Raw genomic sequence first — 55,732 nt, forward strand, 5'->3', positions numbered from 1 at the left:
TCGTTCTTGCGTTTCCGACTCTATCAGATCTTTTCGATCCGATTTCCTCGGTGCTTTCCGGTCCCTTTCGCTTTCGCTCCGGGCCCTTCCGGCGTTTCCGACTCTATCAGATCCTTTCGGCGTCTGATTCCCAGTCAGAGGGGGTTGTCTTCCCGGCTGTTGGGCCGTTCCGACGAGTGAGACTTTAGCGGATTCCTTGGCCCCGACGCTAATCGGGGGCCGGCGTTCAAACCTTCGAACGCGGATTCCTCATTTCGCAAAAACGCACGGAAACACAGGACGGCACGACGAATCGACGCCGTCAGGCGTTGGTGGTTCTTGCGGAATGGCTGTCCGGGGCCGACCGGAGTCGGTGCTCACGTCGGACAACTCGGAGAACACTACGGATCGCGTAATCCCGTGTCAACCCGGGGCCCGGCCCGTACCCTGTGCGTATGACGACGCATGCGCTCACCACCCAGTGGTGGGCCGCCTGACAGGCGGCCCGTACTCACGCATGCAGACGACGGCCGCCGACTCGGCGGCCGTTCGCGTATCCCCCTCCGGGAGCCCGGCCGACGGGCCGGCGGTGCTCAGACCAGAGAGCAGCCAGGAGAGAGGGAGAACGAACGCGATGAAGCGGATCTTCAGTGGGGTCAAGCCGACCGGGCACCTGACGCTGGGGAACTACCTCGGGGCCGTGCGGCGGTGGGTCGAGGTGGACCAGCACCAGGCGGACGCGCTGTTCAGCGTGGTGGACCTGCACGCGCTGACCGTGGAGCACGATCCGGCCCGCGTGACGCGGCTGAGCCGGCAGGCGGCGACGCTGCTGCTGGCCGCAGGCCTGGATCCGGAGCGGTGCACGGTGTTCGTGCAGAGCCATGTGGACGAGCACGCGCGCCTCTCGTACTTGATGGAGTGCGTGGCCACGGACGGCGAGATGCGGCGGATGATCCAGTACAAGGAGAAGAGCGTCCGGGCGCAGGCGGCCGGGCAGAGCGTGCGGCTGTCGCTGCTGACGTATCCGGCGCTGATGGCCGCGGACATCCTCGCGTACGGCACGGACGAAGTGCCGGTGGGTGAGGACCAGACCCAGCACGTGGAGCTGACGCGGGATCTGGCCGTGCGCTTCAACCAGCGGTACGGGCACGTGTTCACGGTCCCGAAGGCCACGCACCCGGTGATCGCGGCGCGGGTCATGGATCTGCAGGACCCCACGTCGAAGATGGGGAAGTCGCACGAGAACGGGGCCGGGATCGTCTATCTCCTCGACGACGCGGATGCCGTCCGGCGGAAGGTCATGCGGGCGGTGACCGACAGCGGGCGTGAGGTCGTGTACGACCGGGAGGCCAGTCCTGGGGTGGCGAACCTGCTCGATCTGCTGGCGGCCGCGACGGGTGGGAACCCGAACGAGCTTGCCGGTGTATACGAGTCGTACGGAGCGTTGAAGAAGGACACGGCGGAAGCGGTGGTGGAGCTGCTGCGGCCGGTGCGGGAGCGGCATGCCGAGCTCGCGGCGGATCCGGGGCACGTGGACAAGGTGCTGCGGCTGGGTGCCGAGCGGGCGCGTGGGATGGCGCGGCCGGTGGTGGACCGGGCCTATCGGGCGGTCGGGCTGTTGCCCGCGGTCTGACGGAAGGCGGTGCGGTAGTCGCGCGGGCTGGTGGCGAGGTGCGAGGCGAAGTGCTGGCGCATGGTGACCTCGCTGCCGAAGCCCGCGCGGCGGGCCACTTCGGGGAGGGGATGGTCGGTGAGTTCGAGGAGTTTCCGGGCGGCGGCGACGCGCTGGGCGATGAGCCACTGGAGGGGGCTGGTGCCGGTGGTGGCCTGGAAGTGCCGGGCGAAGGACCGGGGTGACATGCCGGCGTGGGCGGCGAGGCTCGCGACGGTGTGGGACTGGTCGAGGTGGGCCAGTGCGTGGGCGCGGACCGCGGCGAGGGCGTCGGCGTCGCGGTCGGCGCGTGGCGTGGGCTGTTCGATGAACTGGGCCTGGGTCCCGGTGCGGAAGGGGGCGGTGACCATGGACCGGGCGATGGTGGCGGCGGTCTCGGCGCCGTGGGCGGTGCGGACGAGGTGGAGGCACAGGTCGATACCGGCGGCGGTGCCGGCAGAGGTCCAGATACCGGTGTCCTCGACGAACAGGGCCTCGGGTTCGACCTTCACCCGGGGGTAGCGCTCGGCGAGGGCCGGGGCGAGGTGCCAGTGGGTGACCGCGCGGCGGCCGTCGAGGAGTCCCGCGCGGGCGAGGACGAAGGCGCCGGCGCAGAGGGAGGCGACGGGGATGCCGGCGGCGTGGGCGCGGCGCAGGGCGTCGAGGACGGGTGCGGGGATGTCGGCGTCGGGGTCCTCGATGCCGGGGACGAGGACGAGGTCGGTGGGGGTCAGGCTGTCGAGCCATTCGAGGGGCCGGTCGGGGGTGAGGCTGAGGCCGCCGCGGAGGGGGACGGGGGTGTCCGGGTCGGCGGCGGTGCGGTGGAGGTCGAAGGGCGGGACGCCGCGAAGGGTGCGGTCGCTGCCCCAGACCTCGGTGATGACAGAGACGTCGAAGGCGCGGATGCCGGGGAAGGAGAGGAGGGCGATGCGCTGGGGGGTCACGTGGTCTGCCGGCATGGCTGGCAGTAAACCATCGATCATCGGCGTTTCTGCCTCTGGGGCGGGCGGGCGTGCGGCGGCAGGATCGTCGGTATGGAGATCACAGAGACCACGGAGATCGACGAGAACGCGGCGCTGGTGGTCGTCGACGTGCAGAAGGGCTTCGACGACGAGGGGTTCTGGGGGCGTCGGGACAATCCGGCTGCCGAGGGGAACATCGCGGCGCTGATCGATCGCTGGCAGGAGACGGGGCGGCCGGTCGTGTTCGTGCGGCACGACTCGGTGCAGGTGGGTTCGCCGCTGCGGTCGGGGACGGTGGGCAACGAGTTCAAGGACTTCGTCGCGGAGCGGCGGGGGAAGGGGGCGGGGCCGGAGCTGCTGGTCACGAAGAGCGTGAACTCGGCGTTCTACGGGGCGCCGGATCTCGATGCCTGGCTGAAGGGGAGCGGCATCGGGCAGATCGTGATCGCCGGGATCCAGACGAACATGTGCAACGAGACGACGGCACGGATGGCCGGGAACCTCGGGTACGACGTGGTGTTCGCGATCGACGCGATGCACACGTTCGACCTGGCGGGCCCCTTCGGGTGGACGCGGAGCGCGGAGGAGCTGACCCGGGCGACGGCGGTGTCGCTGCACGGCGGGCGGTTCGCCCGGGTCGTCCGCACCGAGGACGTGCTGAAGGCGGTGCGGTAGGTCAGCCGTTGCCGGAGGCGAGCTCGCGGCTGCGGTCGCGGGCGGCCTCCAGGGCGGCGATGAGGGCGGCCCGTACGCCGTGGTTCTCCAGCTCGCGGATGGCGGAGATGGTGGTGCCGGCGGGGCTGGTGACGGCCTCGCGGAGCTTGACCGGGTGTTCTCCGCTGTCGCGGAGCATGACGGCGGCGCCGATGGCGGCCTGGACGATCAGGTCGTGGGCCTGGGCGCGGGGCAGGCCGAGGAGGATGCCGGCGTCGGTCATGGCTTCGACGAGGTAGTAGAAGTAGGCCGGGCCGGAGCCGGAGAGGGCGGTGGCGGCGTCCTGCTGGGACTCGGGGACGCGCAGGGTCTTGCCGACGCCGCCGAAGATCTCCTCGGTGTGGGCGAGGTGTTCGGAGGTGGCGTGGCTGCCCGCGGAGATCACCGACATGCCTTCGTCGACGAGGACGGGCGTGTTGGGCATGACGCGGACGACGGGGGTGCCGGCGGTCAGGCGCTCCTCGATGAAGGCGGTGGGGATGCCGGCGGCGGCGCTGACGACGAGGCGGTCGGCGGTGACGTGCGGGGCGAGTTCGTCGAGGAGCCGGCCCATGTCCTGGGGCTTCACGGCGAGGATGAGGGTGTCGGCGCGCTTGGCGGCGTCGGCGTTGCTGACGGTCTCGACGCCGTAGCGGGCGCGGAGTTCCTCGGCGCGTTCGGCGCGGCGGGCGGTGACGAGGAGGCTGGCGGGGCGCCAGCCGGCGCGGATCATGCCGCTGAGGAGCGCCTCACCGATCTTGCCGGTGCCGAGGACTGCGACGGTCTGGGTCATGGGGTCTTTCACCTCGCCGGGATGGGCCTGCGCCTGTCCGTGCGGGTGGACGTCGCGTCCATCCGCAGGGACATCCTTGCACCGAGGGCGTGCCCGGTGCGTCCGGTGTCCGAGGGGCGGTCACGCGGTGCGGCGGCGGAGGGTGGCGGCGCCGAGGGCGAGGACGAGGACGGCGCAGCCGGCGACGACCAGGGCGTCGCGGAGGAAGTCGGCGGTGACGTCGGTGTGGCGCAGGACCTGGTTCATGCCGTCGACGGCGTACGACATGGGCAGGGCGTCGGAGACGGCCTCCAGGGCGGGGGCCATCCGGTCGCGCGGGGTGAACAGGCCGCACAGCAGGAGCTGGGGGAAGATCACGGCCGGCATGAACTGGACGGCCTGGAACTCGGAGGCGGCGAAGGCCGAGACGAAGAGGCCGAGGGCGGTGCCGAGCAGCGCGTCGAGCAGGGCGACGAGGAGCAGCAGCCAGGGACTGCCGATGACGTCGAGGCCGAGGAACCACAGGGCGAGGCCGGTGGCGAGGACCGACTGGGCGACGGCGACGAGGCCGAAGGCGAGGGCGTAGCCGGCGATGAGGTCGGCCTTGCCGAGAGGCATGGCGAGGAGGCGTTCGAGGGTGCCGGAGGTGCGTTCGCGGAGGGTCGCGATGGAGGTCACCAGGAACATGGTGATCAGCGGGAAGATGCCGAGGAGTGAGGCGCCGATGCCGTCGAAGGCCGAAGGGCACGGGGTCTCCCCGGCGCAGGCAGGGGAAGCGTCGAAGACGTAGCGGAGCAGGACGAGCATCAGGCAGGGCACGAGGAGCATCAGGGCGATGGACCGCGGGTCGTGGCGGAGCTGGCGCAGGACCCGGGCGGCGGTGGCGAGGGTGCGGTCCGGGTTCACGGCTGCTCCTTGGTGACGGTGCGGGCCGCGGCGCGGGCGCGGGCCGCGGCGGCGTCGACGAGGTGGAGGAAGGCGTCCTCGACCGTGGCGGTGTCGTTGCGTCGGCGCAGCTCCTCGGGGGTGTCCTCGGCGAGGAGTTCGCCGTCGCGCAGGAGGAGCAGCCGGTGGCAGCGCTCGGCCTCGTCCATGACGTGGGAGGAGACCAGGATCGTGGTGTTGCGGTCGGCGGCGATGCGGTGGAAGAGGTCCCACAGGTCGCGGCGCAGGACGGGGTCGAGGCCGACGGTGGGTTCGTCGAGGACGAGGAGTTCTGGGGTGCCGAGGAGGGCGACGGCGAGGGAGACGCGGCTGCGCTGGCCGCCGGAGAGCCGTCCGGTGAGGGCGTCGGCGTGGGAGGTGAGGTCGACGTCGGCGATGGCCCGGGCGACGGCGGCGCGGCGTTCGTCGCGGTGGGCGCGGCCGGGCAGGAGGACGGCGGCGAAGTAGTCGAGGTTCTGGCGGACGCTGAGGTCGTCGTAGACGGACGGTGCCTGGGTGACGTAGCCGATGCGGGAGCGCAGGGCGAGGTCGCCGGCGGGGCGGCCGAGGACGTCGAGGGTGCCGGTGACCCTGGCCTGGGTGCCGACGATCGCACGCATGAGGGTGGTCTTGCCGCAGCCGGAGGGGCCGAGGAGGCCGGTGATGCGGCCGCGGGGGATGGTGAAGTCGAGCTCGCGCAGGACGGTGCGGTCGCCGCGGACGACGGTGAGGGCCGTGGCGGTGATGGCCGCGCCGGTGGCCCGGGCGGCCTCGGGGCCGGCGTCGTGGCCGGCCTCACCGGTTTTATTCATCATGCGATGAATAGTGGGCCCGTGGGTGCGACACGTCAAGGACCCCCGGACGAAGTCCGGGGGTCCTCGGAAGGTCTTCTGTGGGTGCCGGGTCGTGGGCGCGTCCCTGGGTCCTGTCGCCAGACTCCCGTCGTCGCCCGGAGGGCAGGCGGGAGTTCGACGACAGGGCCTAGCGCTTGGGCTTCTTGCGGCCCGACGGGTTGCCCGTGCGGTTCGCGCGGCGCTTCTCGAAGCGCGTGACCGCCTCCTCGTATTCCGTGCGCAGGAGCTTCTCGCCTGGCGCCTCGGAGAGGCTGCGGAAGAAGTAGGCGAGCAGCGAGCCGACGAAGCCGATGGCCTTCAGGCTGCGCAGGGCGTCCTCGCGGGCCGGGTCGGCGGGGCGCCGGACGAAGCCCTCCCAGGTCTTGCGGAAGGCGATCGCGCTGCAGACCGCGAACATCACGACCACCAGCATGTTGACGAAGCCGCCGACCTTCGCGATCTCCAGGCCCTGGTACGCGAAGCGCAGCACGAAGCAGCCCGCGACCGCGGCGACGAGCGAGCCGACGGCCACGCCGATCCGGCGCACGGTGTAGCCGTCGCCGTGGTCCACCCAGGTCGTGCCGAAGAAACGGAGCTCCTCGGGCTGCGGCCCGGCGGGGGTGGTGCCGGTCCTGCTCTGCTTTTCCTCGCTCACGGGATCGATTATCCCCGGCCGGGGACCGACCGCGGTCAGCCGCAGCGGCGGGTCACGTAGCCGTCGCGGCCCGTGTTCACGTACGCGTCCGAGACGAACTGACCGGGACCGATGTTGTCCCAGAGGTTGGTGGTGCCGTAGGGGCCGGTGATCCACTCGCCCGGCGTCTGGCAGTAGATCTGCACCCAGGCGCCCAGCGTCAGCGTGCGGACGATGGGGTACTTCGTGCCCGGACCCGAGCGGACGTTCACCCGGTACCCGGGAGCGACCGGGTAGGCGGGGACCTCGCCCGCGGTGGTCACGACGCCCTCGGCGGTCAGGGTCGCCACGCCCTCCGCCCCGGCGGTCTCCGCGTTCTCCGCGGTCCCGGCCGCCATGGTCGTCGACTCGTTCTCGCTGCCCATTCCCACTCCCCCGTCCGGTGCGCGCGAGCGCCTGCCAGAAGCCCTGCGGAGGAATTCACCCTCCGCGACGCGCAGGCTAGCAAGCCCCACCGACTTCGGCCGCACCATGGACTAGGCTCCGTGCGTCGCGCAGGCGCGCGGACACGACGGGGAACCACACGGGGGTCGGCGATGCCGCCGTTGCGCAGGACCGGTGCCGGCCGGGAAGCGGAAGAGCCCGACTACGCGGGCGAGTACCGGCTCCAGGCTGTCCTCGGCGCCGGCGGCATGGGCGTCGTCCACCTCGCCACCTCCCCCTCCGGGCTGCGGCTCGCGGTCAAGGTGGTGCACGAACAGTACGCGGAGGACCCGGAGTTCAGGGCCCGCTTCCGCCAGGAGGTGGCCGCCGCGCGGCGGGTCAGCGGCGCGTTCACCGCACCCGTCGTGGACGCCGATCCCGACGCCGAGCGCCCCTGGATGGCCACCCTCTACGTCCCCGGGCCCACCCTCGCCGACCAGGTGAAGCGGAGCGGCCCGCTGTCCCCCGCCGAGCTGCGCCGGCTCACCGCCGGGCTCGCGGAGGCGCTGCGCGACATCCACCGGGCGGGCGTGGTGCACCGCGACCTCAAGCCCAGCAACGTGCTCCTCACCGACTCGGGCCCGAAGGTCATCGACTTCGGGATCTCCCGGCCCGTGGACAGCGATCTCCACACTGAGACGGGGAAGTTGATCGGTTCGCCGCCGTTCATGGCGCCCGAGCAGTTCCAGCGGCCGAAGGAGGTCGGGCCCGCCGCAGACGTCTTCGCGCTCGGCTCGGTGCTCGTGCACGCCGCGACCGGACACGGCCCCTTCGACTCGGACAGCCCGTACATCGTCGCGTACCAGGTGGTGCACGACGAGCCGGACCTGACGGGCGTTCCGGAGGAGCTGGCGCCGCTGGTGGCCCGCTGCCTGGCGAAGGAACCGGGCGAGCGGCCGACGCCCGCCGAGATCATGGCGGCGCTGCTGCCGCCCTCGTACGAGGCGACCGCGTTCATACCGGCGCAGCGGCGCTCGCCCGTCGGCACGGGCGGCGCGGGAGCCGTCCGCGAGGTGTCGGCGCCCGCCGGTGCGTGGGACGCGGACACGCCCGTACGGGCCGAGGTGCCGCGCACCGGACGCGGCGGGCGCAAGCAGCGCGGTGGCAGCCGGCCACAGGGCCGGCGCGGCAGGCGGCTGCCGATCGCGCTCGGCGTGCTGCTCGCCGTCGCGGCGGGCTGCACGGTCGCCGTGCTCGCGGCGCGGGACGGGCGGCCGGTGGACACCTCGCCGCACCCGGCACAGGCCGCCAAGTCCTTCACCGGCTGGCAGACCGCGCTCGGCACGGCGGGCGGGAAAGGCGCCGGACCCGCCGCGCCCGCCTGCACGTTCGCCGAGGGCGCCGTCTACTGCTCCGCGCCGGGCGTCGACGCCGCCCGCCTGGACGCCGCGACCGGGCGGGTCGTCTGGTCACGGCCCACCGGCGGCGGTGGCGGCGCGGACGGTACGGAGCGGCCGACGGCCCCCGTCGTGCTGCCCGGCGGCACCGTCGCCGTCACCGGCCCCACCGGCGAGCTGCGGACCTACGCGGCGAAGGACGGCGCGCCCGGCTGGCACACCCGGCCGACGCTCGCCGAGCGCAACCGGCCGGCCGGTGCCGTGGTCGTCCTCAGCGGCGGCTCACGGCAGCTGCGCGCGGTCGACGGCGCCACCGGCCGCCAGGTGTGGCGGCACGCGCTGTCCGGCCACAGCGCGCCGCAGCTCGGGCCGTACGACGCCGCCACCGGCCTGCTCACCGTGTACGAGCCGACCGCCGACGGCACGCACACGGCCGTCAGCGCGGTGCGGCCGGCCACGGGCACGGTCGCCTGGCAGCACCGCCTGAAGGGCAACCTCGTGCCCGTCGCGCACGGCACGGACGGGGCGCTCGTCCTGGCCGCGGCCTACCGGGAGATCCAGACCGAGGCCCTGGTCCACTACGACCCCGCCCGGCGCGAGGCGCGGCGCGTCCCGCTCCCGTACCGCGTCGCCAGCCCGTCGATCGCCGTGCGCGGCTCCACCGCGTACCTCCTCGACGCGCTCGGCCGGCTGACCGCCGTCGACCTCTCCGCCGCGCCCGCGGCGGACCGGGTCCGCTGGGAGCTGGAGACCGGCAGCGGCAACGTCTCGGCCCTCATGCCAGGGCCCGGGGACCGGCTCTACCTCTCCGCCTCCGACGGCCGCCTCATCGCCGTCGACACCGCGCGCGGCTCGCTCCTCGCCCAGACCGCTCCGCGCCTGTCGGCGGGCCGCCTCGGCTACGTGACCTCCGTCCCGGCACCGGTCGCGGCCGGCGAGCGCGTCTACGGCACGGCCCCGGACGGCTCGGTCTTCGCGGTGGACGGGAGCGCGCCGGAAAGCTGGTGAGCGGAAGGCCCGCGGCGGACGGGCGAAACGGCGGTGCGAGCCCCCTCAGGGGCCCGCACCGCCGTTTGGTCCGTCCCGGCCGGGGGGTCCGGCCCGGGAGGCCCGGCCGGGAGGTCTCCCCCGGCAGGTCCGGCCCGGGGGATCCGCCCGGCGCGGCGGTCAGCCCAGCTTCGTCACGTCGCGGACCGCGCCCTTGTCCGCGCTCGTGGCCATCGCCGCGTACGCCCGCAGTGCCGCCGTGACCTTGCGGTCGCGGTTCCTCGGGGCGTAGACGCCGCCGAGCGCCTCGCGGCGGGCGGCGAGGGTCGCCTCGTCGACGAGGAGGTCGATCGCGCGGGACGGGATGTCGATGCGGATGCGGTCGCCGTCCTCGACGAGGGCGATCGTGCCGCCCGAGGCGGCCTCCGGGGAGGCGTGGCCGATGGAGAGGCCCGAGGTGCCGCCGGAGAAGCGGCCGTCGGTGATCAGGGCGCAGGTCTTGCCCAGGCCGCGGCCCTTGAGGAAGGAGGTCGGGTAGAGCATCTCCTGCATGCCGGGGCCGCCCTTGGGGCCCTCGTAGCGGATGACGACCACGTCGCCGTCCTTGACCTGCTTGTTGAGGATCTTCTCGACGGCCTCCTCCTGCGACTCGCAGACGACGGCCGGGCCCTCGAAGGTCCAGATCGACTCGTCGACGCCGGCGGTCTTCACGACGCAGCCGTCGACGGCGATGTTGCCGCGGAGCACCGCCAGGCCGCCGTCCTTGGAGTAGGCGTGCTCGGCGGAGCGGATGCAGCCGGCCGCCGCGTCCAGGTCGAGGGTGTCCCAGCGCTCGGACTGGGAGAAGGCCTCCGCGGAGCGGACGCAGCCGGGGGCCGCGTGCCACAGCTCGACGGCGTCCTCGGACGGGGAGCCGCCGCGCACGTCCCAGTTCTTCAGCCAGTCCGCGAGGGAGGGGCTGTGGACGGCGTGGACGTCCTCGTTGAGCAGACCGGCGCGGTGCAGCTCGCCCAGGATGGCGGGGATGCCGCCGGCCCGGTGCACGTCCTCCATGTAGTACGTGCCGCGGGGCGCGACGTTCGGGGCGACCTTGGCCAGGCAGGGAACGCGGCGCGAGACCTCGTCCATGTCGCTCAGGCCGTAGTCGAGCTCGGCCTCCTGCGCGGCGGCGAGCAGGTGCAGGATCGTGTTGGTGGAGCCGCCCATGGCGATGTCGAGGGCCATGGCGTTCTCGAAGGCCGCGCGGGTGGCGATGTTCCGCGGCAGGACGGAGGCGTCGTCCTCGTCGTAGTAGCGACGGGTGATGTCGACGACCGTGCGGGCGGCGTTCTCGTACAGGGCGCGCCGGGCGGTGTGGGTGGCGAGGACGGAGCCGTTGCCGGGCAGGGAGAGGCCGATGGCCTCGGTCAGGCAGTTCATCGAGTTGGCGGTGAACATGCCGGAACAGGACCCGCAGGTCGGACAGGCGTTCTCCTCGATGCGGAGGATGTCCTCGTCGGAGACCTTGTCGTTGACGGCCTCCGAGATCGCGTCCACCAGGTCGAGCGTGCGGACGGTGCCGTCGACGAGCGTCGCCCGGCCGGACTCCATCGGGCCGCCTGAGACGAAGACGGTCGGGATGTTGAGGCGCAGGGCGGCCATCAGCATGCCGGGGGTGATCTTGTCGCAGTTGGAGATGCAGATCAGGGCGTCGGCGCAGTGCGCCTCGACCATGTACTCCACGCTGTCGGCGATCAGGTCGCGGGAGGGCAGGGAGTAGAGCATGCCGCCGTGGCCCATCGCGATGCCGTCGTCGACGGCGATCGTGTTGAACTCGCGGGCGATGCCGCCGGCCGCCGTGATCGCCTCCGAGACGATCCGGCCCACCGGCTGGAGGTGGGTGTGGCCGGGGACGAACTCGGTGAAGGAGTTCGCCACGGCGATGATCGGCTTCCGCCCGATGTCCGCGCCCGGTACACCGGAGGCGCGCATAAGGGCGCGGGCGCCCGCCATGTTGCGGCCGTGGGTGACTGTGCGGGACCTCAGCTCGGGCATCGTCGCTCGCTCCTCGTGATGGGTGTGTCTGGAGTCGAGCGTACGCCGCGACTCCAAGATCTGGACAAGGGTGTCCGCATGGCGGACGGTCGGCTCGCCCTTCGGTCAGGGCTGGGTCAGGTAGCGCTGCAGGGTCGGTGCCACCTGCGCCACGATCTCCTCGGGGTCCGCCGAGGCCAGCGGCTCCACCTGGATCACGTACCGCAGGATCGCGATCCCGATCATGTGGGAGGCCGCCAGCTCCGCGCGGAACTTCGGCTCCGGTACGTCCAGGTCGGCGGCGATCCGCTCCAGCAGCCGCCGCAGCACGAACCCGCGGAGCACCTTCGCCGCCGCCTCGTGCGTCATCGCCGAACGGATGGTCGCGAGCAGCGGGGCCCGGGTCGCCGGGTTCTCCCAGACGCCGATGAAGAAGCGTGCGAGCCGTTCGCCGATGGCCTCGCGCGGGCCGCCGATGATGGCCGGGACGACGGTCGTCGGCTCGAAGGAGACCTCGATCGCCGCGGCGAAGACGTCGTCCTTCGTACCGAAGTAGTGGTGCACGAGCGCCGCGTCCACGCCCGCGGCCTTCGCGATGCCGCGCATCGAGGTCTTGTCGTAGCCGCGCTCGGCGAACTGCTCGCGCGCCGCGTCGAGGATCCGCTCGCGCGCGCCCGGTCCGCTCTCCTCCGCGGCCGTACGGGAAGGACGGCCGCGCCGCCGGGCGGTCTTCTCGCCCGCGCCCGGCCTCCCGCCCGCGTCGGGGCCCCCGGCCGCGCCGGCCTCCTCGCCCGCGCCCGCCTGCCCCGCGCCGGGGCCCTTGCCGCCCGAAACTCCGCCCGCGTCTCCGCTCACGCGCGCGTGCCCCGCGAGGCGGCGGCCAGGTGGAGCCGGGTGAAGGCGAGGGCCTCGGCGAGGTCGGCCTCGCGTTCGGCGGAGGACATCGCGCGCCGGGTGTTGACCTCGATGACGACATGGCCGTCGTAGCCGCTCAGGGCCAGCCGCTCCAGGAGCTCGGCGCACGGCTGGGTGCCGCGGCCCGGCACCAGGTGCTCGTCCTTGGCGGAGCCCCGCCCGTCGGCCAGGTGGACGTGGCCGAGGCGGCCGCCCATGCGGTCGACCATGGCGAGGGTGTCGGTACGGGCGGTCGCCGTGTGCGAGAGGTCCAGGGTGTAGTGGCGGTAGTCGTCCTTCGTGACGTCCCACTCGGGGGCGTACGCGAGCATCTCGCGGTCCTTGTACCGCCACGGGTACATGTTCTCGACGGCGAAGCGGACGTCCGTCTCGCCGGCCATCCGCCAGATGCCGGTGACGAAGTCCCGGGCGTACTGGCGCTGCCAGCGGAACGGCGGGTGCACGACCACGGTCGACGCGCCCAGCTTCTCCGCGGCGGCCTGCGCCCGCTGGAGCTTGACCCACGGGTCGGTCGACCAGACCCGCTGGGTGATGAGCAGACAGGGCGCGTGCACGGCGAGGATCGGCACCTGGTGGTAGTCCGAGAGGCGGCGCAGCGCCTCGATGTCCTGGCTGACCGGATCGGTCCACACCATGATCTCGACACCGTCGTAGCCGAGGCGCGCGGCGACCTCGAAGGCCGTCGCCGTCGACTCCGGATAGACCGAGGCCGTCGACAGGGCGACCTTCGCATCCGGGACGCGCACCGCTGGTTCTGCCACGGAGACAGGGTACGGGGCGGGCCGCGCGCCCGGAGGGTGGTTCCGGTCACCCCCGGGACCGGAGGGCCGCGGCGGGCGGGACGGCCCGCGCCGCCCGGCGAGCGCTACGGCAGGTGGTCCAGGCGGCGCAGGATCACGCCCTCTCGGAGGGCCCAGGGGCAGATCTCCAGCCGGTCGACGCCGAAGAGGTCCATCGCGCCCTCGGCGACCAGCGCGCCGGCGAGGAGCTGGGCCGCGCGGCCCTCGGAGACGCCGGGGAGCACGGCGCGCTCGGACGAGGACATGGCGGCGAGCCGCGGCACCCACTCCTCCAGGGACTCCCGGGACAGGGTGCGCTCGACGTACAGGCCCTCGCCGGAGCCCGGGGCGCCGGCGATGCGGGCGAGCTGCTTGAAGGTCTTGGAGGTGGCCACCACGTGGTCGGGCCGCCCGAAGCGGCTGAACTCGCCGACGGTACGGGCGATCTGCGCCCGGACATGGCGGCGCAGCGCCTTCACGTCGTCGGTCTCCGGCGGGTCGCCCGGCAGCCAGCCCTTGGTGAGCCGGCCCGCGCCCAGCGGCAGGGAGACGGCGGCGTCGGGCTCCTCGTCGATGCCGAAGGCGACCTCCAGCGAGCCGCCGCCGATGTCGAGCAGGAACAGCTTGCCCGCGGACCAGCCGAACCAGCGCCTGGCGGCGAGGAAGGTGAGCCGGGCCTCCTCCTCGCCGGTGAGGACCTGGAGCGCGATCCCGGTCTCCGCGTAGACCCGGGCGAGCACGTCGTCGGCGTTGCTCGCCTCGCGCACGGCCGAGGTCGCGAACGGCAGGACCTCCTCGCAGCCCTTGTCCTCGGCGGCGGTCAGCGCCCCGCGGACGGTTCCGACGAGCCGCTCCACGCCCGCGTCGGCGATGGCCCCGCGCTCGTCGAGCAGCTCGGCGAGGCGCAGCTCCGCCTTGTGGGAGTGGGCGGGCAGCGGGCGGGCGCCGGGGTGGGCGTCCACCACCAGCAGGTGCACTGTGTTCGAACCGACGTCGAGGACTCCGAGTCTCATGAACGGAAACGCTACTGCGCCCGCCCGCATACGCTTGGCGTTGTGCCAAAGACGAAAAAGGCGAAGCCGGGCAAAAGCAGTGCCGGCGAGAACGCCAGCGAGAACGCCGCGAAGGCCGCACGGGTGTCCCACGCGGCCAAGGCCGTGAAGGCCGTCAAGGTCGGCAAGGCCGGCAAGAAGGCCAAGACCGCCGAGCCCGACGAGAAGGGCCTGGACTTCCCGCGCGCCTGGGTCGAGTTCGCCGATCCGGACGACGAGGAGCAGGTCTACCGCTGCGACCTGACCTGGCTCACCTCGCGCTGGACCTGCATCTTCGGCAACGGCTGCCAGGGCATCCAGGAGGGCCGCGCCGACGACGGCTGCTGCACGCTCGGCGCGCACTTCTCCGACGAGGACGACGAGAAGCGGGTCGCCGAGCACGTGGCACGCCTGACGCCGGAGCTGTGGCAGTTCCACGACGTCGGCACGGACACGGGCTGGGTGCAGGTCGACGAGGACGGCGACCGGCAGACCCGCCGCTGGCAGGGCTCCTGCATCTTCCAGAACCGCCCGGGCTTCGCGGGCGGCGCGGGCTGCTCGCTCCACATCCTCGCCATGCAGGAGGGCCGGGAGCCGCTGGAGACCAAGCCGGACGTGTGCTGGCAGCTGCCGGTGCGGCGGACCTACGACTGGATCGAGCGCCCCGACGACACCAAGGTCCTCCAGGTGTCGATCGGCGAGTACGACCGGCGCGGCTGGGGTCCCGGCGGCCACGACCTGCACTGGTACTGCACCACCGCGAGCTCGGCCCACGTGGGCAAGGAGCCGGTCTACGTCTCGTACCGGCCGGAGCTGGTCGAGATGATGGGCCCCGCGGCGTACGAGGTCCTCGTCGGCCTGTGCGAGGCGCGGCTCGCCGCGCAGCTCCCGCTGGTCGCGCCGCACCCGGCCGACCCCGCCCCGTAGCTCCTACGGGGAGGGCGCCGGGTCCGTGCTCGGGGCCTCGGTCGCCGAGTCCGTCGGCGCGGGCGTCGGTTCGGTCGTCGGGCCGGTGGTCGGCTCCGTCGTCGGCGGCTCGGTGGTGGGCCCGCCCGTGGTCGGCGGCGCAGTGGTCGGCGGCTCACTGGTGGGCGGCGGCGTCGTCGGCTCGTCCGTACGGGTCGGCGGCGCAGTCGTCGGGCGCGTGGTGGTGGGCGGCGGGGTCGCCCCGTGGCCGTGGAGCCGCACCACGGCGCCCGAGGGGTTCACGCCGACCCGGGCGCTCCAGGCGCCGGCCGGTTCGCGGGCGCGGTCCACGAAGATCCGCACGGTGACGGACTCTCCCGGGCGCAGCGTGCCGGAGGCCTGGCTCACGTACAGCCAGGGCGCGTCCGACCAGAGCGCCCAGGCGGCCGGCGAACCGCCCTCGTTGGTGAGGGTGAGCAGGCTCGTCGCGCCGCTGCCGCGCGCGGAGACGGTGAGCCGTGCGGGCGCCGCCTGCCCCGGCAGGGCGGGGCCGGTGGGCGCGCCGGGGCTGATCACCTCGACCGTGACGTCCGGCGAACGGCTGCCCCGGGTGAAGCGGGGATCGGGTGTGGTGCGGGCGTTGCCCGCGTTCTCGTAGCGCTCGTACGGGCGGCCGCCGGAACCGCCCTGCGCGTCGCCTGGCCCGTCGGCCTCGCGCGCGCTGATCCGGGCCGCGTCCTGGCCCTCGTCGCCGGCCGGGGTGCCGCGGTACGAGGCCCACAGCGCCAGGACGGGGGCGGCGACGACCGCGGCGACGACGGTCGTGGTGACCGCCCGGGCCCGCATCCGGTCGCGGCGGGCCGCGTGGTCCTTCGGGTCCATCGGGAAGCCGGTCGGGCCGAAGCGGGGCGCACCGGCGCGGGCCCGCGGCACGTGCAGCATCGCCACGTACGCGGCGGCCCGCGGCGCCTCGACGACCGGCAGCCGCCCGGTCGGTACGGCGGCGGCGCCCGGCCAGGGCCCGGCGGCGCCCGCCCGTTCGGCGGCCCGGCGGCAGCGCGGGCAGTCGTCGACGTGCCGGACCAGCTCGGCGCGCAGGGCGGCGGAGAGCAGCACCTGGTGGTCGCCGGTGAGCCGGGCGACGGTGGGGCAGTCGCCGGTCTCGACGACGGCGAGGGCGGCACGGGTGCGCTCGACCTCGCAGCCCGCCGAGGCGAGGAGTTCGCGGGCCGCGAGCGGGTCCAGCGAGAGCACGGCCGCGACCTCGCGCCGGCCGAGCCCGTGCCGGACGGCGAGCTCCAGCGCCTCGCGCTGCTCCGGCGTGGTGCCGGCGGCCTCGGGCCAGGCGAGCGCGGCGAGCTCGGCCCGGCGGCGCTCGGCGACCTCGGGCGCGAGGCGGGGCGGTTCGGGCGCGGCGGCGACGGGCCGGCCGGTGTGCGCGCCCTGCCGTCTGCGGCGCTGTTCGCCGAGGCTGCGCAGGCAGGCCCAGCGGGCCAGCGCGTACAGCCAGGCCCTGCGGCCGCTCTCGTCGGCCGGACAGCGGCCGTGGTGGCGCTCGGCGATGGCGAGGACGTCGCCGAGGACGGCGGTGGCGGTGTCGTGGTCGCAGAGCACCGAGAGGCAGTAGGTGAACAGGCCGTCCAGGTACTCCTCGTAGCGCGCGGGGGGCCGCTGGCCGAGGGTGCGGGGACCGTCGGTGCTTCGCGTGGGTTGTTCCAGACTGCTGCTCGTCACTGGGCGACCGTAGGCAGGAGGACGGGGGCACTTCTCACCCCTTGCACTCTTTTAATCCATACGGGTGAAGGTATCGCCCGAAAGGGGACACGGGGGCCGTGATCTCGGGCCAGGGCACGCTCGTCAGTGGCGGTGCAGGGGGCCGGCAGCCGTGGCGGGGGCTGTGGCCGAGGTCGTGGCCAGGGCGGTGGCCCGGGCCGGTGGCCGGAGCTGTGGCCGGACCCGGGCCGAGGTCGTGGCCGGGGGGCCGAAGCTGTGACCGGACCCGAGCCGAGGTCGTGGCCGGGGTGGTGGCCGGAGCTGTGGCCGGGCCCGGGCCAAGGTGGTGGTCGTGCCCTGCCGAGGCCGTGGCCGGGGTGGTGGCCGGGACCCTTCCCTCACCTGGTCCCGGCTCGTTGTCAGTGACTGCGGCTACGGTGTCCGTCATGGCTGCTCGTACCAAAACCGCCAAGGACCGGCCGTCCTACCGCTGCACCGAGTGCGGCTGGCAGACCGCGAAGTGGCTCGGCCGCTGCCCCGAGTGCCAGGCCTGGGGGACGGTCGAGGAGTACGGCGCGCCCGCCGTGCGGACCACGGCCGCCGGCCGGGTGTCCTCGGCCGCGCTGCCGATCGGGCAGGTCGACGGGCGGCAGGCGACCGCGCGCGGCACGGGCGTCGACGAGCTCGACCGGGTCCTGGGCGGCGGTCTCGTGCCCGGCGCGGTCGTGCTGATCGCGGGCGAACCGGGCGTCGGCAAGTCGACGCTGCTGCTCGACGTGGCCGCCAAGGCCGCGAGCGACGAGCACCGCACCCTTTATGTGACGGGCGAGGAGTCCGCGAGCCAGGTCAGGCTGCGCGCCGACCGGATCAACGCGCTCAGCGAGCACCTCTACCTCGCGGCCGAGACGGACCTGTCCGCCGTCCTCGCGCACCTCGACGAGGTGAAGCCCTCGCTGCTGATCCTGGACTCGGTGCAGACCGTCGCCTCCCCCGAGATCGACGGCGCGCCCGGCGGCATGGCGCAGGTCCGCGAGGTGGCCGGCGCACTGATCCGCGCCTCCAAGGACCGCGGCATGTCGACGCTGCTCGTCGGCCACGTCACCAAGGACGGCGCCATCGCGGGACCCCGTCTCCTGGAGCACCTGGTCGACGTGGTGCTGCACTTCGAGGGCGACCGGCACGCCCGGCTCCGCCTGGTCCGCGGCGTGAAGAACCGGTACGGGGCGACGGACGAGGTCGGCTGCTTCGAGCTGCACGACGAGGGCATCACCGGGCTCGCCGACCCGTCGGGCCTCTTCCTGACCCGGCGCGACGTGGCCGTGCCCGGCACCTGTCTGACGGTGACGCTGGAGGGCCGCAGGCCGCTGGTGGCCGAGGTGCAGGCGCTGACGGTGGACTCGCAGATCCCGTCGCCGCGCCGCACCACGTCCGGTCTGGAGACCTCCCGGGTCTCGATGATGCTGGCGGTCCTCGAGCAGCGCGGCCGGATCAGCGCTCTCGGCAAGCGGGACATCTACAGCGCGACGGTCGGCGGCGTGAAGCTGTCCGAGCCGGCCGCCGACCTGGCCATCGCCCTCGCGCTCGCCTCCGCCGCGAGCGACACCCCGCTGCCGAAGAACCTGGTCGCGATCGGCGAGGTCGGTCTGGCGGGCGAGGTCCGCCGGGTGACGGGCGTGCAGCGCCGCCTGGCGGAGGCGCACCGGCTCGGCTTCACGCACGCCCTGGTGCCGAGCGACCCGGGCAAGGTTCCGCCGGGCATGAAGGTCACCGAGGTCGCGGACATGGGCGACGCCCTGCGCGTCCTGCCCCGCGGCCGTCGTCCGAGGACCGAACGGGAGCCGGAGGAGCGCGGCTAGGCCCTGCCCGGGAAGACCTCCGAGGAGGCCTCCGGAGCCCGGCCGGCCGGGGGCTCGTGGCGCGGGGCCCGGGGCGGCGAGGCGTTGTCGCTAGACTTTGCCCTGGTCTCGCCCATCCGTACGAGCCGGAGGAGTGCAGTGGCAGCCAAGGACAACGAGGCACTGATGCGTGCGTCGCTCAGCGCCGTCGCCCCCGGCACCGCCCTCCGCGACGGGCTCGAGCGCATCCTCCGCGGCAACACCGGCGGTCTGATCGTGCTCGGCATGGACAAGACCGTCGAGTCGATGTGCACCGGCGGTTTCGTCATCGACGTCGACTTCACCTCGACCCGGCTGCGCGAGCTGTGCAAGCTCGACGGGGCGATCGTCCTCGACAAGGACATCTCCAAGATCCTGCGGGCCGGCGTGCAGCTGGTCCCCGACGCGTCCATCCCCACCGAGGAGACCGGCACCCGGCACCGCACGGCGGACCGGGTCTCCAAGCAGTGCGGCTTCCCGGTCGTGTCCGTCTCGCAGTCCATGCGCCTGATCGCCCTGTACGTGAACGGCGAGCGCCGCGTCCTGGAGGAGTCCGGGGCCATCCTGTCCCGCGCCAACCAGGCCCTCGCGACCCTGGAGCGCTACAAGCTCCGCCTCGACGAGGTGGCCGGCACGCTCTCCGCGCTGGAGATCGAGGACCTGGTGACGGTCCGGGACGTCACGGCCGTGGCCCAGCGCCTGGAGATGGTGCGCCGGATCGCCACCGAGATCGCCGAGTACGTGGTGGAGCTCGGCACCGACGGCCGCCTCCTCTCGCTCCAGCTCGACGAGCTGATCGCGGGCGTGGAACCGGAGCGCGAGCTGGTGATCCGCGACTACGTGCCGGAGCCCACGGCCAAGCGCTCCCGTACGGTCCCCGAGGCGCTCACCGAGCTGGACGCGCTGACCCACGCCGAGCTGCTCGAACTGCCGATAGTGGCGCGCGCCCTCGGCTACAGCGGCTCCCCCGAGACCCTCGACTCGGCGGTCTCCCCGCGCGGCTACCGGCTGCTCGCCAAGGTGCCGCGACTGCCCGGCGCGATCATCGAGCGGCTCGTGGAGCACTTCGGCGGACTGCAGAAGCTGCTCGCGGCGAGCGTGGACGACCTCCAGACCGTGGACGGCGTCGGCGAGGCCCGGGCGCGCAGCGTCCGCGAGGGCCTGTCGCGGCTCGCGGAGTCGTCGATCCTGGAGCGTTACGTCTAGCGGTACCGGTCGTCCCGGTACCGGCCCCGCGGCCTCGGACCTCGGACTCGGCCCTCGGGCCGCAGGCCTCAGGTCTCGGACCCTCAAGCCTCAGACCTCAGACCTCAGGTCTCGGACCCCCAAGCCTCAGACCTCACAGCTCAGCCCTCGGGCTTGGTTGATCAGTCCTTGTCCAGGCGGAACGCCACCGGCGACACCGTCAGGCCCGGCACCGCCGCCTCGACGAGGTAGTTGCCCGGGCCGACCTCGCCCGGCGGGACGCTGGCGCACTGCGCGGCGCTGCGATGCCGGTCCCACTCCACGGTGTGCGTGATCGTCGTACGCGCCGGGACCTTCAGGTAGACCGGGGGCGCCACGCGCGGGCAGTCCTTGGAGGACCACAGCACGCCCTTGGTGTCACGGACCGTCAACACCGCGTTCTTCGGGCCGAGATCGGCCTTGCAGTCGGCCGCCGAGGCGTTCTTGACGACCAGCTGGAAGCGGGGCTTCTCGCCCGGCTCGTAGGCCAGCTTGGTGCTGCGGAAGGTCAACTGCAGTGCGCCGGCCGGGCAGTTCGGCAGCGGCGAATCGGCCGGAACCTGCTGTCCGGCGCCGGTGCCCGCGCCGCCGTCGCCGCCCGCGCCGTCCGTGTCGCCGTTCTTGCCGCCGGAGGACGCCCCGGAGTCCGTGCCCGCGTCCGTACCGCCGTCGCCGTTGCCGGCGCCGTCACCGCCCGCGGTGTCCTCATCGCCCGACTCGTCGCGGCCGCCGGGCTGTTGGCTGATCGCCGGCCCGGTGCCGGAGGGCCCGGGAGTGATCACGGGCGCGGGTGAGGAGCCGTTGGCGGCGTCGTTGGTCTTCTTGCCCCCACCGCCGCCGCCACGGGACGTGAACGCCCATGCGGCGAGCAGCGCGAGCAGGGCAACCAGGCACAGCGCCACGGCCCTCCGACGCCAGTAAATGGAGGAGGGAAGCGGCCCGACCGGATTGCGCAGAGATCCCACGCCACGAACCTTACGAGAGATCGGGGCCAACTCCCGCCCCCCATGCCGCTCCAGGCACCAAGTTTTGCCGATGATCACATCCGCACCGGACCGGGAACTTTCCCGGCGCCCGCCGTCGCTCGCCCCCGCGCGCCCCCTCTCCCTCCCCTCCCCTTCCCCTCTCCTCCCCTTCTCGGCCCCCTCGTCGCCCGCGTTCCCTCCCGCGCCCGTTCGTCCCCCGCCCACCCCCTACTTTCGTCGGGGACGACTGTCGTCCTTCGGCCGGAGCGGACGGCTCCGGGCGCCGGTTAACGTCGTTGACCATGGACAACCTGCCCACCCTCACCGACGGCCTGTACCTCGACATCCTCGAGTTCGCCCGTTCCACCCCGCACTGGTTCCAGAGACTCGCGGAGGTGTGGACCGAACTCGGGCTGCTGCTCTTCGGCGTGCTGTTCGTGGCCGGCTGGTGGCGGATGCGCCGCGGGTCCGCGGACGGCATGGCGCTCGCGCTGCTCGCGCCGCTCGCGACGGCCTTCGGCTACGTGGTGAGCGAGGGCGTGAAGTCGCTGATCGACGAGGAGCGTCCGTGCCGGGCGGTGGCCGGTGCGCCCGCCTCTCTCGTCGCGTGCCCGCCGCACGGCGACTGGTCCTTCCCCAGCAACCACTCGGCGATCGCGGGTGCCGCGGCCGTCGCGCTCGCCCTCTCCTGGCGCGGCCTCGTCTGGCTGACCGCGCCGATGGCCCTCCTCATGGCCTTCTCCAGGGTCTTCGTCGGCGTCCACTACCCCCACGACGTGACGGTCGGCCTCCTCGTCGGCGGCGCGGTCGCGTTCGTCGTGGTGAAGTCCGCCGGGCGCCCGGTCCGCGCCCTGGTGGAGACGGCCCGGTCGAGCCGGAGCGGCGCGGTGGCGTGGTGCGTGGGGCGCGGGATGCCTTCGCACGCCTCCGCGCGCCCCGAGGGCGTGCGCCACGGCGCGCGCTGATCGCCCGCGGAACGTGCCAGGATCGGAGGTGCCATGACTTCCATCGACACCTCCTCCGCCGCCGCCTCCGCGCCCTCCGCCACCTCCTCCTCCGACGAGCTCCGCGCTCCCGAGGGCTTGGCGCCCGACGGCGTATCGCCCGCCGCGCTGCACGGGCCCGTCCTCGCCTGGTTCGACCGGCACGCCCGCGATCTGCCGTGGCGGCGCCCCGAGGCGGGTGCGTGGGGCGTGATGGTCAGCGAGTTCATGCTCCAGCAGACGCCGGTCGTCCGGGTGCTCCCCGTGTACGAGCAGTGGCTGGCGCGCTGGCCGCGCCCCGCCGACCTGGCCGCCGAGGCGCCGGGCGAGGCCGTACGGGCCTGGGGCCGGCTCGGCTATCCGCGCAGGGCGCTCCGGCTGCACGCCGCCGCCGTGGCGATAAAGGAGCGGCACGGCGGTGACGTGCCGAGCGACCACGGGCAGCTGCTCGCGCTGCCGGGCATCGGCGAGTACACGGCCGCGGCGGTGGCCTCCTTCGCGTACGGACAGCGGCACGCGGTGCTCGACACCAATGTGCGCCGGGTCTTCGCGCGGGCGGCGACCGGCGTGCAGTACCCGCCGAACGCCACGACGGCCGCCGAGCGCCGGCTCGCCCGGGCGCTGCTGCCGGAGGACGAGGCGACGGCGGCCCGCTGGGCGGCTGCCTCCATGGAGCTGGGCGCCCTGGTGTGCACGGCGCGGAACGAGGACTGCGGGCGGTGCCCGCTGACCGACCGGTGCGCCTGGCTGCGGGCCGGGAAGCCGGCCCACGACGGGCCCGCGCGGCGCGGCCAGACGTACGCGGGCACGGACCGCCAGGTGCGGGGCAAGCTGCTCGCCGTGCTGCGGGAGGCCGTGGACCCGGTGGACCAGGCCTCCCTCGACGCGGTCTGGGACGAGCCGGTCCAGCGCGCCCGCGCCCTGGACGGCCTGGTCGCCGACGGCCTGGTGGAACCGTTGGACGGCGGCCGGTACCGGCTCCCGCTGGGCTGACCGGAAGGCCCGCCCACCTCCAGTGGCCGGGCCTGTCGCAGGGGCCGGGCTCCCTCGCGTGCGAACCACGCAGCCCACGGGCCGGCTCGGGATCCCCGGGTCCCGAACCACGCAGCCCACGGGGGGCGGCTCGGGATCCGCGGGTCGCAACCACGGAACCCACGGGTGGGCCGGCTCGGGATCCGCGGGTCCCAACCACGGAACCCGCGCGTCCGGACCGGGCTCCGTCCGGCGGTGGCCCGGCGACGGTCCAGGGGCCGGATCCGCAGCCCGGAGGTCCCAGGCCGGTGCCGCCTTCGATCCGAAGGATCCGGAACCTATGCATCCGCTGTTACACAACCGATGGGTAGCCGTGCGTCCGCCGACGGCTGCTCCGCACAGCCCCGTGACAACCGCTCCGTAGCGTCGTCGACGTAAAGAAACACGGCTGGTCACGGGGATCGGAGGCGGTTCGGGATGGCGCACGGCGAGGTGCTCGATTTCGAGGAGTACGTACGCACTCGGCAGGACGCGCTGCTGCGCAGCGCCCGCCGTCTCGTGCCCGACCCGGTGGACGCCCAGGACCTGTTGCAGACCGCGCTTGTCCGCACGTACGGACGCTGGGACGGCATCGCCGACAAGTCGCTGGCCGACGCGTACCTCCGCCGGGTCATGATCAACACCCGGACCGAGTGGTGGCGGGCCCGCAAGCTCGAAGAGGTGCCCACCGAGCAGCTGCCCGACGCGCGCGTCGAGGACGCCACCGAGCAGCACGCCGACCGGGCCCTCCTGATGGACATCCTGAAGGTGCTCGCGCCGAAGCAGCGCAGCGTCGTCGTGCTGCGCCACTGGGAGCAGATGAGCACCGAGGAGACGGCCGCCGCGCTCGGCATGTCGACCGGTACGGTGAAGAGCACGCTCCACCGCGCCCTGGCCCGACTGCGCCAGGAACTGGAGAACCGGGCCGCCGACGGCGACTCCCGGGCCCTGGACGCCGGCGTCCTGGAGCGGGCGACGACCGTACGAGGCGACGAGCGGAAGCAGGAGCGGTGCGCGGCCTGAGACCGGCCTGGACTGTCAGGGAACGGGCGGCGAGCATCACGGCGGTGGCCGGGCTCGCCGCCGTCGGCGTGCTCGTGTCCGGCTGTTCCACCGGAGGCACCGGCTCGCGTGACGAGGGCGCCGCCCGGCCCGACGAGGTCGCCTCGACGGCCCCCGCCACTCCGACGCCGTCCGCCTCGCTCGGCAAGGACGGCGCGCTGACCACCAAGCGGGTGGACCCGATCGCGCTGATCAAGAACGACCCGAAGATCGGCGAGCGGGTGAAGGCCGACCTGAAGCCGTGCACGGCGGACGTCTACCCGGTGGACACCTCGTACGGGAACCTGACGAACTCCACCTCGCCGGACGTCGTCGTCAACGTGATGACCTGCGGGGACGCGGTCGGCATCGGCACGTACGTGTACCGCGAGGAGAACGACAAGTACACGAACGTCTTCATGGCGGAGGACGCGGCCGTGTACGGGACGATCGACCGGGGGGACCTGATGGTCACCAAGCAGGTGTACGCGAAGGGCGACCCGGTCGCCTATCCCTCGGGCGAGGACGTGATCACCTACCGCTGGACGGGTAACAAGTTCACCCAGCACGACTGGGTGCACAACGACTTCAGCAAGGCGGTCGGCGACGGCGGCATCGACGGCGCCGAGCCGGCACCGAGCGAACCCCCGTCGAACTGACCCCGCCCCGAAGCGGAACCCGAAGACACCCGACGACACCCGAAGGCCGCCGAAGAAGGCCCCGAAGAACGCCCCCGAAGAAGGCAGAAGGCGCACGCACCATGGCCGAGACCCATGTCCTGTTCGTCGAGGACGACGACGTCATCCGTGAGGCCACCCAGCTCGCCCTGGAGCGGGACGGCTTCACGGTGACCGCCATGCCCGACGGCCTGTCGGGCCTGGAGGCCTTCCGCGCGAACCGGCCCGACATCGCGCTCCTGGACGTGATGCTGCCCGGCATGGACGGCGTGAGCCTGTGCCGGCGCATCCGCGACGAGTCGACCGTCCCGGTGATCATGCTGTCGGCGCGCGCCGACTCCATCGACGTCGTCCTCGGCCTGGAGGCCGGCGCCGACGACTACGTCACCAAGCCCTTCGACGGCTCCGTCCTGATGGCCCGGATCCGGGCCGTGCTGCGCCGCTTCGGCCACGCGGGCGGCGCCGGCGCGGGCGACGGGGGCGCGGACGCCGCCGAGGGCGGCCTGCTGGCCTTCGGCGACCTGGAGGTCGACACGGAGGGCATGGAGGTGCGCAAGGCCGGTGCGCCCGTCGCGCTCACCCCGACCGAGATGCGGCTGCTGCTCGAGTTCTCCTCGGCGCCCGGCACCGTGCTGTCCCGCGACAAGCTCCTGGAGCGGGTCTGGGACTACGGCTGGGGCGGCGACACCCGTGTGGTGGACGTCCACGTGCAGCGGCTGCGCACCAAGATCGGCCAGGACCGGATCGAGACGGTCCGCGGCTTCGGCTACAAGCTCAAGGGTTGAGCGCGGAGATGAGACCGGGCGGGAGCTCGCGGACGAACCGGGGGACGGCTCCGGGGATGAACACGGGGACTACTCCGGGGACGGTTCCGGGAACGAACCCGGGCACGAGCCCCGGGACGGGTCCGCGGCACGGGGAGTTCAGGCAGGTCGGCAGGTGGTGAAGGGGCTCGGCCTCCGTACCGGGGTCCGCTGGAAGATCGCCGTCGCCATCGCGGCGGTCGGCGCGCTCATCGCGGTCACGCTCAGCCTGGTCGTGCACAACGCGGCCAGGGTCTCCATGCTCGACAGTGCCCGCGACGCCCAGATGTGGCGGCTGGTCTTCGCCCAGCGGGTCTACGAGACCTCGAAGCCGAAGGAGCCGCGCTTCGGCACCAAGATCAACGACCCGGCGCTGCCGCCCCAGCTCGACCAGCTGATGCGCGACGGACGGCGCGGCACCTACGTCCAGGAGCACGGCAGCGGCCCTCCGGACGTGTGGGCCGCCGTGCCGCTCGCCAACGGCGACGTGCTCTCGCTGCACGTGCCCTTCGCCGACCGCAGCGCCACGATCATGAAGGACCTCGACCGGGCGCTGATCATCGGCTCGGTGTCGGTGGTCTTCGGCGGCTGCGCGCTGGGCGTGCTCATCGGCGGCCAGCTCTCGCGTCGGCTGCGCAAGGCCGCCGCCGCGGCCGGCCGGGTCGCCCAGGGCAACACCGACGTCCGGGTCCGTGACGCCATCGGCGGAGTCGTACGCGACGAGACCGACGAGCTGGCCCGCGCCGTCGACGCCCTCACCGACGCCCTGCACGAGCGGATCGAGGCCGAGCGCCGGGTCACCGCGGACATCGCGCACGAGCTGCGGACCCCGGTGACCGGGCTGCTCACGGCGGCCGAGCTGCTGCCGCCCGGCCGGCCGACCGAGCTGGTCCGCGACCGGGCGCAGGCCATGCGGACGCTGGTGGAGGACGTCCTCGAGGTGGCCCGGCTCGACAGCGCGTCGGAGCGGGCCGAGCTCCAGGAGGTCGCGCTCGGCGAGTTCGTGGCCCGCCGGGTGCGAGCGCTCGACCCGGACGCGCGGGTCCAGGTGGTGCACGAGTCGTGGGTCAACACCGACCCGCGCCGGCTGGAGCGCATCCTGGGCAATCTGCTCGCCAACGCGGCCAAGCACGGCAAGGGCCCGGTGGAGGTCACGGTCGAGGGCCGGGTGGTCCGGGTCAGGGACCACGGCCCCGGCTTCCCCGAGGCCCTGCTGAAGGAGGGCCCGAGCCGCTTCCGTACGGGCAGCAGCGACCGCGCGGGCCAGGGCCACGGCCTGGGCCTGACCATCGCGACCGGCCAGGCCCGGGTCCTCGGCGCCCGCCTCACCTTCCGCAACGCGGCCCCCGAGGGCACCCCGGACGGCGCGGGCGGCGCGATCGCGGTGCTGTGGCTGCCGGAGCACGCGCCGACGAACACGGGGAGCTTCCCGGTGCTGCGGATGCCGGACTGACCGCTCGCGACGCGGACGCACGCAGACCCAGGCGGAAACGGAAACGGAAACGGCCCCGCCGTCCACAGGATCTCCTGTGGACGGCGGGGCCGTTCGATTGCGGGGCCGCTCGACGACGGGACCGCTCGACGACGGGACCCTTCGACGACCGGACCCTTCGACGACGGGCCGTGGCTACGAGGTCATGGCGACGGGCCGGCCCGGGATCAGACGGTCTCGACGGTCTTCGGTGCGGCGTCCGCGGCGGCGGCCTCGTCCTTCTTCGGCAGGCCGGTGCCGCGCAGCGCCACCTCCTTGACGAAGAAGGCGAGGACGAAGCCGAGGACGGACACGGCCGCGGCGACCAGGAAGGCCGAGTGGGTGCCCGCGGCGACCGCGTGCTGGTAGGCCTCGCGCAGCGCCTCCGGCAGCTTGGCGAGGCTCGCGGCGTCGAGCTGCGCCGAGTGCGCGGTCGCGGCGCCGCCGCCGCGGGCGGCCATCTCGTCCTGGACCTGGTGGTTGAACAGGGCGCCCATGATCGCGACGCCGAAGGACGAGCCGAGGGTCCGGAACAGGGTGGTCGAGGAGGAGGCCACGCCCATGTCCTTCATGTCCACGCTGTTCTGCGCGACGAGCATGGTGATCTGCATCAGGAAGCCCATGCCGGCGCCGAGGAGGGCCATGTAGACGCCCGAGACGAACCGAGTGGTGTCGGTGTCCATCGTGGAGAGCAGGTACAGGCCCACGACCATGAACGCGCCGCCGATGATCGGGAAGATCTTGTACTTGCCGCTGCTGGTGGTGACCCGGCCGGCGATCATCGAGACGACCATCATCGACAGCAGCATCGGCAGGAGCAGCAGGCCGGAGTTGGTCGCGGACGCGCCCTGCACGGACTGCTGGAAGAGCGGCAGGAAGAGCACCGCGCCGAACATCACGAAGCCGGTGAGGAAGCCGATCGCGGACATCAGCGTGAAGTTGCGGCTGCGGAAGATGTGCAGCGGCATGATCGGGTCGCTCGCGCGGGTCTCGACGAAGAGGAAGGCCGCGAGGGCCGCCACCCCGCCGACGGCGAGACCGATGATGTTGGCCGAGCTCCAGGCGTACTCGGTGCCGCCCCAGGTGGTGACCAGGACGATCGCGGTGATGCCGACGGTCAGGAGGGCGGCGCCGGCGAAGTCGATCCGGGTGCCGGAGGCCCGCTCCTTCTTCGGCAGGTGGAGCACGGTGGCGAGCATCGCGAGCGCGACGGCGCCGAGCGGCAGGTTGATGTAGAACGACCAGCGCCAGCCCCAGTGGTCGGTGATGGTGCCGCCGACCAGCGGTCCGCCGATCATGGCGAGCGCCATGATGCCGGCCATCATTCCCTGGTACTTGCCGCGGTCCCGCGGCGGGATGAGGTCGCCGATGATCGCCATGACGCCGACCATCAGACCGCCGGCGCCCAGGCCCTGGACGGCGCGGAAGCCGATGAGCTGGCCCATGTCCTGGGCCATGCCGCTGAGCGCGGAGCCGATCAGGAAGATCACGATCGACGTGAGGAAGACGCTCTTGCGGCCGAACATGTCGCCGAGCTTGCCCCAGATGGGGGTGGAGGCGGCGGTGGCCAGGGTGTAGGCGGTGACGACCCAGGAGAGGTGCTCCAGGCCGCCGAGCTCGCCGACGATCGTCGGCATCGCGGTGCCGATGATCATGTTGTCCAGCATCGCGAGCAGCATCGCGATCATGAGGGCGAGGAGGACGACGCGGACGCTGCGCGGCTGGTCGACCGTCTCCTCTGCTGCTGTGCTGTGTTTTTCGGTCATCGCCATGTCGTCCCCGCCACTTCCTTACTTGCCGCCCGGCTAGTTACTACACTGGGGAAAGTAGACCGGTAACTAGCCGGGCGTCAAGTAAGTATCGGTGGAAGCGAGAGACCATGGCCCAGGCCCGAGGCAACACCCGTCAGCGCATCCAGGACGTGGCCCTCGAACTCTTCGCCGAGCAGGGGTACGAGAAGACCTCGCTGCGCGAGATCGCGGAACGCCTCGACGTCACCAAGGCCGCGCTCTACTACCACTTCAAGACCAAGGAAGACATCCTCATCAGCATCTTCGAGGACCTCGCCCGGCCCATGGACGAGCTGATCGAGTGGGCGGGCGAGCAGCCGCGCACCCTGGAGACCCGGCAGGAGGTCCTCCGCCGCTACCAGAAGGCGCTGCTCGCCGCGGCCCCGCTGTTCCGCTTCATGCAGGACAACCAGGCGGCGGTGAGCAAGCTGAGCGTCGGCCTGACCTTCAAGGAGCGCATGATCGCGCTGACCCGGCTGCTCCAGGACCCGGACTTCTCGATGGCGGACAAGGTCCGCTCCATCAGCGCGGTCTTCACGATGCACGCCGGGACGTTCTTCATGCAGAACGTCGAGGGCGACCCCGAGGAGAAGCAGGAAGCCGTCCTCGAGGTCGCCCTCGATCTGATCAGGCAGGCGCATCACGCCTGACGATCGTGCGTCAGATGGAGACGCCGTGGGACCGCAGGAAGGCGGCCGGGTTCACGGCGGAGCCGTAGTTCGGGGTGGTGCGGATCTCGAAGTGAAGGTGCGGGCCGGAGGAGTTGCCGGTGTTGCCCGAGAGGGCGATCTGCTGGCCGGCGGCGACCTTCTGGCCGATGTTGACCTTGATCTTCGACAGGTGGGCGTACTGCGAGTACGTGCCGTTGGCGTGCTTGACGACGATCGCGTTGCCGTACGCGGGGCCGTCGCCGCCGCCGTTCGGGCCGGCCTTCACGACGGTGCCGGCGCCGGCGGCCTTGACCGGGGTGCCGACCGGGACGGCGAAGTCCTGGCCGGAGTGCTTGTGGGCCCACATGGCGCCGCCCTGGTTGTAGCTCGCGGTCAGGGTGTAGGAGCTGACCGGCTTGACCCAGGAGGGGGCCTTCTTGGCGGCGGCGACCTTGACGGCCTGCGCCTTCGCGGCGGCGGCCTTCAGCTGCGCGGCCTTGATCTGGGCGGCCTTGGCCTGAGCGGCCTTGATCTGGGCGGCCTTGGCCTGCGCGGCGACCTGGGCCTGGACGTTGGCCTGCTTGGCCAGGGCGGCGGACGCGGCGACCGCGGTCTGCGGGTTGGCGACGGCGGCCTTGCCCTCGGCGGCGAACGCGGAGCCGGCACCGGCCACCAGCGACGCTCCCAGACCCGCGGCGGCGAGGGCGACGGCGGTGGTACGGATGCTGGGCTTCATGACGCGCTTCGACATACGGGGGAGAACCTCCGGACAGAACGGGACCCGGCGTGAGAGTGGTCAGCGCCGGGCTTGCTCATCCTTGGTAACCCGGACCCCCATCCCGGCCAAAACACCCCATCTACGACATCACGTCGTAGCGATCTCCGTGGCAGTTCAGCTCTTGACGGCCCGAGGGAACACGGGCGAATTCGGACAAAGCGACCCGCGTAGACCTGTTTAACCGCATGTCGCGAGGGCCCCAACCGCCCGAAAGGCAGCCGCTCACCCGCTTCGGGGCACTCCAGGACCAAGGTCCCGGTGGTTCACCCGTGAACGTCCCGATTCCTTCCCGTAACCCCTCACTATTCCGCCTAGTACCCCTCGAAACCCCTGTGCGCCTTGTCACCACGGCCGGCCCGCGAAGGTGCCGCGAATGGGACCTGGGTCACGCCACCGAACCCCTCGGAACCCCCTCCACGACCCCTCCGGGCGGGTTAGCTTCCGAGGCATGACCGACACCACGCCCAAGATCGAACTGGCCGATGCCATCGCCTCCGTACGCGAGCAGCTGCTCATCGCGGCCGGCCGCGCCACCGGCCAGGCCGTCGCCTTCGAGGTCGGCGACATCGAGATGGAGTTCTCCGTCGAGCTCCGGAAGGAGGCGAAGACCGGCGGCAAGATCAAGGCCTGGGTCGTCGAGGCGGGCGCCGACGCGAGCCGCTCGCGCGGCGACACCCACCGGGTCTCCTTCACGCTGAAGCCCCGCAACCCCGCGACGGGCGGGGCGTGGCTGGTGGGGAACGAAGAAGAGGCGGACCTGTCGGGCTTCGCCGCCGACGGGACGGAGGGCCGGTGAGGACCAGCCAGTTCGTGTTCGCCGTCCTGGGCAAGCGCCAGGGCACCGGCGTGCTCCTCCCCGGGAACCTGATCCTGACCGCCGCCCACGTCATCGGCGGCGCCCACAGCGCCACCGTGGCCGGCATGCACCGCGAGCCGCAGCGGTTACGCGTGGTCTGGTCCGACGAGCGGCTCGACGCCGCGTTGCTGCTCAGCGAGCGGCGCCTCGGCCCGACTCCCCAGCTGAGCACCGTCGCGACCGACCGCCCGATACCCGGCTGCATGATCCTCGGCTTCCCGCACATCCAGCGCGACGAGGAGCGGAGGCCGGACCTCGACCAGTTCACCGGCACCGTCCTGCCCATGGCGGGGCTGCTGCGCCACACCCTGACCGTCGAGCTCGACCGCCCTCCCGCCACCGAGGCCGCGGACGGCCCGTCCCCGCTCGCCGGCCTGTCGGGGGCTCCCGTGTACGCCGACGACGGGCTCCTCGGCATCGTCCGGTCCGTCCCGCGCGGGCGCGGACACCGCCGTCTGGAATGCCTGCCCCTCACCGCCCTCCTCGCCGACAACGAGGCGTACCGCTGGCTCCCCGACGACTTCGCCCCACCCCGCCCCGTCACCGCCACCCACCCCCACGACCAGCCCTACGAGGAGGAGTACGCCGAAGCCGTCGGCGCCGCCTACCGCCGCACCCGGATCTTCGGCCTGGACGAGCTCGGCAAGCGGGCCTCCGAGTGGGACCTCGACACCGCCTACCTCTCTCTGGAGGCCGCACCCCCCGACCGGGAGACCGTGCCCGTGCCCCGCCGGATCGACGACCTGCTGGCCGACCGCCCCCGCGTACTGCTGCGCGGCGACGCCGGCGCGGGGAAGACCACCCTCGTCTGGTGGCTGGCCTCCCACGCCGCCGCCGGGACCCTCGGGCCCGAGCTCGCCAAGCTCAACGGGCTCGTGCCCTTCGTCGTACCGCTGCGCTCCCTGCGCACCCGCGGCGGCGGATTCCCTTCCCCCGCCGAGCTGCCCGGCGTCGCCGGCCTGGTGATCGACGCGGCACCCGACGGCTGGGCGGGCCGGGTCCTCGCCGCCGGGCGGGCGCTGCTGCTCGTCGACGGCCTCGACGAGGTCACCCAGGACGACCGCGACGACGCCCACACCTGGCTCAGCGGGCTCCTCGCCCGCTACCCGGACACCCGCTGCGTGGCGACCGTGCGCCCGCACGCCGTCGCACCCGACTGGCTGGGCGCCGAACGGTTCGAGGAGCTGACTCTCCTGCCGCTGCGCGGCGAGGACATCCAGGCCTTCGTCACCGCCTGGCACGACGCCGCCCGGCTGGACGCGGGCCCGGACGAGAACCTGGCCGCCCTCGAACACGACCTGGCCCAGCAGTTCCGCCACAACCCCAGCCTCGCCGAGCTGGCCCGCACCCCGCTCCTCTGCGCCGTGATCTGCGCCCTGCACCGGCTGCGCGAGGGCTTCCTGCCGGAGACCCGCTGGGAGCTGTACGACTCCGCCCTCACCATGCTGCTCGGCGCCCGCGACGAACGGCGCCGGGTCGGCACGCCCGACGGCATCCGCATGTCCGTCGAGGAACACCGGCAGCTCCTGCAACGCCTGGCCGCGCGCCTGGTCCGCGCCGGCGGCCAGACCGAGTTCACCCGTGAGCAGGCCCTCCAGCGCCTGGAGCACGACCTGCCCAGCATGCCCCGCGTCCGGGCCCAGGGCACGCCGGAGGAGATCTTCACCCATCTCATCAACCGCAGCGGTCTCCTCCAGGAGCGCACGGACGACGTCTTCCAGTTCGCCCACCGCACCTTCCAGGACTTCCTCGCCGCGAAGGAGTTCGTCGAGGACGACAGCCTCCACGAGCCGTTGCACCGCGCCTACGACCAGCAGTGGCACGACGTCCTCCTCCTTTCCGCCGGCCACTGCACCCGCCGCGACCTCCCGGTCCTGGTGGAGGGCCTCCTGAAGGCCGGGTCCGACACCCGCAGGCGGGACCTGAAGACGACGCTGTACGTCCTGGCGGCACTGGCCGCGCAGCACGCGGCATGGCTGGACGAGGCGCTGCACCGGCGGGTCCGGAAGGCGGTGAAGTCGATGATCCCGCCGCGGAACCGGGAGCAGATCTCGCAGCTGGCCCGCCTCGGCGGCTACGTGCTGCCACTGATCCCGGACCCCCGGGAGGTCACGGGCGAGGCGGCCGGGATGTGCGTCGACCTGATCGGCGAGATCGGCGGATCCGCCGCGCTCCCCACGGCCGAGGCGTACGCCTCCGTCGACCACGGGCGGATCGCCCGCTTCTGGAACAGGTTCCCCACGGAGGCCTTCGCCCGGAACGTCCTCAGCCGGATGCCGTCCAACGCCGTCATCGGCGCGTCCACGGCGGAGCAGCTGCGGCACGTCCGCCGTGTCGCCAGCATCCACAGCCTCATCGTGACCGGCTCCCACGCCCCCGAGGCGCTCGTGTCCGCCCTCGCGGGCCGGAAGCCGGCGGCGCTCAGCCTGCTCGACAACCCCCTGCTGGCGGACCTGGACCTGCTGCGGTCGGTGGACTGCTCGCGTCTGGAGACGGTCGTCGTGGAGGAGTGCCCCGGCCTGCGAGGTGTGTCGGCCCTGGCCGGCCTGCCGGCCCTCACGCGCTTCCAGCTCCTCAACGTCCCCGCGGACGCCACGCTCGACCTCCGCCCGCTGATCGAGACGCAGGTGCGCATCACCGTCTCTGGCACACCGCGCAAGAACGTCCTCGGCGCCGGCGTCCTCGGCGACCGGCTCGCCGTGCGCTAGGCACGCCCTCGTGCACGCGAAAGGGGCGGCCCCGGAACCACCAGGTTCCGGGGCCACCCCTTTCAGCCGTTCAGGCCCGGCTCAGCGTCACGCGTCCTTCGACAGGTTCGGGCCCGCACCGCCGGCCGCCTCCACCGGAGGAACGTCCGGGAGAGCCGACTTCTCCTCGCCGCGGAAGGTGAACTTCTTCTCCTCACCCTCGCCCTCGGTGTCCACGACCACGATGTGACCGGGGCGCAGCTCGCCGAAGAGGATCTTCTCGGAGAGCGAGTCCTCGATCTCGCGCTGGATCGTCCGGCGCAGCGGCCGGGCGCCCAGAACGGGGTCGTAACCCTTCTTGGCGAGGAGCTCCTTCGCGGACTGGGAGAGCTCGATGCCCATGTCCCGGTCCTTCAGGCGCTCGTCGACGCGGCCGATCATCAGGTCGACGATCTGGAGGATGTCGTCCTGGGTCAGCTGCGGGAAGACGATGATGTCGTCCACACGGTTGAGGAACTCCGGGCGGAAGTGCTGCTTCAGCTCGTCGCTGACCTTCGCCTTCATCCGCTCGTAGTTGGACTTCGTGTCGCCCTGGGCCGCGAAGCCGAGGTTGAAGCCCTTCGAGATGTCCCTGGTCCCGAGGTTGGTCGTCATGATGATGACCGTGTTCTTGAAGTCCACGACCCGGCCCTGGGAGTCGGTCAGTCGACCGTCCTCCAGGATCTGGAGAAGGGAATTGAAGATATCGGGGTGGGCCTTCTCGACCTCGTCGAAGAGGACCACGGAGAACGGCTTGCGGCGCACCTTCTCGGTGAGCTGGCCGCCCTCCTCGTAGCCCACGTATCCGGGCGGGGAACCGAAGAGACGCGAGACGGTGTGCTTCTCGCTGAACTCCGACATGTCGAGGGAGATCATCGCGTCCTCGTCGCCGAAGAGGAATTCGGCGAGCGCCTTGGACAGCTCGGTCTTACCGACACCGGACGGGCCGGCGAAGATGAACGAGCCGCCGGGACGCTTCGGGTCTTTGAGACCGGCCCGCGTACGCCGGATGGCGCGCGAGAGGCCGATGACGGCGTCCTTCTGGCCGATGACGCGCTTGTGGAGCTCGTCCTCCATGCGGAGCAGTCGCGAGGACTCCTCCTCGGTCAGCTTGAAGACCGGGATGCCGGTGGCGGTCGCGAGGACCTCGGCGATCAGCTCGCCGTCGACCTCGGCGACGACGTCCATGTCGCCGGCCTTCCACTCCTTCTCCCGCTTGGTCTTCGCGGCGAGGAGCTGCTTCTCCTTGTCGCGCAGCGAGGCGGCCTTCTCGAAGTCCTGCGAGTCGATCGCGGACTCCTTGTCCCGGCGGACGGAGGCGATCTTCTCGTCGAACTCGCGGAGGTCCGGCGGCGCGGTCATCCGGCGGATGCGCATCCGGGAACCGGCCTCGTCGATCAGGTCGATCGCCTTGTCCGGCAGGAAGCGGTCGGAGATGTAGCGGTCGGCCAGGGTGGCGGCCTGGACCAGGGCCTCGTCCGTGATGGAAACCCGGTGGTGGGCCTCGTAACGGTCGCGCAGACCCTTGAGGATCTCGATCGTGTGCGGCAGCGACGGCTCGGCGACCTGGATGGGCTGGAAGCGGCGCTCGAGGGCCGCGTCCTTCTCCAGGTACTTCCGGTACTCGTCGAGCGTGGTGGCACCGATGGTCTGGAGCTCACCGCGGGCCAGCATCGGCTTGAGGATGCTGGCGGCGTCGATCGCGCCCTCGGCGGCGCCCGCACCCACCAGGGTGTGGAGCTCGTCGATGAACAGGATGATGTCGCCGCGGGTGCGGATCTCCTTGAGGACCTTCTTCAGGCGCTCCTCGAAGTCACCGCGGTAGCGGGAGCCGGCGACCAGCGCGCCGAGGTCCAGCGTGTAGAGGTGCTTGTCCTTGAGGGTCTCGGGCACCTCGCCCTTGACGATGGCCTGGGCCAGGCCCTCGACGACCGCCGTCTTGCCGACACCGGGCTCGCCGATGAGGACCGGGTTGTTCTTCGTACGGCGGGACAGCACCTGCATGACCCGCTCGATCTCCTTCTCGCGCCCGATGACCGGGTCGAGCTTGGACTCGCGGGCCGCCTGGGTGAGGTTGCGGCCGAACTGGTCGAGGACCAGGGACGTCGAGGGGGTGCCCTCGGCAGGACCGCCGGCGGTGGCGGCTTCCTTGCCCTGGTAGCCGGAGAGCAGCTGGATGACCTGCTGCCGGACCCGGTTGAGATCGGCGCCCAGCTTCACGAGGACCTGGGCGGCGACGCCCTCGCCCTCGCGGATCAGGCCGAGCAGGATGTGCTCGGTGCCGATGTAGTTGTGGCCGAGCTGGAGGGCCTCCCGGAGCGACAGCTCCAGGACCTTCTTGGCACGAGGGGTGAAGGGGATGTGCCCGGACGGGGCCTGCTGGCCCTGGCCGATGATCTCCTCCACCTGCTGGCGGACCGCCTCGAGCGAAATCCCGAGGCTCTCCAGGGCCTTAGCGGCGACACCCTCACCCTCGTGGATAAGGCCCAGGAGGATGTGCTCGGTGCCGATGTAGTTGTGGTTGAGCATCCGGGCTTCTTCCTGAGCCAGGACGACAACCCGCCGCGCGCGGTCGGTGAACCTCTCGAACATCGTTAATCGCTCCTCAGAGCGGTCAGTCAGTTAGGGGTCGATCCCCTCCCTGTCCTTCCGCAGCTTAGTCCCGCAAGCGGGGACCGCTCATTCCAACTGCCGACATCCGTCCGGATCACCCCCTTACTTCTTGGGGAGACCTGCTGCCGAACAGCCGACAAATGCTCCAACTCGATGGTGCGAGACGATGTTCCCGCAGGCCAAGCTGTTACCCGCGCCTCCAGTACGCCGATGGCGAACGTGAGACGCTTCTGCCCGCGAGACGCCCCTCCTCACATGGAATGTCTTACCCGTAAGGACTGACACTCCATGCGGCACACCCCGGTTCCCTCCGCTACGGGCGAACAACCTTGCGCGGTCGAATGCACCCGTACGCCCCCATCATGGACACTCCGTGCACCGGATCAAGGACCCTGCGTGACCGCGAGCGTGAGCCGTCGGCCCCTCCGGGCGTAACCCTCGGGCCCTCGGCGGCGTTTCCCCTGTATGGCCTTCACCGTCCCGCCTCCCCGTTCGCCGCTCGACGGCGGCCGGGCGCTGGCGCGGTGGTACGAGCACGAGCTCGGCTGGGCGACCTCGGCCGGGCCTCCGGTGCAGCTGGTCACGGGGCTGCGCTTCGACGTGCTGGAGCTGCCGGCGACGGCCGGCCGCGGCGTGCTGCGCCGGATGGGCGCCGCCGTGGGTCCGGTGGCCCTCATGGGGCGGCGGATGCGGCTGCTCGTCGCAGCGGGGAGCGCGGAGGAGCTTCCCGGGCTGCTCGACTGGCTGGAGTGGGGCGGGATCTCACTGGATCTGGCGATGCTCGGCACCGACGGCCGGATGACCGCCCCCGTTCCCCCCGGCTGGAGGCCGACCGGACGGAGCGCCTCCGGCTCGCCGGGTGCCTCGGTGTGGCTGAGGGCCCCGGAGCCGGGACGCGAGGTCGAGTCCTCGCTGCCGGCCCTGCGGCCCTCGCGGGGCGGTGCGGACGCCCCCTGTCTGGCGCGGCTCGTGGCCGCGGCCGCCGCCGAGTGTCATCGGGCGCGGCTGCTGAGTGCTGCCCGGGTCCACCGGCCGGAGCCGGCGGGGACGGTCGCTCAGCAGCAGCTGACGGCTCAGCGGTTCGCGTCCTCGTAGGCAGCCTTGATGTCGGCGGGCACGCGGCCGCGGTCGTTCACGTTGTAACCGTTCTCCTTGGCCCACGCGCGGATCTTCGCGGTGTCCGGGCTGCCGGCGGAGGCGGCGACGCGGCCCTTGCCACGGGTGCCGGCGCTACGGCCACCGGTACGACGGCCACCCTTGGTGTACGGCTCGAGCAGGCCACGGAGCTTGTCCGCGTTGGCGGTGGTGAGGTCGATCTCGTAGGACTTGCCGTCCAGCGCGAACGTCACGGTCTCGTCCGCCTCGCCGCCGTCGAGGTCGTCGACAAGAAGGACCTGAACCTTCTGTGCCACCGGATTTCCTTTCATCGAAAATGCAGTACGCGGAAAGGAAACCGCTTTTCCCGGAAAAACACAAACCCCCGGCAGAGGTTCAGAAGCCCGGCAACGCGGGAAACGTGCGCGATTCGGACATAGGCACTCCGATCCGCGCCGCCCTCACAGGTGCAGAAGCATGCGGCTGTTGCCCAAGGTGTTCGGCTTCACTCGTTCGAGACCGAGGAACTCCGCGACGCCCTCGTCATAGGAACGCAGGAGCTCGCTGTAGACATCTCCGTCGACCGGAGTCTCGCCGATCTCGACGAAGCCGTGCTTCGCGAAGAAGTCCACTTCGAAGGTGAGGCAGAAAACCCGGCGGACCCCGAGCCAGCGCGCGGTGTGCAACAACTTGTCGAGCACCTGATGCCCCACTCCGGCGCCCTTGAAGTCGGGATCGACGGCGAGAGTGCGGACTTCGGCGAGGTCTTCCCACATCACGTGCAGGGCCCCGCAGCCGACGACCGTGGCGTCCTCGTCACGTTCCGCGACCCAGAACTCCTGGATGTCCTCGTAAAGGGTCACGGTCGCCTTGTCGAGGAGGATGCCGCGGCGCACGAAGGGATCGACGAGCCGGCGGACCGCCGCGACATCTGACGTGCGGGCCCGGCGCACGGTGACGGCATTGGCGGAAGCGGAAGTCGCTGATGACGCGGATGACATGGGGGGACGTTATCGCCCAGAGCCCGTGGACTCCTCGCCGCCCTCGGCCGATTCTCCGGAATCGGCGGATTCGGTGGATTCGGCGGCCGCGGGGGGCGCGGGGGCCGGGGCGGGCTCGGGGTTGTCCCGCTGGACGATGCGGATGGCGTCGTTGAGCGCCTCGCGCTGTTCGGACGACATCATGCCGAAGAAGGCGACGAGGGCGGCGGCGGGGTTGTCGCTCTGCGCCCAGGCCTCGTTCATCAGTGCCGCCGAGTAGGCGGCGCGGGTGGAGACCGCCGTATATCGATAGGCGCGGCCTTCGACTTCCCGGCGCACCCAGCCCTTCTGATGGAGATTGTCCAATACGGTCATGACGGTGGTGTAGGCGATGGACCGTTCCTGCTGGAGATCCTCCAGGACTTCCCGGACGGTCACCGGGCGGTTCCATTGCCAGACGCGCGTCATGACGGCGTCTTCCAGCTCTCCCAATTGACGGGGCACGGCGCCACCTTAGTGCGAGATCTCCTCATACATACCTAATTGCGGTGAAAACACCGCAGGAGGCAACAAAAAGGACGTACGGCCTGGCGTGGTCGTACGTCCTCGGTGTGCCGGTGCCGCCGCGGGGACCGCTTACGGGGCGGAGGTGCCGCCCTGCTGTCGGGCGGACTCGGCGCGGGCGAGGGCGGCGTCCACGGCGGCGTCCTCCTTGGCCTTGTTCTGCCCGCCCTGGGTCTTGACGATCGTGACGACGAGAGCGATGAAGAACGCGGCCATCACGACGGGGGGCAGGAGCGCGGATACGTAGTCCATGGGTCCAGAGTAGCTATCCGGCCGCCCGCTCCTCGGGCGGGGGCGGCGGCACGGGGCGTCGGCGCGGCGGGAACACCTCGGAGGGCTTGGGCACCGGGCGCTCGCCGGGCGCGGGCGGCTTGGGACCGGGCTTGGCCGGACCACTGGGCGCGGGCGGCTTGGGGCCCTCCTCGGCGGCCCGGCCGCCGGGCAGGGCGAGCAGTCGGGTGCGCGGCTGCCGGAGCTGCCGGGCCTGCGCGAGGCTGCCGACGGGCGAGGGCTGCGGGACCCGCGCCTGGGCGACCTTGGCGAGGCGGGCCCGGACGGATCGTTCCGCCAGGACCTGGCAGCGGGCGAGAAGAACGGCGGCCGCGGGGTTGCCGCGCAGCGCCCGCAGCGCGGCGAGGTCTTCGGCCCCGGGGTCGTAGCCGGTGGACAGGGCGTCCTGGAGGAGCTCCAGATAGCCGGTGAGGGAGCCGGGCAGGGCCTGGCGGTAGCGGACCAGGTCGGCGAGGAGGAAGGCCCGCAGCCGCCCGGCCTCGCGGACTGCTTCGTCCACGGAGTCGGCCAGGCGCAGGCAGTCCTGGACGTCGTCGTCCTGAAGGGGGGCAGGGTTGAGCGCGGTGGCGAGGGCGCGACGGAGCACACGCAGCTCGTCCGCGCTGAACGCCATGCCGCCGCGGGATCCGTAGGGCGTGGGCATGGACCGACGATACGCGCTAATCGGACAATTCCGCCGCTTATCGATCTTCACGGCGGGTCGATCCAGCCGGACGGCCCAACCGGACGCCGGGGGGGTCGGCCGGGCCGGAGGAGCCGGGTCGGGCGGGCCGTAGGGACCAGGCCCGAGGGGCAAGCCCGGGAGGGCGGCCGGGCGGGGCCAGTGGGCCTGCAGGCCCCCGCCCTGCGGGGCGAGGTCGGACGGGCCCGGGTGGGACAGGTCTGGTGAGCCGGGCGGAACCCGGGCCGGGCGGGCGGGGGTCGGCGGGATGCCGTCACGACGCTCCGGGGCCGCTCGACGCGTCACCCGGCGCAGCCGGCCAGGCGGGCCCGGGCGGAGCCCGACGGCAGCAGGCCCGGAAGGGCGGGTCGGCGAGGCGGGTCGGGCAGGTCTGGTGAGCCGGGCGGAGCCCGACGGCCGCAGGCCCGGAAGGGCGGGTCGGCGACACGGGTCGGGCAGGTCTGGTGAGCCGGGCGGGGCCCGGGTCGGATGGGCCCGGGTCGGGCGCGATGCAGTCACGACGCTTCAGGGCCGCTCGACGCGTCACCCGGCGCAGCCGGGCAGGCGGGCCGGTCGGGCGGGCCGCAGGGGGCACAGGCCCGAGGGGCGGCCCGGAAGAGGCGGCCCGGGCGGAGCCGACGGCCGCAGGCCCGGAAGGGCGGGCCCGGGCAGAGCCGACGGCCGCAGGCCCGGAAAGGGCGGGCCCGGGCAGAGCCGACGGCCGCAGGCCCGGAAGGGCGGGCCCGGCGTGCGCCCGCCGGGGCTACATCCGGGCCACGTTCCGCTCGTAGACCAGACGGAGGCCGATCAGGGTCAGCCACGGCTCGTGGGCGTCGATCTCCTTGGAGTCGGCGAGGACCATGGGCGCCAGACCGCCGGTCGCTATCACCGTCACGTCCGACGGGTCGCCGCCCGCGCCGACCAGCTCCCGCTTCATCCGCCCGACCACGCCGTCGACCTGGCCCGCGTAACCGAAGACGATGCCCGACTGCATGGCCTCGACCGTGTTCTTGCCGATCACGCTGCGCGGACGGGCCAGCTCGATCTTGCGGAGCATCGCGCCCTTGACGCCCAGCGCCTCCACCGAGATCTCGATGCCCGGGGCGATCGCGCCACCCGCGTACTCGCCGCGCACGGTGATCGCGTCGTACGTCGTCGCCGTGCCGAAGTCGACGACGATCGCCGGACCGCCGTACAGCTCCACGGCCGCCACGGCGTTGATCACGCGGTCGGCGCCGACCTCCTTCGGGTTGTCCGTGAGGACCGGGACGCCCGTCTTGACGCCCGGCTCCACCAGGACCGCGGGGACGTCGCCGTAGTAGCGGCGGGTCACCTCGCGCAGCTCGTGCAGCACCGAGGGGACCGTCGCACAGATCGCGATCCCCCCGATGCCGTCGCTCAGCTCGACACCGAGCAGCGGATGCATGCCCATCAGGCCCTGCAGCAGGACCGCCCACTCGTCGGCGGTGCGCCGCGGGTCGGTGGAGATGCGCCAGTGCTCCACGATCTCGTCGCCGTCGAAGAGACCGAGGACCGTCTGGGTGTTGCCGACGTCGATCGTGAGCAGCATCAGACGGCCGCCTCGCGCAGGTCGAGTCCGATGTCGAGGATCGGGGAGGAGTGGGTGAGGCCGCCCACCGCCAGGTAGTCCACGCCGGTCGCCGCGTACGCCGCCGCGTTCTCCAGGGTGAGCCGGCCGGAGGACTCCAGGACCGCCCGGCCGGCGACCAGGGCGACCGCCTCCTCGGTCTCGATCGGCGTGAAGTTGTCCAGCAGGATCAGGTCGGCGCCCGCGTCCAGGACCTCGCGGACCTGGTGCATCGTGTCGACCTCGACCTCGATCGGCACGTCCGGGAACAGCTCCCGCACGGCCTTGAAGGCCTGGGCCACGCCACCGGCGGCGACCACGTGGTTGTCCTTCACCAGGGCCGCGTCCGACAGCGACATGCGGTGGTTGACGCCGCCGCCGCAGCGCACCGCGTACTTCTCCAGGGCGCGCAGGCCCGGCGTCGTCTTGCGGGTGTCGCGGACCTTCGCCTTCGTGCCCTCCAGGGCGTCGGCCCACCGGCGGGTCGCGGTCGCGATGCCGGACAGGCGGCACAGGATGTTCAGGGCGCTGCGCTCGCCGGTGAGCAGGTCACGCGTGCGGGCGGTGACGCTGAGCAGCAGGTCGCCTGCCTCCACGCGCTCGCCGTCCTCGACGTGCCGCTCGACCTCGAACTCGTCGGTGCAGACGATCGACAGGACCGCCTCGGCGACCCGCAGACCGGCCACGACACCGGCCTCGCGGGCGGTGAAGTCGGCGGTCGCGACGGCGTCCTCGGGGACGGTCGCCACGGTCGTCACGTCCACGCCGCCGTCGAGGTCCTCGGCGATCGCGAGGTGCGCGATGTCCTCGACCTGCACCGGGTCGAGCCCGGCGTCGGCGAGGAGCTGGGCGAGCGCCGGGTCGAGCCCGCACTCGAACTCGTCGGCCCCGCCGCAGCCGCAGCCGTCGCCGCAGCCGCCGGCGGACTCGGCCGGGGCGGCGTTGATCTGGATCAGGGGGACGTCCACGGGCTGCGGACGTGCTTCCTCGGGCGTGCTCACGACAGCGGCTCCAGGTGTGCGTCGGGGGTTACGGGCGGAAAGTCTGCGCCGCCGGTGCGGCGGACCACCAGTCGGCGGTCGGACGTCAGGCGGACGACCAGGTGGCGGCGCCAGTCGCGGTCGTCGCGGTCGGGGAAGTCCTCGCGCCAGTGGCAGCCGCGGGTCTCGCCGCGCTCCTGCGCGGCGGCCACGAGGACCCGGGCGACGCACAGCAGGTTGGTGGTCTCCCAGGCGTCCACGCCCGGCTCGGCCGCCTTGCGCTCCTCCTCGGCGTCGAGCCGCAGCCCCTCCAGGGCGTCGGCCGCGTCCGCGAGGCTCCCGGCGGAGCGCAGCACGCCCGCGCCCTCGGTCATGATCCGCTGGATCCGGCGGCGGGCCTCCGGCTCGATCAGCGTGAGGACGGTGGGCGCGCCCGGGAGGACCGGCAGGCCGGAGCGGTGCGGGCCGTGCGCGGTGATGTCCGCGGCGATCCGCTCGGCGAAGACCAGGCCCTCGAGGAGCGAGTTCGACGCGAGCCGGTTCGCGCCGTGCACGCCGGTGCAGGCGACCTCGCCGCACGCGTACAGGCCGGGCACCGTGGTGCGGCCGTGCAGGTCGGTGCGGATGCCTCCGGAGGCGTAGTGGGCGGCCGGGGCGACCGGGATCGGCTCGGTGACCGGGTCGATGCCGTGGGCCCGGCAGGCCGCCAGGATCGTCGGGAAGCGCTGCTCCCACATCTCGGCGCCGAAGTGCCGGGCGTCGAGGTACATGTGCTCGGTGCCCTGCTCCTGCATCCGGCGCGTGATCGCCTTGGCGACGATGTCGCGGGGCGCGAGCTCGGCCAGCTCGTGCTGCCCGGCCATGAAGCGGACCCCGTCGGCGTCGACGAGGTGGGCGCCCTCGCCCCGTACCGCCTCGGAGACCAGCGGCTGCTGGCCCTCGGAGCCGGCGCCGAGGAACAGCACCGTCGGGTGGAACTGGACGAACTCCAGGTCGGAGACCTCGGCGCCGGCGCGCAGCGCGAGCGCGACGCCGTCGCCGGTGGACACGGCCGGGTTGGTGGTGGCGGAGAAGACCTGGCCCATGCCGCCGGTGGCGAGCACCACGGCGGGCGCGTGGACGGCGCCGACGCCGTCGTGCTGGCCCTCGCCCATCACGTGCAGGGTGACGCCTGCGGTGCGGCCCTCGGCGTCCTTCAGGAGGTCGAGGACGAGGGCGTGCTCGATGAAGCGGACGCCGCGGTCCCGTATCGCCTCGACGAGGGCGCGGGAGATCTCGGCGCCGGTCGCGTCGCCGCCGGCGTGCGCGATCCGGCGGCGGTGGTGGCCGCCCTCGCGGGTCAGGGCGATCTCGCCGTCGTCGGCGCGGTCGAAGTCGGCGCCCGTGGCGATGAGCCGGCGGACGGCGTCGGGGCCCTCGGTGACGAGGGCCCGCACGGCCTGCTCGTCGCACAGCCCGGCGCCCGCGACGAGCGTGTCGTCGAGGTGCTGCTCGGGCGTGTCGCCCTCGCCGAGCGCGGCGGCGATGCCGCCCTGCGCCCAGCGGGTGGAGCCGTCGTCGAGCCGGGCCTTGGTGACGACGACCGTGCGCAGCCCGGCGGAGGTGCAGCGCAGGGCCGCGGTCAGGCCCGCGACTCCCGAGCCGACCACGACGACGTCGGCGTCGACGGTCCAGCCGGGGGCGGGCGCGTGCAGCCGTATTCCGGTCACTTCGTGGCTCCGAAGGTCAGGGGGATGTTGTCGATGAGCCGCGTGGTCCCCACCCGCGCGGCGACGGCGAGGATCGCCTCGCCGTCGTGGTCGTCGGCGACCTCGGTGAAGTCGGCCGGGTCGACCAGGGCCAGATAGTCCAGGGCGAGCGGCGGGTCGGCCTTCCCCGCGTCGTCCAGTACGGCACGGGCGGCGGCCCGTACGGCCTCGACGCCCCCGCCCTCGGCGGCCTGGGCGACCGCGTGGGCGTCGGCGGCGGCGCGGGCCTCGCCGAGCCGGGACAGGGCCTCGGCGCGGTTCTCGGCGCGGCCCTGGGCGCCGGGCAGCGCGTCGGCGCGGGCGCGCAGCGCCGCCTGGGCGGCGAGCCGGTCGCGGGCGGCGAACAGGGCGCGGGACAGCGCGAGGGCGGTGTGGCGCTCCTCGGCCGACAGGTAGCGGTTGCGGCTGGACAGGGCGAGGCCGTCGTCCTCGCGGACGGTGGGCACGCCGACGATCTCGACCGGGAAGTTCAGGTCGCGGACCATGCGGCGGATCAGGGCCAGCTGCTGGGCGTCCTTCTGGCCGAAGAAGGCCAGGTCGGGCGAGGTGAGGTGGAGGAGCTTGGCGACGACGGTGAGCATGCCGTCGAAGTGGCCGGGCCGGGAGGCGCCTTCCAGGCGCTCGCCCATGGGACCCGCCGTGATCCGCACCTGCGGCTCGCCGCCGGGGTAGACCTCGTCGGCGCCGGGGGCGAAGACCACGCTCGCCCCGGCGTCGAAGGCCAGCTCCAGGTCGGCGTCCAGGGTGCGGGGGTAGCGGTCGAGGTCCTCGCCCGCGCCGAACTGGAGCGGGTTGACGAAGACGGTGACGACGACGAAGCCCTCGCTCCCGACGCGCTCGCGGGCGGCGCGGACCAGGGTGGCGTGGCCCTCGTGGAGGGCTCCCATGGTCATGACGACGGCGTTGCGGCCGGGCGCGGCGCCGAAGCGGGCGCGCGCGCCGGCGAGGGCCTCGACCGTGGGCACCAGCTCGGCCGGCTGGTGGCGGCTGTTCCCGGTGCTCTTGCGGTCGAGCAGGCTCATCGGTCGTCTCCTTGCGGCCCGTCGGCGGGACCGGCGGTGCCGGGGCCGCCCTGGGGGCCGGTGGCGTGCGCCGTCTCGGCGAGGACGCCCAGCAGGTCCTCGGCCAGCTCGGGCTTGAGCAGGCCGTGCGCGAGCGCCCGGTCGGCGGTGGCGCGGGCCATCGCGAGATAGCCGGCGACGGTGCCGGGCGCGTGCTTGTGCAGCTCCGCCACATGGGCGGCGACGGTGCCCGCGTCGCCGCGTGCGACGGGGCCGGTCAGGGCGGCGTCGCCGGACCGCAGCGCGTTGTCCAGGGCGGCGCCGAGCAGCGGGCCGAGCATCCGGTCGGGCGCGGCGACGCCGGCCGAGCGCAGCAGCTCCATGGCCTGGGCGACCAGGGTGACCAGGTGGTTCGCGCCGAGGGCGAGGGCCGCGTGGTAGAGCGGGCGGTTCTCCTCGGCGATCCACTCGGGCTCGCCGCCCATCTCGATGACCAGGGCCTCGGCGGCGAGCCGCAGCTCCTCGGGCGCGGTGACGCCGAACGAGCAGCCGGCGAGCCGCTGGACGTCCACGGAGGTGCCGGTGAAGGTCATGGCCGGGTGCAGCGCGAGCGGCAGTGCGCCGGCGCGGCGCGCCGGGTCGAGGACCCGCACCCCGTACCGCCCGGAGGTGTGCACCAGGAGCTGTCCGGGCCGGACGGCGCCGGTGTCGGCGAGGCCCTCGACGAGGCCGGGCAGGGCGTCGTCGGGCACGGTGAGCAGGACCAGGTCGGCGAGGGCGAGGACCCGCGCGGGCTCCACGACCGGCACGTCCGGCAGCAGCACCGCGGCGCGGCGACGGGAGGCGTCGGAGACCGCGGAGACGGCGACGGGGCGGTGTCCGGCGAGCTGGAGGGAGGCGGCGAGGGCGGGACCCACACGGCCCGCGCCGACGACTCCGACGGTGAGCCTGGCGGGGCGGTCCTCGGCCCGGTCCACCTGCGGGTGCCGGGGTTCTGGTGGTGCGTTCACTGTTTCGGGTCGGCCTTCCGTTCCAGTCCTCGGTGGGTACCGGACGATTTCTGGTCATGCTACGCCAGCGTTTCGCGCTCGCTCGTGGCTGTCCACAGGGTGTGGGCGGCGGTGTGATGATCTGCCCATGGAGGATCAGAGCGAAGATCGGTACGAGGGTCGGCACGAGGGTCCGCACGAAGATCAGGACGGGGGCCCGGGCGAGGGCCGGGACCTCGAACCGGCGCGGGTGCGCCGGGCCAGGCTATGGGGCGGCGCGCCGCGCAAGCTGTGGGAAGCGTCGATGGACGGCAGCGCGGGCGCGCGGCTGCGCGAGCTGGCGGACTGGGCGTCCGGCTCCCCGTACGGCGACGGGCCCGTCGACGTGTACGGCGACGCCGTGGTGGAGGAGCTGGAGCGGCGGGTCGCGGAGGAGCTGGGCTTCCCGGCCGCGGCGTTCTTCCCGACCGGGACCATGGCCCAGCAGGTCGCGATGCGCTGCTGGGCCGGACGGACGGGCGACCCGGTGGTCGCGCTGCACCCCCTGGCCCACCCGGAGCTGCACGAGAACGGCGCCTTCGGCGCCGTCAGCGGCCTGCGCACGGTCCACCCGACCGACGAGCCACGGCTGCCGACGGCTGACGAGGTGCGCGAGCACCCGGAGCCCTTCGGGGCCCTGATGCTGGAGCTGCCCCTGCGGGACGCCGGCTTCGTCCTGCCCACCTGGGAAGAGCTCGTCGACGTCGTGGACGCGGCCCGGGAGCGGGACGCGGTGGTCCACTTCGACGGGGCGCGGCTGTGGGACTGCCCGACGCATTTCGGCCGCCCGCTGCCGGAGATCGCGGGGCTCGCGGACAGCGTGTACGTGTCGTTCTACAAGTCCCTCGGCGGCATGTCCGGCGCGGCGCTGGCCGGCCCGGAGGGCCTGGTCGAGGAGGCGCGGCTCTGGCGCCACCGGTACGGCGGCCAGGTCTTCCAGCAGTACCCGGCGGCCCTGTCGGCCCTGCGCGGCCTGGAGACCGAGCTGCCCCGGCTGCCCTCGTACGTGGCGCACGCGCGCGTGGTGGCCGAGGCGCTGCGGGAGGCCCTCACGGAGGAGGGCGTCGGCTGGTTCCGGATCCACCCGGAGGTCCCGCACACCCACCAGTTCCAGATCTGGCTCCCGTACGACCCCGAGGCCCTCACCGCGGCGTCGCTCGCCCAGGCGGAAGAGACGGGCACCACCCTCTTCCGCCGCTGGTTCCCCGCCCCGCTGGGCGGCCCGCCGGGCGTGGCGGCAACGGAGGTGACGGTGAACGGGCCGGGCCTGGAGTGGACGCCGGAGGACGTGAAGAGCGCCGTACGGGACTTCCTGGCGCGGGCGCGCTGACGGCGGGACCTGATAGGGCGCGGCGGGCCGCAGTGGCGCGCGCCGGGCCCTCGGCAGCGCGGAACACTGCCGCCCTCCGCGGGGCGCCTGCCCGCGCCGAAGGCGGCAGGCCCTAGCTGGGGTGGAGCCACCTCCGGACGGCCAGGCGGAGCCGGCCGGTGGCCGGGCGGCCGACGATCACGGACTCGAAGCGGTGGTGGTCGCGGGCCGCGCGGAGGGCAGCGACGTCGTGGGTGCCGGGCGGCGGCGGGGCGGGGTCGCCGTGCCGGGCGGCGCGGTAGCTGTCCAAGAGGTGCTGCTGGAGCGCGTTCATGGGCCCACCGTGCGCCCGGCGCCCGCCGTCCCGCCCGCCGATTGACGGGCCTCGTCAAATGGCACGACCCTCCCCCGCCCCACCCCGCACCATAGGGGCGTGAGCGTGACCATCGACATCACCGGACTGCCGCCCGAGCGGATCTCCTTCTGCCCCTCGCCACTGGCCGAGCTCGGCAACGCCCTGCACGCCCTCGCCGAGCCCGCCCACCACGCCCGGCTGCACGCCTGGACGACCGCGACATCCGCCGCGCTCAAGCCCGAGCTCGCCGACCGTCTCCACGAGGCCGACTTCATGTGGCGGTCCACCCGCTCCGACTTCCTGCTGCCGGCGCAGCCCCGCGAGACCCTGGCCGAGGAGCTGGACGACCTCGATCGCATGGACGACGAGAAGTTCGTCGGCGCGGCCCTGGAGATCTCGTGCAGCAGCCGCTACTCCGACGGCATCCCCTCCCCGCTCGTCGACGAGCGGTCCCGGCGCCGTGCCCTCGACCTGGCCGCCGCCCGCGGCCCGCGCCAGTCGGCGTTCGTGGAGCGGATGCTGGCCGAACCCACCGCCACGCGCGCGTGGATCCGCCGGCTCCTGGAGGACTGCGACCAAGCGTTCTTCGCCGACACCTGGCGCCGGGTCCGCGTCCAGCTCGCCGCCGACGCCCGGCACAAGACCGAGCTGCTGCGCCGCAAGGGCCTGGCCGAGGCGCTGACGGCGGCCTCGCCCGCACTCGCCCTGGAGGAGGACGCGCGCGGCTCCCGGATCGTCGTCGACAAGCTGGTGCACGCCCGGATCGAGGCCCACGGCGGCGCCGTGACGCTGCTGCCCACGGCCTTCGGCTGGCCGCACCTGATGGCGACGTGCGCACCCGGCTGGCAGCCGGTGATCCAGTACCCGGCCGACGCCCGCGAGATCGGCGGCGTCGAGCCGGTGGAGACGGTCAAGCTGCGCCTGGAGGCCATCGCCCACCCGATGCGGATGCGGCTGTGCCGCAGCCTGGCGCGCGGCCCGTACTCGACGAGCGAGCTGGCCGACGCGCACGGGATCACCGCGCCGGAGGTCTCCCGCCACCTCTCCGTCCTGAAGAAGGCGGGGATGCTCAGCACCCAGCGGCGGGGCCGCTACGTCCTGCACCAGCTGGACTTCTCGGTGGTGGCACGGGTGGGCAGCGACTTCCTGGAGTCGGTGCTGCGGTAGCGGGGGGCCGGACGGGCCAGCCGAGACGGAGGCCCCGGACGAGCCGGCCGAGACGGAGGCCCCGGACGGGCCGGCCGAAGCGGAGGACTCCGGACGGGCCACTCGAAGCGGAGGCCCTGGACGGCTAGTCGAAGCGGATGTGCGCGAGGCCCACCCTGATCCGCCGCAGCCGGTGCCGCACCCGGCCGTCCGTGTTCGGCGAGAGCCGCAGGCCCGCCAGCTCCGCGACCCGGTCGGCGACCTGCGGGACGGTGAGAGCGTCCGTACGGATGTGGTGCGCGAACTCGGGGGCCGCGAGCCGCTCCAGACAGCCGTCCAGCTTCCGTACGGCGAAGCTCTCGCGCTTGAGGCCGCGCCCGAGGCCGCGCTCCGTGAGCCGCTTCAGGACGGTGTCCCGCTCGGCCAGCAGCGCGAAGTGCCGCACGCGCTCCTCGCCGTGCGCCGCACGCAGCCGCCCGACCGTCTCCGCGAAGCAGACCGGTTCGACGACCGTCATCGGGACGAGGACGGGGCCCTCGTGCCGTCGCAGCGCCAGGTCGAGGACCTCGTACACGCCCTGGCGCCACGCCGGCAGGTCCTGGAAGTCGCCCCGCAGCCCCGGCGGAAGGGCGCGGTGCAGGCCGAAACCCACGTGCTCGGGGTCGCAGACCACGCTGCCCGGCAGGCGCCGCCGCAGCTCGTACGCCGTCTGCGTCTTGCCGCCGCCGAACGGCCCGTTGATCCAGAGCAGCATGCCGGGCCTCAGCGCCCGGCCGCGCCGCCGCCCGCGCGGACCAGGCCCGTCTCGTACGCGAGGACGACGACCTGGACGCGGTCGCGCAGGCCCAGCTTGGTGAGGATGCGGCCCACGTGGGTCTTCACGGTCGCCTCGGACAGCACGAGCCGGGCCGCGATCTCGCCGTTCGACAGGCCCTGCGCCACGAGCAGCATGACCTCGCGCTCGCGCTCGGTGAGCCTGTCCAGCTCCTTGTGGCCGGGCTCCTTGCCGGTCGACGGCAGCATCGGCGAGAAGCGGTCCAGGAGGCGGCGGGTGGTGGACGGGGCGACCACCGCGTCGCCGCTGTGCACGGAGCGGATCGCCCCCAGCAGCTCGGCCGGCGGCACGTCCTTGAGCATGAAGCCGCTCGCGCCCGCCTTCAGCCCGGAGAACGCGTACTCGTCGAGGTCGAAGGTCGTGAGGATGAGCACCTTCGGCGCCCCCGGCTCCGCGCAGATCCGCCGGGTGGTCTCGACGCCGTCCAGCTTGGGCATGCGCACGTCCATCAGGACGACGTCCACCTGGGTGCTCCGCAGGGCCTCCAGGGCCTCCACGCCGTCGCCCGCCTCCGCCACGACCTCCATGTCCGGCTGGGCGGCCAGCACCATGCGGAAACCGGTGCGCAGCAGCACCTGGTCGTCGACGAGCATCACGCGGATGGACATGGAGATCCTTAGGGGTCGTCAGGGGCGGGGCGTCAGTGAGCGGGCTTGAGGGGGAGCAGGGCGCTGATGCGGAAGCCTCCGCCGGGACGCGGGCCCGCGTCCAGGGTGCCGCCGACCATGCCGACGCGCTCCCGCATGCCGATCATGCCGTGGCCGCGGCCGTCGGCCCCGCCGTCCTCGTACATCTCCTGCGGCGCACCGCGCCCGTCGTCCTCGACGAGCAGCCCGAGGCCGTCGTCGAAGTACACGAGGCGGACGCTGGCGCCGGCGTCGGGGCCGCCGTGCTTGCGGGTGTTGGTGAGGGCTTCCTGGACGATCCGGTACGCGGTGAGCTCGACGCCGCTGGGCAGTGGGCGCGGTGTGCCCTCGATCTTGAAGTCGACGGCGAGCCCGGCGCCGCGGACCTGCTCGACCAGGTCCTCGATCTGCTGCACGTCGGGCTGGGGCACGTACTCCCCGGCTTCCTGGTGCTCGCCGGTGCGCAGGATGCCGAGCAGCCGGCGCATCTCGGCGAGCGCCTGGCGGCCGGTGGAGGAGATGGTCTCCAGGGCCTGCTTGGCGGTCTCGGGCGAGGAGTCCATGACGTACGCGGCGCCGTCTGCCTGCACCACCATCACGGAGACGTTGTGGGCGACGACGTCGTGCAGCTCGCGGGCGATCCGGGCGCGCTCGGCGGCGACCGCGACCTTGGCCTGCGCCTCGCGCTCCTTCTCCAGGCGGGAGGCGCGCTCCTCCAGCTGCGCGAAGTACGCGCGGCGGGTGCGCAGGGAGTCGCCGAGGACCCAGGCGAGCGCGAAGGGCACGGTCATGATGACCGTGAAGAAGACCTTGGCCGCGGAGGACTCGTTGCCGCCCTCCAGCGGCCAGCGCAGCTGGGCGAGGGTGGCGGCGCTCAGACCGCCGGCCAGTGCGAGCCGGGAGGCCCAGCGGGGGCCGTCGTGCGCGGCGACGGTGTAGATGATCACGAGCATGGCGAAGTCGGCCATGAACGGGTGCAGCCCGAGGGCGAGCTGGGCGAGGCCCAGGGCGACCGCGAGGACCAGCATCTTCTCGGGCATGCGCCGCCGCATCGCGACGACCAGGGAGAACAGCGCGGCGACGCCGACGTACGCGGCGGGCGTGCCCTCGGTCCCCGAGGGGGCCGAAACCACCCACAGCAGGGAGAAACCGAACAGGACGACCGACCAGAAGGTGTCGACGCCCGTCGGGTGTCTGCGGATGAAGTCGTAGAGGCGCTGCACGTGACCCAGCGTAGGGAAAGGAGATAGGTGCAGGGGTCAACCGTGGGGCCGATCCTTCCCGTGAGGCCCGTACTCCCCAAGGTGGAGACTGGGGCATGTGACGGATGAGACGTGTCAGTGGGCCGGGTGGCTGGGGTGGCGGGCGGCCATGGAGCGGGCCCTCTACGGCCCCGGAGGCTTCTTCCTGCGCCCCGAGGGGCCGGCCGGCCACTTCCGGACCTCGGTGCACGCCTCCCCGCTGTTCGCGGGGGCCGTGGCCCGGCTCCTGGTGCGGGTCGCGGAGGACCTGGGCACGGACGAGGTCGCGTTCGTGGACGTCGGCGCGGGACGGGGCGAACTGCTCACCGGCGTGCTCGCGGCCGTCCCGGAGGGTCTCAGGGTCCGCCCGTACGGGGTGGAGCGCGCGGCCCGGCCGGAGGGCCTGGACCCGCGGATCACCTGGACCGGCCGGATCCCGGCGGGCGAGCGGGGCCTGCTCTTCGCGAACGAGTGGCTGGACAACGTGCCGGTGGACGTGGCGCAGGTCGACGACGACGAGGCCGTCCGCTACGTGCAGGTGCGCGTCGACGGCACCGAACGGCTGGGCGACGAGGTGACCGGCCCGGACGCGGAGTGGCTGGAGCGCTGGTGGCCGCTGCGGGAGCCGGGCGACCGCGCGGAGATCGGCCGGCCGCGCGACGAGGCCTGGGCGGCCGCCGTGAGCGCCCTGGCGGCGGGCACGGCGGTATCCGTCGACTACGCCCACCTGAAGTCCGGCCGTCCGCCGTTCGGCACCCTGACCGCCTTCCGCGCGGGCCGCGAGGTCCCGCCGGTCCCGGACGGCAGCCGCGACCTGACGGCGCACGTGGCCCTGGACGCGTGCGCGGCGGCGGGCGAGGCGGCCCTCGGCCCGGCGCCCGCGCCGGATGCGGGCCCCGGGCCGAACGCCACGACGGGCGCCGGGCAGGCCCCTCCGAGAGGCGCCTGGCCGGCCCTCGCGACCGCCGCCGGGCCGGACCGTACGACAGGCGCCCGGCCCGCCACCGGGGCGGGCGGGCTCCTCACGCAGCGCGCGGCCCTCCGCGAGCTCGGCGTCACCGGCTCCCGGCCGCCGCTCAGCCTCGCGTCCACCGACCCCACCGCCTACGTCCGCGCCCTCGCGAGCGCCGGTGAGGCGGCGGAACTGACCGCCCAGGGCGGTCTCGGCGACTTCCTGTGGCTGCTTCAGCGCGTCCCCGACGGCAGGGGATACTGACCGCATGACGGAGACGACGGTCGGCATCGGCGGCGCGGCGGAGAGCACCGACATGGTGCTGAACATCGGGCCGCAGCACCCCTCCACGCACGGCGTGCTCCGGCTGCGGCTGGTGCTCGACGGTGAGGTGGTGCGGGCGGCCGAGCCGGTGATCGGGTACATGCACCGCGGGGCCGAGAAGCTCTTCGAGGCGCGTGACTACCGGCAGATCATCATGCTGGCCAACCGGCACGACTGGCTCTCCGCGTTCTCCAACGAGCTCGGCGTCGTCATGGCGGTCGAGCGGATGCTCGGCATGGAGGTGCCGGAGCGGGCCGTGTGGACGCGGACGCTGCTCGCCGAGCTGAACCGGGTGCTCAACCACCTGATGTTCCTCGGGTCGTACCCCCTGGAGCTGGGCGGGATCACCCCGGTCTTCCACGCGTTCCGCGAGCGCGAGGAGCTCCAGGCCGTCATGGAGGAGGTCTCCGGCGGCCGGATGCACTACATGTTCAACCGGGTCGGCGGCCTCAAGGAGGACCTGCCGGCCGGCTGGCTCGGGCGGGCGCGGCAGGCGGTCGCGGACGTGCGGTCGCGGATGGACGTGTACGACCGGCTGGTGCTCGGCAACGAGATCTTCCGGGGGCGGACGCGCGGTGTGGGAGTGCTGCGGCCGGAGACCGTGCACGCGTACGGGGTGTCCGGGCCCATCGCCCGCGCCTCGGGCGTCGACTTCGACCTGCGCCGGGACGAGCCGTACCTGGCGTACGGGGAGCTCCAGGACACGCTGCGGGTGGTGACCCGGTCCGAGGGCGACTGCCTGGCCCGCTTCGAGTGCCTGCTCGACCAGACCCACAACTCGCTGGAGCTCGCCGACGCCTGTCTGGACCGGCTGGATCAGCTGCCGCAGGGGCCGATCAACCAGCGGCTGCCGAAGGTCCTCAAGGCGCCCGAGGGGCACACCTACGCCTGGACCGAGAACCCGCTCGGCATCAACGGCTACTACCTGGTCTCCAAGGGCGAGAAGACGCCGTACCGGCTCAAGCTGCGCTCGGCCTCGTACAACAACATCCAGGCGCTGACCGAGCTGCTGCCGGGGACTCTGGTGGCCGACATGGTGGCGATCCTGGGCTCGCTCTTCTTCGTCGTCGGCGACATCGACAAGTAGCGGGCGGGGAGCACGGCAGAAGGCGGAAGGCGCCGGCGGATCTCTCCGCCGGCGCCTTCCGCCTTCTGCCGTGCTCTTCGTTACGAGTTGACCGCTCCGCGCAGCTCCGCCACATCGAGCTGCTCGGTCTCGTCGTGCGCGGTCAGGTCGATGACCTGGCCGATCGCCCGCTGCTCCGCGGGCCGCGCGACGGCGGACGCCAGGACCTCCTCGCCGACGACGTCGGCCAGGTCGGTGTTCTGCACGGCCTCGATCGCCGCGGCCGCCTTCTTCGCGCCCAGCGTGCCGAAGTAGTCGAAACCGCCCGAGGGGCGCGGGACCGGCCGGCGCGTGGCGTACGGGACGATCGCTGCCGCTGCCGGGACGTGGCGCATCGCGGGCGCCTTGGTGTGGGCGTCGTGCGCGTCGTGGCCGTCCCGCGCGTTGTCCCCGGCCGTCTCCGCCGTCGGCACCGGCACCGGCTCCGGCGCGGCTTCCGTCCCCGCCGTCGCCTCGGGACCGTCCAGCGGCTCCCGCGTGGTCTCCGGATCCGGGTCCGGCTCGGACCTGGACGCCAGCTTCCGCAGTGCCTCGGCCGCCCGGCGGTAGGCCTCGGGCGTCGGCGTGGAGCCGGCGGGGGGCAGGGCCTTGGCCTGTGTCGTGGCGGAGCTCTCCAGGGCGAGCACCCGGCGGCCCTCCAGCGCACTGGCCCGCTCGGTCTCCGCCGTGGCGTACCGGCGCAGCAGGTCGGCGTGCTCGGAGCGGAGGCCGGCCAGCTCGACGCGCTTGGCGCGCAGCTTGGCGTCCAGGCGGGTGCGCAGCTCGCGCGACTCCTCCAGGTCGGACTCCAGTTCGGCGATCCGCTCCTCGTGCTTCCACTGGTCCGCCGTGCGGGCGCGGGTCAGCTCGGCGACCTGGCGGCCCGCCTCGCGGTCCCAACTGCGCATGAGGACGGCTCCCGTGACCGCGGCCGCCGCCGCTGCCGCGACGAGCAGCCGCAGCACCACCGGATCACCGAACAGCCAGGCGCCCGCAGCACAGACGACCGAAGCCCCGGCGACCGCGGAGGGCGGCAGGAGCTTGTGCAGAGGTGGGGAATGGCGGTGACGTCCACGTGGCATGGCCTGAAATTTACCGTGCGTAGGCGCCGTATGGGGCGTCGGCCCGGCAATCTCTTGGCGAGTTCTCGCCGTAGCCGGCCCGGTCCGTCGCCATTCCCGGCCGGGCCCGGCCTACTCCCCTTACCCGGCGCCTACTTCTTGAGCAGCCCCTTCGACTCCAGATAGGCCTTGGCGACGTCCTCGGGCTTCGCCCGCTCCGCGTCCACCTTGCGGTTGAGTTCGGCGAGATCCGCCGTGGTCAGCACCTTGGTGATCTTGTCGAGGGCGGCGGCTATCTCCGGCGAACCGGCGTCCTCGGCATTGACGACGGGCAGCACGTTGTCGGCGTTCTGCAGCTTCTTGTCGTCCTGGAGGAAGACGAGGCCGAAGGACTCGACAGTGGCGTCCGTGGTGGTGGTGAGCACCAGCTGGTCGATGCCGTCCTTGACGGCCTGCTTGGCCTGCGGGGTGCCGACTCCCCTGGGATCGACGCCGGTCACGTCGATCCCGTACGTCTTCTTCAGACCGGGCGCGCAGAAGGGACGGATCTCGCATTCGTCGCCGGCCGCGATCTTCACCTTGAGCTTGGCCGCGCCGAGATCGGAAAGCGTGCTCAGCTTGTTCTTCTCCGCGAATTCCCTGCTCACGGCAAAGGCGTTCTGGTCGACGGCCTCGCCGAACGCGAGCACCTTCAGGCCGCGCGGTTCGGCGAGCTTCTTCAGCGCTTCCGTGGTGGCGGCCGGGTCTCCGGAGGCGACCGGCTTCTCC

51 protein-coding genes (1 of these 51 cut by a window edge) are annotated in these 55,732 nt (G+C 73.1%); 20 read left to right on the plus strand and 31 right to left on the minus strand.

Features of this window, described 5'->3' with window-relative positions; translation table 11 throughout:
* Nucleotides 1-613 precede the first annotated feature (613 nt).
* The gene (trpS, locus tag ACFY8W_RS16985) at nt 614-1,612 is read left to right on the plus strand and encodes a tryptophan--tRNA ligase (protein ID WP_391105584.1); all 999 of its coding nucleotides are present in this window, start codon (nt 614-616) and stop codon (nt 1,610-1,612) included.
* On the opposite strand, the gene ACFY8W_RS16990 is transcribed toward trpS, so the two are convergent.
* Nucleotides 1,579-2,589: a helix-turn-helix domain-containing protein gene (locus ACFY8W_RS16990; protein ID WP_391105586.1), complete on the minus strand. Its 1,011-nt coding sequence runs from the start codon at nt 2,587-2,589 to the stop codon at nt 1,579-1,581. The genes trpS and ACFY8W_RS16990 overlap by 34 nt on opposite strands.
* A 75-nt stretch (nt 2,590-2,664) precedes the next feature.
* On the opposite strand from ACFY8W_RS16990, the gene ACFY8W_RS16995 reads away from it, so the two are divergent.
* Complete coding sequence (locus ACFY8W_RS16995; RefSeq protein ID WP_391105588.1) at nt 2,665-3,267, plus strand: isochorismatase family protein; 603 nt, start codon at nt 2,665-2,667, stop codon at nt 3,265-3,267.
* 1 nt (nt 3,268) lies between these two features.
* On the opposite strand, the gene proC is transcribed toward ACFY8W_RS16995, so the two are convergent.
* From proC to ACFY8W_RS17020, 5 genes are all read right to left on the minus strand, one after another.
* Nucleotides 3,269-4,078 (minus strand): pyrroline-5-carboxylate reductase, encoded by an 810-nt coding sequence (gene proC, locus ACFY8W_RS17000; RefSeq protein ID WP_391105590.1) that lies wholly within the window; start codon nt 4,076-4,078, stop codon nt 3,269-3,271.
* Nucleotides 4,079-4,198: 120 nt separating this feature from the next.
* A complete protein-coding gene (locus tag ACFY8W_RS17005) occupies nt 4,199-4,963 on the minus strand; it encodes an ABC transporter permease (protein WP_391105592.1) in 765 nt (254 codons plus the stop codon).
* A complete protein-coding gene (locus ACFY8W_RS17010) occupies nt 4,960-5,796 on the minus strand; it encodes an ATP-binding cassette domain-containing protein (protein WP_391105594.1) in 837 nt (278 codons plus the stop codon). The genes ACFY8W_RS17005 and ACFY8W_RS17010 overlap by 4 nt, the downstream gene beginning before the upstream one ends.
* A gap of 166 nt (nt 5,797-5,962) precedes the next feature.
* Nucleotides 5,963-6,469 (minus strand): hypothetical protein, encoded by a 507-nt coding sequence (locus tag ACFY8W_RS17015; protein WP_391105596.1) that lies wholly within the window; start codon nt 6,467-6,469, stop codon nt 5,963-5,965.
* A gap of 35 nt (nt 6,470-6,504) precedes the next feature.
* Nucleotides 6,505-6,873: an SH3 domain-containing protein gene (locus tag ACFY8W_RS17020; protein WP_391105598.1), complete on the minus strand. Its 369-nt coding sequence runs from the start codon at nt 6,871-6,873 to the stop codon at nt 6,505-6,507.
* Nucleotides 6,874-7,044: 171 nt separating this feature from the next.
* On the opposite strand from ACFY8W_RS17020, the gene ACFY8W_RS17025 reads away from it, so the two are divergent.
* Nucleotides 7,045-9,276: a protein kinase gene (locus ACFY8W_RS17025; RefSeq protein WP_391105600.1), complete on the plus strand. Its 2,232-nt coding sequence runs from the start codon at nt 7,045-7,047 to the stop codon at nt 9,274-9,276.
* Nucleotides 9,277-9,435: 159 nt separating this feature from the next.
* On the opposite strand, the gene ilvD is transcribed toward ACFY8W_RS17025, so the two are convergent.
* From ilvD to ACFY8W_RS17045, 4 genes are all read right to left on the minus strand, one after another.
* The gene (gene ilvD, locus ACFY8W_RS17030; RefSeq protein WP_391105602.1) at nt 9,436-11,289 is read right to left on the minus strand and encodes a dihydroxy-acid dehydratase; all 1,854 of its coding nucleotides are present in this window, start codon (nt 11,287-11,289) and stop codon (nt 9,436-9,438) included.
* Nucleotides 11,290-11,394: 105 nt separating this feature from the next.
* On the minus strand, nt 11,395-12,123 hold the full coding sequence (locus ACFY8W_RS17035) for a TetR family transcriptional regulator (protein ID WP_391105604.1): 729 nt from the start codon (nt 12,121-12,123) through the stop codon (nt 11,395-11,397).
* Nucleotides 12,120-12,944: a TIM barrel protein gene (locus ACFY8W_RS17040; protein WP_391105606.1), complete on the minus strand. Its 825-nt coding sequence runs from the start codon at nt 12,942-12,944 to the stop codon at nt 12,120-12,122. The genes ACFY8W_RS17035 and ACFY8W_RS17040 overlap by 4 nt, the downstream gene beginning before the upstream one ends.
* A gap of 104 nt (nt 12,945-13,048) precedes the next feature.
* Nucleotides 13,049-13,975, minus strand: a complete 927-nt coding sequence (locus tag ACFY8W_RS17045; RefSeq protein ID WP_391105607.1) for a Ppx/GppA family phosphatase — start codon at nt 13,973-13,975, stop codon at nt 13,049-13,051.
* A gap of 42 nt (nt 13,976-14,017) precedes the next feature.
* On the opposite strand from ACFY8W_RS17045, the gene ACFY8W_RS17050 reads away from it, so the two are divergent.
* Complete coding sequence (locus ACFY8W_RS17050; RefSeq protein WP_391105609.1) at nt 14,018-14,920, plus strand: hypothetical protein; 903 nt, start codon at nt 14,018-14,020, stop codon at nt 14,918-14,920.
* Between the two features lie 3 nt (nt 14,921-14,923).
* Here the strand turns inward: ACFY8W_RS17050 and ACFY8W_RS17055 are convergent, their stop codons facing one another.
* Nucleotides 14,924-16,633: a hypothetical protein gene (locus ACFY8W_RS17055; RefSeq protein ID WP_391105611.1), complete on the minus strand. Its 1,710-nt coding sequence runs from the start codon at nt 16,631-16,633 to the stop codon at nt 14,924-14,926.
* A gap of 425 nt (nt 16,634-17,058) precedes the next feature.
* On the opposite strand from ACFY8W_RS17055, the gene radA reads away from it, so the two are divergent.
* On the plus strand, nt 17,059-18,468 hold the full coding sequence (gene radA, locus ACFY8W_RS17060) for a DNA repair protein RadA (protein ID WP_391105613.1): 1,410 nt from the start codon (nt 17,059-17,061) through the stop codon (nt 18,466-18,468).
* Nucleotides 18,469-18,633: 165 nt separating this feature from the next.
* Nucleotides 18,634-19,692: a DNA integrity scanning diadenylate cyclase DisA gene (gene disA / locus ACFY8W_RS17065; RefSeq protein ID WP_385696466.1), complete on the plus strand. Its 1,059-nt coding sequence runs from the start codon at nt 18,634-18,636 to the stop codon at nt 19,690-19,692.
* A 161-nt stretch (nt 19,693-19,853) separates the two neighbouring features.
* On the opposite strand, the gene ACFY8W_RS17070 is transcribed toward disA, so the two are convergent.
* The gene (locus tag ACFY8W_RS17070; protein WP_391105615.1) at nt 19,854-20,675 is read right to left on the minus strand and encodes a hypothetical protein; all 822 of its coding nucleotides are present in this window, start codon (nt 20,673-20,675) and stop codon (nt 19,854-19,856) included.
* Nucleotides 20,676-20,977: 302 nt separating this feature from the next.
* On the opposite strand from ACFY8W_RS17070, the gene ACFY8W_RS17075 reads away from it, so the two are divergent.
* The 6 genes from ACFY8W_RS17075 (at nt 20,978) to cseC (ending at nt 26,643) form a co-directional block, all read left to right on the plus strand.
* Nucleotides 20,978-21,640: a phosphatase PAP2 family protein gene (locus ACFY8W_RS17075; RefSeq protein ID WP_391105617.1), complete on the plus strand. Its 663-nt coding sequence runs from the start codon at nt 20,978-20,980 to the stop codon at nt 21,638-21,640.
* Nucleotides 21,641-21,673: 33 nt separating this feature from the next.
* Nucleotides 21,674-22,651 (plus strand): A/G-specific adenine glycosylase, encoded by a 978-nt coding sequence (locus ACFY8W_RS17080; protein WP_391105619.1) that lies wholly within the window; start codon nt 21,674-21,676, stop codon nt 22,649-22,651.
* A gap of 456 nt (nt 22,652-23,107) precedes the next feature.
* Nucleotides 23,108-23,692: a SigE family RNA polymerase sigma factor gene (locus tag ACFY8W_RS17085; RefSeq protein ID WP_391105621.1), complete on the plus strand. Its 585-nt coding sequence runs from the start codon at nt 23,108-23,110 to the stop codon at nt 23,690-23,692.
* Nucleotides 23,680-24,369, plus strand: a complete 690-nt coding sequence (locus ACFY8W_RS17090; protein WP_391105623.1) for a hypothetical protein — start codon at nt 23,680-23,682, stop codon at nt 24,367-24,369. Before ACFY8W_RS17085 ends, ACFY8W_RS17090 begins: the two co-directional genes overlap by 13 nt.
* Nucleotides 24,370-24,470: 101 nt before the next feature.
* The gene (gene cseB / locus ACFY8W_RS17095; RefSeq protein ID WP_391105625.1) at nt 24,471-25,172 is read left to right on the plus strand and encodes a two-component system response regulator CseB; all 702 of its coding nucleotides are present in this window, start codon (nt 24,471-24,473) and stop codon (nt 25,170-25,172) included.
* On the plus strand, nt 25,078-26,643 hold the full coding sequence (cseC, locus tag ACFY8W_RS17100; protein ID WP_391105627.1) for a two-component system sensor histidine kinase CseC: 1,566 nt from the start codon (nt 25,078-25,080) through the stop codon (nt 26,641-26,643). The genes cseB and cseC overlap by 95 nt, the downstream gene beginning before the upstream one ends.
* A gap of 206 nt (nt 26,644-26,849) precedes the next feature.
* Here the strand turns inward: cseC and ACFY8W_RS17105 are convergent, their stop codons facing one another.
* Complete coding sequence (locus tag ACFY8W_RS17105) at nt 26,850-28,427, minus strand: DHA2 family efflux MFS transporter permease subunit (RefSeq protein ID WP_391106809.1); 1,578 nt, start codon at nt 28,425-28,427, stop codon at nt 26,850-26,852.
* Nucleotides 28,428-28,540: 113 nt separating this feature from the next.
* Here ACFY8W_RS17105 and ACFY8W_RS17110 point away from each other — a divergent pair, with 113 nt between their 5' ends.
* On the plus strand, nt 28,541-29,101 hold the full coding sequence (locus ACFY8W_RS17110) for a TetR family transcriptional regulator (protein ID WP_391105629.1): 561 nt from the start codon (nt 28,541-28,543) through the stop codon (nt 29,099-29,101).
* A gap of 10 nt (nt 29,102-29,111) precedes the next feature.
* On the opposite strand, the gene ACFY8W_RS17115 is transcribed toward ACFY8W_RS17110, so the two are convergent.
* Nucleotides 29,112-29,852 (minus strand): peptidoglycan DD-metalloendopeptidase family protein, encoded by a 741-nt coding sequence (locus ACFY8W_RS17115; RefSeq protein WP_391105631.1) that lies wholly within the window; start codon nt 29,850-29,852, stop codon nt 29,112-29,114.
* Between the two features lie 475 nt (nt 29,853-30,327).
* Between ACFY8W_RS17115 and ACFY8W_RS17120 the strand changes: the two genes are divergently transcribed.
* Complete coding sequence (locus ACFY8W_RS17120; protein WP_391105633.1) at nt 30,328-30,675, plus strand: trypco2 family protein; 348 nt, start codon at nt 30,328-30,330, stop codon at nt 30,673-30,675.
* On the plus strand, nt 30,672-33,443 hold the full coding sequence (locus ACFY8W_RS17125) for an NACHT domain-containing protein (RefSeq protein ID WP_391105635.1): 2,772 nt from the start codon (nt 30,672-30,674) through the stop codon (nt 33,441-33,443). The genes ACFY8W_RS17120 and ACFY8W_RS17125 overlap by 4 nt, the downstream gene beginning before the upstream one ends.
* Before the next feature lie 87 nt (nt 33,444-33,530).
* On the opposite strand, the gene ACFY8W_RS17130 is transcribed toward ACFY8W_RS17125, so the two are convergent.
* Nucleotides 33,531-36,053: an AAA family ATPase gene (locus ACFY8W_RS17130; RefSeq protein WP_391105637.1), complete on the minus strand. Its 2,523-nt coding sequence runs from the start codon at nt 36,051-36,053 to the stop codon at nt 33,531-33,533.
* Nucleotides 36,054-36,539: 486 nt separating this feature from the next.
* On the opposite strand from ACFY8W_RS17130, the gene ACFY8W_RS17135 reads away from it, so the two are divergent.
* Nucleotides 36,540-37,169: an SCO3374 family protein gene (locus ACFY8W_RS17135; RefSeq protein WP_391105639.1), complete on the plus strand. Its 630-nt coding sequence runs from the start codon at nt 36,540-36,542 to the stop codon at nt 37,167-37,169.
* On the opposite strand, the gene ACFY8W_RS17140 is transcribed toward ACFY8W_RS17135, so the two are convergent.
* The 10 genes from ACFY8W_RS17140 to ACFY8W_RS17185 form a co-directional block, all read right to left on the minus strand.
* Nucleotides 37,148-37,486: a histone-like nucleoid-structuring protein Lsr2 gene (locus ACFY8W_RS17140; RefSeq protein ID WP_391105641.1), complete on the minus strand. Its 339-nt coding sequence runs from the start codon at nt 37,484-37,486 to the stop codon at nt 37,148-37,150. The two genes, ACFY8W_RS17135 and ACFY8W_RS17140, sit on opposite strands and share 22 nt — an antisense overlap.
* Nucleotides 37,487-37,630: 144 nt before the next feature.
* Nucleotides 37,631-38,170, minus strand: a complete 540-nt coding sequence (locus ACFY8W_RS17145) for an amino-acid N-acetyltransferase (protein ID WP_391105643.1) — start codon at nt 38,168-38,170, stop codon at nt 37,631-37,633.
* Nucleotides 38,171-38,179: 9 nt separating this feature from the next.
* Nucleotides 38,180-38,653 carry a BlaI/MecI/CopY family transcriptional regulator gene (locus ACFY8W_RS17150; protein ID WP_391105645.1) on the minus strand — a complete coding sequence of 158 codons (474 nt, stop codon included), beginning with the start codon at nt 38,651-38,653 and terminating at the stop codon, nt 38,180-38,182.
* Nucleotides 38,654-38,785: 132 nt separating this feature from the next.
* Nucleotides 38,786-38,965 (minus strand): hypothetical protein, encoded by a 180-nt coding sequence (locus ACFY8W_RS17155; RefSeq protein WP_391105647.1) that lies wholly within the window; start codon nt 38,963-38,965, stop codon nt 38,786-38,788.
* Nucleotides 38,966-38,978: 13 nt separating this feature from the next.
* Nucleotides 38,979-39,617, minus strand: a complete 639-nt coding sequence (locus ACFY8W_RS17160) for a hypothetical protein (RefSeq protein ID WP_391106811.1) — start codon at nt 39,615-39,617, stop codon at nt 38,979-38,981.
* Nucleotides 39,618-40,428: 811 nt separating this feature from the next.
* On the minus strand, nt 40,429-41,235 hold the full coding sequence (locus tag ACFY8W_RS17165) for a type III pantothenate kinase (RefSeq protein WP_391105649.1): 807 nt from the start codon (nt 41,233-41,235) through the stop codon (nt 40,429-40,431).
* Nucleotides 41,235-42,254 (minus strand): carboxylating nicotinate-nucleotide diphosphorylase, encoded by a 1,020-nt coding sequence (nadC, locus tag ACFY8W_RS17170; RefSeq protein WP_391105651.1) that lies wholly within the window; start codon nt 42,252-42,254, stop codon nt 41,235-41,237. The genes ACFY8W_RS17165 and nadC overlap by 1 nt, the downstream gene beginning before the upstream one ends.
* The gene (locus ACFY8W_RS17175; protein WP_391105653.1) at nt 42,251-43,942 is read right to left on the minus strand and encodes an L-aspartate oxidase; all 1,692 of its coding nucleotides are present in this window, start codon (nt 43,940-43,942) and stop codon (nt 42,251-42,253) included. Before ACFY8W_RS17175 ends, nadC begins: the two co-directional genes overlap by 4 nt.
* Nucleotides 43,939-45,003, minus strand: coding sequence for a pantoate--beta-alanine ligase (gene panC / locus ACFY8W_RS17180; RefSeq protein ID WP_391105655.1), 1,065 nt, complete (start codon nt 45,001-45,003; stop codon nt 43,939-43,941). Before panC ends, ACFY8W_RS17175 begins: the two co-directional genes overlap by 4 nt.
* Nucleotides 45,000-45,992 (minus strand): DUF2520 domain-containing protein, encoded by a 993-nt coding sequence (locus tag ACFY8W_RS17185; protein ID WP_391105657.1) that lies wholly within the window; start codon nt 45,990-45,992, stop codon nt 45,000-45,002. The genes panC and ACFY8W_RS17185 overlap by 4 nt, the downstream gene beginning before the upstream one ends.
* A gap of 127 nt (nt 45,993-46,119) precedes the next feature.
* Here ACFY8W_RS17185 and ACFY8W_RS17190 point away from each other — a divergent pair, with 127 nt between their 5' ends.
* The gene (locus ACFY8W_RS17190; RefSeq protein WP_391105659.1) at nt 46,120-47,340 is read left to right on the plus strand and encodes a beta-eliminating lyase-related protein; all 1,221 of its coding nucleotides are present in this window, start codon (nt 46,120-46,122) and stop codon (nt 47,338-47,340) included.
* 112 nt (nt 47,341-47,452) lie between these two features.
* Here ACFY8W_RS17190 and ACFY8W_RS17195 read toward each other — a convergent pair whose 3' ends face one another.
* Nucleotides 47,453-47,653, minus strand: coding sequence for a hypothetical protein (locus ACFY8W_RS17195; RefSeq protein WP_391105661.1), 201 nt, complete (start codon nt 47,651-47,653; stop codon nt 47,453-47,455).
* A gap of 99 nt (nt 47,654-47,752) precedes the next feature.
* Between ACFY8W_RS17195 and ACFY8W_RS17200 the strand changes: the two genes are divergently transcribed.
* Complete coding sequence (locus ACFY8W_RS17200) at nt 47,753-48,841, plus strand: DUF5937 family protein (RefSeq protein WP_391105663.1); 1,089 nt, start codon at nt 47,753-47,755, stop codon at nt 48,839-48,841.
* A 124-nt stretch (nt 48,842-48,965) separates the two neighbouring features.
* Here the strand turns inward: ACFY8W_RS17200 and ACFY8W_RS17205 are convergent, their stop codons facing one another.
* The 3 genes from ACFY8W_RS17205 to ACFY8W_RS17215 are packed head-to-tail and all read right to left on the minus strand — an operon-like array spanning nt 48,966 to nt 51,504.
* Nucleotides 48,966-49,574 (minus strand): ATP-binding protein, encoded by a 609-nt coding sequence (locus tag ACFY8W_RS17205; protein WP_391105665.1) that lies wholly within the window; start codon nt 49,572-49,574, stop codon nt 48,966-48,968.
* An 8-nt stretch (nt 49,575-49,582) separates the two neighbouring features.
* Complete coding sequence (locus tag ACFY8W_RS17210) at nt 49,583-50,263, minus strand: response regulator (RefSeq protein WP_391105667.1); 681 nt, start codon at nt 50,261-50,263, stop codon at nt 49,583-49,585.
* 32 nt (nt 50,264-50,295) lie between these two features.
* Nucleotides 50,296-51,504, minus strand: a complete 1,209-nt coding sequence (locus ACFY8W_RS17215; RefSeq protein ID WP_391105669.1) for a histidine kinase — start codon at nt 51,502-51,504, stop codon at nt 50,296-50,298.
* A gap of 148 nt (nt 51,505-51,652) precedes the next feature.
* On the opposite strand from ACFY8W_RS17215, the gene ACFY8W_RS17220 reads away from it, so the two are divergent.
* Nucleotides 51,653-52,738, plus strand: coding sequence for an SAM-dependent methyltransferase (locus ACFY8W_RS17220; RefSeq protein ID WP_391106813.1), 1,086 nt, complete (start codon nt 51,653-51,655; stop codon nt 52,736-52,738).
* A gap of 4 nt (nt 52,739-52,742) precedes the next feature.
* Nucleotides 52,743-53,885 carry an NADH-quinone oxidoreductase subunit D gene (locus ACFY8W_RS17225; RefSeq protein WP_391105671.1) on the plus strand — a complete coding sequence of 381 codons (1,143 nt, stop codon included), beginning with the start codon at nt 52,743-52,745 and terminating at the stop codon, nt 53,883-53,885.
* A gap of 80 nt (nt 53,886-53,965) precedes the next feature.
* Here the strand turns inward: ACFY8W_RS17225 and ACFY8W_RS17230 are convergent, their stop codons facing one another.
* Together ACFY8W_RS17230 and ACFY8W_RS17235 are read right to left on the minus strand one after the other, a co-directional pair.
* A complete protein-coding gene (locus ACFY8W_RS17230) occupies nt 53,966-54,985 on the minus strand; it encodes a coiled-coil domain-containing protein (RefSeq protein WP_391105673.1) in 1,020 nt (339 codons plus the stop codon).
* Between the two features lie 131 nt (nt 54,986-55,116).
* A protein-coding gene (locus ACFY8W_RS17235; RefSeq protein ID WP_391105675.1) for a glycine betaine ABC transporter substrate-binding protein crosses the window boundary here: on the minus strand, nt 55,117-55,732 show its 3' portion. 359 nt of this gene lie beyond the right edge of the window; only the last 616 of its 975 coding nucleotides appear in the window; its start codon lies beyond the right edge, outside the window — the gene reads right to left on this strand; it ends in the stop codon at nt 55,117-55,119.

The sequence above is a fragment of the Streptomyces sp. NPDC012637 genome, from assembly GCF_042954805.1.
GTDB lineage: Bacteria > Actinomycetota > Actinomycetes > Streptomycetales > Streptomycetaceae > Streptomyces.

What these genes read in the sequence shown, in the direction of transcription:
- ACFY8W_RS17210 (WP_391105667.1), bottom strand. Translation starts at nt 50,263, where the DNA reads ATGTCCATCCGCGTGATGCTCGTCGACGACCAGGTGCTGCTGCGCACC.
- ACFY8W_RS17165 (WP_391105649.1), bottom strand. Translation starts at nt 41,235, where the DNA reads ATGCTGCTCACGATCGACGTCGGCAACACCCAGACGGTCCTCGGTCTC.
- ACFY8W_RS17195 (WP_391105661.1), bottom strand. Translation starts at nt 47,653, where the DNA reads ATGAACGCGCTCCAGCAGCACCTCTTGGACAGCTACCGCGCCGCCCGG.
- ACFY8W_RS17130 (WP_391105637.1), bottom strand. Translation starts at nt 36,053, where the DNA reads ATGTTCGAGAGGTTCACCGACCGCGCGCGGCGGGTTGTCGTCCTGGCT.
- ACFY8W_RS17135 (WP_391105639.1), top strand. Translation starts at nt 36,540, where the DNA reads ATGGCCTTCACCGTCCCGCCTCCCCGTTCGCCGCTCGACGGCGGCCGG.
- ACFY8W_RS17205 (WP_391105665.1), bottom strand. Translation starts at nt 49,574, where the DNA reads ATGCTGCTCTGGATCAACGGGCCGTTCGGCGGCGGCAAGACGCAGACG.
- ACFY8W_RS17080 (WP_391105619.1), top strand. Translation starts at nt 21,674, where the DNA reads ATGACTTCCATCGACACCTCCTCCGCCGCCGCCTCCGCGCCCTCCGCC.
- ACFY8W_RS17230 (WP_391105673.1), bottom strand. Translation starts at nt 54,985, where the DNA reads ATGCCACGTGGACGTCACCGCCATTCCCCACCTCTGCACAAGCTCCTG.
- ACFY8W_RS17075 (WP_391105617.1), top strand. Translation starts at nt 20,978, where the DNA reads ATGGACAACCTGCCCACCCTCACCGACGGCCTGTACCTCGACATCCTC.
- ACFY8W_RS17010 (WP_391105594.1), bottom strand. Translation starts at nt 5,796, where the DNA reads ATGATGAATAAAACCGGTGAGGCCGGCCACGACGCCGGCCCCGAGGCC.
- ACFY8W_RS17045 (WP_391105607.1), bottom strand. Translation starts at nt 13,975, where the DNA reads ATGAGACTCGGAGTCCTCGACGTCGGTTCGAACACAGTGCACCTGCTG.
- ACFY8W_RS17220 (WP_391106813.1), top strand. Translation starts at nt 51,653, where the DNA reads ATGGAGCGGGCCCTCTACGGCCCCGGAGGCTTCTTCCTGCGCCCCGAG.
- radA (WP_391105613.1), top strand. Translation starts at nt 17,059, where the DNA reads ATGGCTGCTCGTACCAAAACCGCCAAGGACCGGCCGTCCTACCGCTGC.
- trpS (WP_391105584.1), top strand. Translation starts at nt 614, where the DNA reads ATGAAGCGGATCTTCAGTGGGGTCAAGCCGACCGGGCACCTGACGCTG.
- ilvD (WP_391105602.1), bottom strand. Translation starts at nt 11,289, where the DNA reads ATGCCCGAGCTGAGGTCCCGCACAGTCACCCACGGCCGCAACATGGCG.
- ACFY8W_RS17190 (WP_391105659.1), top strand. Translation starts at nt 46,120, where the DNA reads ATGGAGGATCAGAGCGAAGATCGGTACGAGGGTCGGCACGAGGGTCCG.
- cseB (WP_391105625.1), top strand. Translation starts at nt 24,471, where the DNA reads ATGGCCGAGACCCATGTCCTGTTCGTCGAGGACGACGACGTCATCCGT.
- proC (WP_391105590.1), bottom strand. Translation starts at nt 4,078, where the DNA reads ATGACCCAGACCGTCGCAGTCCTCGGCACCGGCAAGATCGGTGAGGCG.
- ACFY8W_RS17115 (WP_391105631.1), bottom strand. Translation starts at nt 29,852, where the DNA reads ATGTCGAAGCGCGTCATGAAGCCCAGCATCCGTACCACCGCCGTCGCC.
- ACFY8W_RS16990 (WP_391105586.1), bottom strand. Translation starts at nt 2,589, where the DNA reads ATGCCGGCAGACCACGTGACCCCCCAGCGCATCGCCCTCCTCTCCTTC.
- disA (WP_385696466.1), top strand. Translation starts at nt 18,634, where the DNA reads ATGCGTGCGTCGCTCAGCGCCGTCGCCCCCGGCACCGCCCTCCGCGAC.
- ACFY8W_RS17160 (WP_391106811.1), bottom strand. Translation starts at nt 39,617, where the DNA reads ATGGCGTTCAGCGCGGACGAGCTGCGTGTGCTCCGTCGCGCCCTCGCC.
- ACFY8W_RS17105 (WP_391106809.1), bottom strand. Translation starts at nt 28,427, where the DNA reads ATGACCGAAAAACACAGCACAGCAGCAGAGGAGACGGTCGACCAGCCG.
- ACFY8W_RS17110 (WP_391105629.1), top strand. Translation starts at nt 28,541, where the DNA reads ATGGCCCAGGCCCGAGGCAACACCCGTCAGCGCATCCAGGACGTGGCC.
- panC (WP_391105655.1), bottom strand. Translation starts at nt 45,003, where the DNA reads ATGAGCCTGCTCGACCGCAAGAGCACCGGGAACAGCCGCCACCAGCCG.
- ACFY8W_RS17025 (WP_391105600.1), top strand. Translation starts at nt 7,045, where the DNA reads ATGCCGCCGTTGCGCAGGACCGGTGCCGGCCGGGAAGCGGAAGAGCCC.
- ACFY8W_RS17085 (WP_391105621.1), top strand. Translation starts at nt 23,108, where the DNA reads ATGGCGCACGGCGAGGTGCTCGATTTCGAGGAGTACGTACGCACTCGG.
- ACFY8W_RS17020 (WP_391105598.1), bottom strand. Translation starts at nt 6,873, where the DNA reads ATGGGCAGCGAGAACGAGTCGACGACCATGGCGGCCGGGACCGCGGAG.
- ACFY8W_RS17155 (WP_391105647.1), bottom strand. Translation starts at nt 38,965, where the DNA reads ATGGACTACGTATCCGCGCTCCTGCCCCCCGTCGTGATGGCCGCGTTC.
- ACFY8W_RS17145 (WP_391105643.1), bottom strand. Translation starts at nt 38,170, where the DNA reads ATGTCATCCGCGTCATCAGCGACTTCCGCTTCCGCCAATGCCGTCACC.
- ACFY8W_RS16995 (WP_391105588.1), top strand. Translation starts at nt 2,665, where the DNA reads ATGGAGATCACAGAGACCACGGAGATCGACGAGAACGCGGCGCTGGTG.
- ACFY8W_RS17225 (WP_391105671.1), top strand. Translation starts at nt 52,743, where the DNA reads ATGACGGAGACGACGGTCGGCATCGGCGGCGCGGCGGAGAGCACCGAC.
- ACFY8W_RS17120 (WP_391105633.1), top strand. Translation starts at nt 30,328, where the DNA reads ATGACCGACACCACGCCCAAGATCGAACTGGCCGATGCCATCGCCTCC.